At 66.5% G+C, this 57,168-nt stretch carries 48 protein-coding genes and 1 tRNA gene (1 of these 49 only partly in view); 17 read left to right on the top strand and 32 right to left on the bottom strand.

The genetic code is table 11. The features are described from left to right. A protein-coding gene (gene rtcR / locus HMPREF2581_RS30085; protein ID WP_003094789.1) for an RNA repair transcriptional activator RtcR crosses the window boundary here: on the bottom strand, positions 1-770 show its 5' end (the start). 826 nt of this gene lie to the left of the window's left edge; 770 of the gene's 1,596 nt are visible here — the first part of the coding sequence; it begins with the start codon at positions 768-770; its stop codon lies beyond the left edge, outside the window. A 314-nt stretch (positions 771-1,084) separates the two neighbouring features. Between rtcR and HMPREF2581_RS30080 the strand changes: the two genes are divergently transcribed. The 7 genes from HMPREF2581_RS30080 to ccpA all read left to right on the top strand — a co-directional run bounded on the left by HMPREF2581_RS30080 (position 1,085) and on the right by ccpA (position 7,359). Then, a tRNA-Arg gene (locus HMPREF2581_RS30080) sits at positions 1,085-1,158 on the top strand. A 271-nt stretch (positions 1,159-1,429) separates the two neighbouring features. Beyond that, positions 1,430-2,575, top strand: coding sequence for a slipin family protein (locus tag HMPREF2581_RS30075; protein ID WP_003116273.1), 1,146 nt, complete (start codon positions 1,430-1,432; stop codon positions 2,573-2,575). A 55-nt stretch (positions 2,576-2,630) separates the two neighbouring features. After that, the gene (locus HMPREF2581_RS30070; protein WP_003134974.1) at positions 2,631-3,845 is read left to right on the top strand and encodes an RtcB family protein; all 1,215 of its coding nucleotides are present in this window, start codon (positions 2,631-2,633) and stop codon (positions 3,843-3,845) included. Positions 3,846-3,881: 36 nt separating this feature from the next. Then, positions 3,882-4,694 (top strand): nucleotidyltransferase domain-containing protein, encoded by an 813-nt coding sequence (locus HMPREF2581_RS30065; protein ID WP_003141564.1) that lies wholly within the window; start codon positions 3,882-3,884, stop codon positions 4,692-4,694. Then, complete coding sequence (gene rtcA, locus HMPREF2581_RS30060; RefSeq protein WP_003112809.1) at positions 4,691-5,716, top strand: RNA 3'-terminal phosphate cyclase; 1,026 nt, start codon at positions 4,691-4,693, stop codon at positions 5,714-5,716. Before HMPREF2581_RS30065 ends, rtcA begins: the two co-directional genes overlap by 4 nt. A 101-nt stretch (positions 5,717-5,817) precedes the next feature. After that, a complete protein-coding gene (locus HMPREF2581_RS30055; RefSeq protein WP_003094811.1) occupies positions 5,818-6,195 on the top strand; it encodes a hypothetical protein in 378 nt (125 codons plus the stop codon). A 123-nt stretch (positions 6,196-6,318) separates the two neighbouring features. Continuing rightward, a complete protein-coding gene (ccpA, locus tag HMPREF2581_RS30050; protein WP_003094815.1) occupies positions 6,319-7,359 on the top strand; it encodes a cytochrome-c peroxidase CcpA in 1,041 nt (346 codons plus the stop codon). A 60-nt stretch (positions 7,360-7,419) separates the two neighbouring features. On the opposite strand, the gene gdhA is transcribed toward ccpA, so the two are convergent. From gdhA to ettA, 8 genes are all read right to left on the bottom strand, one after another. Beyond that, complete coding sequence (gene gdhA / locus HMPREF2581_RS30045; RefSeq protein WP_003094817.1) at positions 7,420-8,757, bottom strand: NADP-specific glutamate dehydrogenase; 1,338 nt, start codon at positions 8,755-8,757, stop codon at positions 7,420-7,422. A 295-nt stretch (positions 8,758-9,052) separates the two neighbouring features. After that, on the bottom strand, positions 9,053-10,444 hold the full coding sequence (locus tag HMPREF2581_RS30040; RefSeq protein ID WP_003141567.1) for an outer membrane protein transport protein: 1,392 nt from the start codon (positions 10,442-10,444) through the stop codon (positions 9,053-9,055). Between the two features lie 259 nt (positions 10,445-10,703). Further along, positions 10,704-11,192, bottom strand: a complete 489-nt coding sequence (gene praA / locus HMPREF2581_RS30035) for an alkane oxidation protein activator PraA (protein WP_003119407.1) — start codon at positions 11,190-11,192, stop codon at positions 10,704-10,706. 597 nt (positions 11,193-11,789) lie between these two features. Next, positions 11,790-13,067: an efflux RND transporter periplasmic adaptor subunit gene (locus tag HMPREF2581_RS30030; protein ID WP_003141568.1), complete on the bottom strand. Its 1,278-nt coding sequence runs from the start codon at positions 13,065-13,067 to the stop codon at positions 11,790-11,792. Beyond that, on the bottom strand, positions 13,057-14,538 hold the full coding sequence (locus tag HMPREF2581_RS30025; protein WP_003110719.1) for a TolC family protein: 1,482 nt from the start codon (positions 14,536-14,538) through the stop codon (positions 13,057-13,059). The genes HMPREF2581_RS30030 and HMPREF2581_RS30025 overlap by 11 nt, the downstream gene beginning before the upstream one ends. Then, entirely contained in the window at positions 14,531-15,724 is a 1,194-nt protein-coding gene (locus tag HMPREF2581_RS30020) for an ABC transporter permease (protein WP_003116279.1), read from the bottom strand. Before HMPREF2581_RS30020 ends, HMPREF2581_RS30025 begins: the two co-directional genes overlap by 8 nt. Continuing rightward, positions 15,721-16,407, bottom strand: a complete 687-nt coding sequence (locus tag HMPREF2581_RS30015) for an ABC transporter ATP-binding protein (protein ID WP_003141570.1) — start codon at positions 16,405-16,407, stop codon at positions 15,721-15,723. Before HMPREF2581_RS30015 ends, HMPREF2581_RS30020 begins: the two co-directional genes overlap by 4 nt. A gap of 503 nt (positions 16,408-16,910) precedes the next feature. Beyond that, a complete protein-coding gene (gene ettA, locus HMPREF2581_RS30010; protein WP_003094829.1) occupies positions 16,911-18,575 on the bottom strand; it encodes an energy-dependent translational throttle protein EttA in 1,665 nt (554 codons plus the stop codon). 110 nt (positions 18,576-18,685) lie between these two features. Here ettA and HMPREF2581_RS30005 point away from each other — a divergent pair, with 110 nt between their 5' ends. Both HMPREF2581_RS30005 and escR read left to right on the top strand, forming a co-directional pair. Continuing rightward, positions 18,686-18,871 (top strand): hypothetical protein, encoded by a 186-nt coding sequence (locus tag HMPREF2581_RS30005; protein WP_169311245.1) that lies wholly within the window; start codon positions 18,686-18,688, stop codon positions 18,869-18,871. Positions 18,872-19,067: 196 nt separating this feature from the next. Continuing rightward, positions 19,068-19,586 carry a TetR/AcrR family transcriptional regulator EscR gene (gene escR, locus HMPREF2581_RS30000; RefSeq protein ID WP_003141571.1) on the top strand — a complete coding sequence of 173 codons (519 nt, stop codon included), beginning with the start codon at positions 19,068-19,070 and terminating at the stop codon, positions 19,584-19,586. A gap of 50 nt (positions 19,587-19,636) precedes the next feature. On the opposite strand, the gene oprJ is transcribed toward escR, so the two are convergent. The 3 genes from oprJ to mexC are packed head-to-tail and all read right to left on the bottom strand — an operon-like array spanning position 19,637 to position 25,404. After that, positions 19,637-21,076, bottom strand: coding sequence for a multidrug efflux transporter outer membrane subunit OprJ (gene oprJ, locus HMPREF2581_RS29995; protein ID WP_003116284.1), 1,440 nt, complete (start codon positions 21,074-21,076; stop codon positions 19,637-19,639). 5 nt (positions 21,077-21,081) lie between these two features. Next, positions 21,082-24,213: a multidrug efflux RND transporter permease subunit MexD gene (gene mexD, locus HMPREF2581_RS29990; protein WP_003141572.1), complete on the bottom strand. Its 3,132-nt coding sequence runs from the start codon at positions 24,211-24,213 to the stop codon at positions 21,082-21,084. 27 nt (positions 24,214-24,240) lie between these two features. Continuing rightward, positions 24,241-25,404, bottom strand: coding sequence for a multidrug efflux RND transporter periplasmic adaptor subunit MexC (mexC, locus tag HMPREF2581_RS29985; RefSeq protein ID WP_003141574.1), 1,164 nt, complete (start codon positions 25,402-25,404; stop codon positions 24,241-24,243). Between the two features lie 160 nt (positions 25,405-25,564). Between mexC and nfxB the strand changes: the two genes are divergently transcribed. The 3 genes from nfxB to glyA all read left to right on the top strand — a co-directional run bounded on the left by nfxB (position 25,565) and on the right by glyA (position 31,995). Continuing rightward, positions 25,565-26,128, top strand: a complete 564-nt coding sequence (gene nfxB, locus HMPREF2581_RS29980) for an efflux pump transcriptional repressor NfxB (protein WP_009316251.1) — start codon at positions 25,565-25,567, stop codon at positions 26,126-26,128. A gap of 243 nt (positions 26,129-26,371) precedes the next feature. After that, a complete protein-coding gene (gene morA / locus HMPREF2581_RS29975; protein ID WP_011666766.1) occupies positions 26,372-30,619 on the top strand; it encodes a cyclic di-GMP receptor MorA in 4,248 nt (1,415 codons plus the stop codon). A 122-nt stretch (positions 30,620-30,741) separates the two neighbouring features. Beyond that, entirely contained in the window at positions 30,742-31,995 is a 1,254-nt protein-coding gene (gene glyA / locus HMPREF2581_RS29970) for a serine hydroxymethyltransferase (protein WP_003141578.1), read from the top strand. A gap of 77 nt (positions 31,996-32,072) precedes the next feature. Here glyA and HMPREF2581_RS29965 read toward each other — a convergent pair whose 3' ends face one another. The 5 genes from HMPREF2581_RS29965 to HMPREF2581_RS29945 form a co-directional block, all read right to left on the bottom strand. Further along, positions 32,073-32,453 (bottom strand): hypothetical protein, encoded by a 381-nt coding sequence (locus HMPREF2581_RS29965; protein WP_003141580.1) that lies wholly within the window; start codon positions 32,451-32,453, stop codon positions 32,073-32,075. A gap of 10 nt (positions 32,454-32,463) precedes the next feature. Continuing rightward, entirely contained in the window at positions 32,464-33,468 is a 1,005-nt protein-coding gene (gene yjiA / locus HMPREF2581_RS29960) for a GTPase (RefSeq protein ID WP_003141582.1), read from the bottom strand. Positions 33,469-33,527: 59 nt separating this feature from the next. Next, positions 33,528-33,731, bottom strand: a complete 204-nt coding sequence (locus tag HMPREF2581_RS29955; protein ID WP_003094856.1) for a YbdD/YjiX family protein — start codon at positions 33,729-33,731, stop codon at positions 33,528-33,530. Positions 33,732-33,779: 48 nt separating this feature from the next. Continuing rightward, positions 33,780-35,846: a carbon starvation CstA family protein gene (locus HMPREF2581_RS29950; RefSeq protein ID WP_003141584.1), complete on the bottom strand. Its 2,067-nt coding sequence runs from the start codon at positions 35,844-35,846 to the stop codon at positions 33,780-33,782. A 337-nt stretch (positions 35,847-36,183) separates the two neighbouring features. Beyond that, positions 36,184-36,690, bottom strand: a complete 507-nt coding sequence (locus tag HMPREF2581_RS29945; RefSeq protein ID WP_003094862.1) for a DUF3015 domain-containing protein — start codon at positions 36,688-36,690, stop codon at positions 36,184-36,186. A 202-nt stretch (positions 36,691-36,892) separates the two neighbouring features. Between HMPREF2581_RS29945 and mapZ the strand changes: the two genes are divergently transcribed. Beyond that, positions 36,893-37,270, top strand: coding sequence for a cyclic di-GMP-binding protein MapZ (mapZ, locus tag HMPREF2581_RS29940; RefSeq protein WP_003094864.1), 378 nt, complete (start codon positions 36,893-36,895; stop codon positions 37,268-37,270). A 6-nt stretch (positions 37,271-37,276) separates the two neighbouring features. On the opposite strand, the gene radA is transcribed toward mapZ, so the two are convergent. Continuing rightward, entirely contained in the window at positions 37,277-38,638 is a 1,362-nt protein-coding gene (radA, locus tag HMPREF2581_RS29935; protein WP_003094867.1) for a DNA repair protein RadA, read from the bottom strand. A 109-nt stretch (positions 38,639-38,747) separates the two neighbouring features. Here radA and HMPREF2581_RS29930 point away from each other — a divergent pair, with 109 nt between their 5' ends. Continuing rightward, positions 38,748-39,182 (top strand): CopD family protein, encoded by a 435-nt coding sequence (locus HMPREF2581_RS29930; RefSeq protein WP_003141586.1) that lies wholly within the window; start codon positions 38,748-38,750, stop codon positions 39,180-39,182. A 61-nt stretch (positions 39,183-39,243) separates the two neighbouring features. On the opposite strand, the gene HMPREF2581_RS29925 is transcribed toward HMPREF2581_RS29930, so the two are convergent. From HMPREF2581_RS29925 to HMPREF2581_RS33380, 4 genes are all read right to left on the bottom strand, one after another. Continuing rightward, complete coding sequence (locus HMPREF2581_RS29925; protein WP_003094873.1) at positions 39,244-39,498, bottom strand: HP1242/YdcH family protein; 255 nt, start codon at positions 39,496-39,498, stop codon at positions 39,244-39,246. A 74-nt stretch (positions 39,499-39,572) separates the two neighbouring features. Then, entirely contained in the window at positions 39,573-40,124 is a 552-nt protein-coding gene (locus tag HMPREF2581_RS29920) for an ankyrin repeat domain-containing protein (protein ID WP_003141587.1), read from the bottom strand. A 53-nt stretch (positions 40,125-40,177) separates the two neighbouring features. Continuing rightward, positions 40,178-41,719, bottom strand: coding sequence for a catalase KatB (gene katB, locus HMPREF2581_RS29915; RefSeq protein WP_003094881.1), 1,542 nt, complete (start codon positions 41,717-41,719; stop codon positions 40,178-40,180). After that, positions 41,716-42,204: a hypothetical protein gene (locus tag HMPREF2581_RS33380; RefSeq protein WP_170868775.1), complete on the bottom strand. Its 489-nt coding sequence runs from the start codon at positions 42,202-42,204 to the stop codon at positions 41,716-41,718. The genes katB and HMPREF2581_RS33380 overlap by 4 nt, the downstream gene beginning before the upstream one ends. A gap of 42 nt (positions 42,205-42,246) precedes the next feature. Between HMPREF2581_RS33380 and mscL the strand changes: the two genes are divergently transcribed. Beyond that, the gene (mscL, locus tag HMPREF2581_RS29905; protein WP_003094890.1) at positions 42,247-42,660 is read left to right on the top strand and encodes a large-conductance mechanosensitive channel protein MscL; all 414 of its coding nucleotides are present in this window, start codon (positions 42,247-42,249) and stop codon (positions 42,658-42,660) included. 104 nt (positions 42,661-42,764) lie between these two features. Here mscL and HMPREF2581_RS29900 read toward each other — a convergent pair whose 3' ends face one another. Then, the gene (locus HMPREF2581_RS29900; RefSeq protein ID WP_003110878.1) at positions 42,765-43,541 is read right to left on the bottom strand and encodes a ferredoxin--NADP reductase; all 777 of its coding nucleotides are present in this window, start codon (positions 43,539-43,541) and stop codon (positions 42,765-42,767) included. 106 nt (positions 43,542-43,647) lie between these two features. Further along, positions 43,648-44,646 (bottom strand): DctP family TRAP transporter solute-binding subunit, encoded by a 999-nt coding sequence (locus HMPREF2581_RS29895; RefSeq protein WP_003094894.1) that lies wholly within the window; start codon positions 44,644-44,646, stop codon positions 43,648-43,650. A 327-nt stretch (positions 44,647-44,973) separates the two neighbouring features. On the opposite strand from HMPREF2581_RS29895, the gene HMPREF2581_RS29890 reads away from it, so the two are divergent. Next, the gene (locus tag HMPREF2581_RS29890) at positions 44,974-46,098 is read left to right on the top strand and encodes a methyltransferase (protein ID WP_003121341.1); all 1,125 of its coding nucleotides are present in this window, start codon (positions 44,974-44,976) and stop codon (positions 46,096-46,098) included. Here HMPREF2581_RS29890 and HMPREF2581_RS29885 read toward each other — a convergent pair whose 3' ends face one another. Genes HMPREF2581_RS29885 through HMPREF2581_RS29865 form a run of 5 tightly spaced genes read right to left on the bottom strand, consistent with a single transcriptional unit; the run spans position 46,099 to position 52,262 of the window. Continuing rightward, positions 46,099-46,674: a nucleotidyltransferase family protein gene (locus HMPREF2581_RS29885; protein ID WP_009316244.1), complete on the bottom strand. Its 576-nt coding sequence runs from the start codon at positions 46,672-46,674 to the stop codon at positions 46,099-46,101. Then, positions 46,674-47,645 carry an XdhC family protein gene (locus HMPREF2581_RS29880; protein ID WP_003094899.1) on the bottom strand — a complete coding sequence of 324 codons (972 nt, stop codon included), beginning with the start codon at positions 47,643-47,645 and terminating at the stop codon, positions 46,674-46,676. Before HMPREF2581_RS29880 ends, HMPREF2581_RS29885 begins: the two co-directional genes overlap by 1 nt. 3 nt (positions 47,646-47,648) lie before the next feature. Next, positions 47,649-48,896 carry a cytochrome c gene (locus HMPREF2581_RS29875; protein ID WP_003141588.1) on the bottom strand — a complete coding sequence of 416 codons (1,248 nt, stop codon included), beginning with the start codon at positions 48,894-48,896 and terminating at the stop codon, positions 47,649-47,651. Between the two features lie 2 nt (positions 48,897-48,898). Continuing rightward, positions 48,899-49,438 (bottom strand): (2Fe-2S)-binding protein, encoded by a 540-nt coding sequence (locus HMPREF2581_RS29870; RefSeq protein WP_003094903.1) that lies wholly within the window; start codon positions 49,436-49,438, stop codon positions 48,899-48,901. Beyond that, on the bottom strand, positions 49,431-52,262 hold the full coding sequence (locus HMPREF2581_RS29865) for a xanthine dehydrogenase family protein molybdopterin-binding subunit (RefSeq protein ID WP_003141589.1): 2,832 nt from the start codon (positions 52,260-52,262) through the stop codon (positions 49,431-49,433). Before HMPREF2581_RS29865 ends, HMPREF2581_RS29870 begins: the two co-directional genes overlap by 8 nt. Before the next feature lie 310 nt (positions 52,263-52,572). Between HMPREF2581_RS29865 and HMPREF2581_RS29860 the strand changes: the two genes are divergently transcribed. Beyond that, positions 52,573-53,784 carry an MFS transporter gene (locus HMPREF2581_RS29860; protein WP_003094912.1) on the top strand — a complete coding sequence of 404 codons (1,212 nt, stop codon included), beginning with the start codon at positions 52,573-52,575 and terminating at the stop codon, positions 53,782-53,784. Positions 53,785-53,943: 159 nt separating this feature from the next. Here the strand turns inward: HMPREF2581_RS29860 and HMPREF2581_RS29855 are convergent, their stop codons facing one another. From HMPREF2581_RS29855 to HMPREF2581_RS29845, 3 genes are all read right to left on the bottom strand, one after another. Beyond that, positions 53,944-54,333 (bottom strand): hypothetical protein, encoded by a 390-nt coding sequence (locus HMPREF2581_RS29855; RefSeq protein ID WP_003106768.1) that lies wholly within the window; start codon positions 54,331-54,333, stop codon positions 53,944-53,946. A 302-nt stretch (positions 54,334-54,635) separates the two neighbouring features. Then, positions 54,636-56,342, bottom strand: a complete 1,707-nt coding sequence (cdrB, locus tag HMPREF2581_RS29850) for a two-partner secretion system transporter CdrB (RefSeq protein WP_003141590.1) — start codon at positions 56,340-56,342, stop codon at positions 54,636-54,638. A gap of 62 nt (positions 56,343-56,404) precedes the next feature. Next, positions 56,405-57,168, bottom strand: a 764-nt coding sequence (locus HMPREF2581_RS29845) for an MBG domain-containing protein (protein WP_033941169.1), incomplete at its 5' end; no start/stop codon positions are given.

Here is a 57,168-nt window from a genome sequence, read left to right as displayed (position 1 = left end):
CCGTCGCCGCGCAAGGTGGCGCAGTTGACCTCGACGAAACGCCCGTCGAGCTGGTGCCGGCTGCGCTTGAGTTCATAGATGCGCCGGGCGAGGAACGATTTGCCGGCACCGGTCGGCCCCACCAGCAGCATGGGTGCCCGCGAACGCACGGCGACCCGCTCGATCTGCTCGATGGAGCGGTTGAAAGCGGCATTGCGCGTGGCGATTCCCGACTTGAGAAAAGCCAGGCTTTCCTCCTGTTCGCGGCGGAACCGCGAGGCGATGCGGTCGTAGCGGGACAGGTCGAGGTCGATCAGCGTCGCCGAGCCCTCGGGATGGCGCGCCTCGTCCTTGCGCCGCGACGGCGAGGTCTGCACCAGCCGGGCCGGCAGGTAGCGCGCCTCGGTAAGGAGGAACCAGCAGATCTGCGCGACATGGGTCCCGGTGGTGATATGCACCAGGTAGTCCTCGCGCTCGGTGTCGAAGGGGTAGGCGCTGACGAAATCGTGCAGGGCGCCATAGACCTCCTCGAAGTCCCAGGGGTTGCGCAGTTCCATCTGCTGCAGGCGGACCTCGGTATGCGGCGACACCGCGGCGATGTCGGCGCGAATCCGCTCGGCCAGGCCGAGGTCGCGGGCGTCGTTGCCGTGGATCAGTTCGAGGCGGTCGATCAGCAGGTCCGGCTGCTGGCACAGGCCGATGCTCGGCCGCCACTTTTGCCAGCGCGCCGCGCCCTTGCCGAGACGGTCGAGGGTGGCGCCGATGAAGCCGATGGCGACCGTGCGTTTCATCACTGCTTATCCTTCAAGATAAAGATCGATATGAAAATATATAGAAATAGTCGGGCATCTCTCCATCGAATTCGCCGACGAATCGCAATAAAAAATTTATTCACCTTTAAAATCAAATAGTTAATCAAGAAACAGTCTCATCGATAAAAACCTGGCACGCCGCTCGCTATATCCATTTCGACCGCATCGTCCATGCAGGCCGACGGGTCGGGACTCCAGTCCCGCCGGTGCCCGAGCCCACCCCTGGTGTCGGCGTCGTGCATGCCGCCCGCAACAACGACGGTCATTCGCGAATGACGGCAATGCCGCTTCGCGGTTCGATAGCTCAGCCTGGTAGAGCAACCATCCACGAAATGGTCTGTCGCGGGTTCGACTCCCGCTCGAACGTTGCCTTAACGGCAATCACTCAATGGCAACACCCGCCGGTGTGGCCGAGGCGAACTGCGCAAGCGGCCAGGAAGGCCGGACAACGCAAGGGAGCCGAAGCCGCCGCCGGCCCGTCCGGCCCGCGGTTCGGGCACGGGGCAAGGCAGGCCGGGGATCGAGGGAATCGATCGCATGGACAGGACGTCCGCCAGGCCAACCTCCTCCGCGCTCCACCCGCGACGCTCGACGGGCCGGCAACACCGGCACCACGGAAGAATGAAAGGAATGAAGAGATGAAAATGCTGAAGCGCTTTATCGTGAAGAAGAACGAACGCGGCCTGCTGTACTCCGAAGGCGACTTCCTCGCCGTGCTCGAACCGGGCACCTACCGCCGCTTCGATCCGTACGACCGCCTGAGCCTGGAAAGCTTCAGCCTGAACACCCCGCAGTTCGAACACCGCCTGGCCGGCTACCTGCGGCAGAGCGAACCGCAACTGGTGGAGCGCTATTTCACCCGGATGGACCTGGGCGACAACGAGGCCGGCCTGCGCTACGAGGACGGCGTGCTGGTGGAGCTGCTCGCACCGGGCAGCCGCCGACTGTACTGGAAAGGCCAGACCGAGCAGCGCCTGGAGCGCATCGACCTGACCCAGGACTATCGATTGTCCGCCGCGCTGGTCGCCCAGTTGCACCAGCCGAACCTGCGCGGCCGGGCCCTGGCGGGCCTGGACGCAGTGTTGCTGGTCCAGGTGCCGGCGTTCCAGGTCGGCGTGCTCAAGGTCGACGGCGCCCTTGCCGGCCTGCTGCAAGCCGGACAATACGGTTTCTGGCGCTACAACCGGCAAGTCAGCGTGGAACTGGTCGACACCCGTATCCAGGCGCTGGAGGTCAGCGGCCAGGAGATCCTCACCCGCGACAAGGTCAGCCTGCGCCTGAACCTCGCCGCCAACTGGCGCTACAACGACGTACTCACCGCCTTCTCGCGGCTGAGCAAGCCGCTGGAGTACCTGTACCGCGAGCTGCAGTTCGGCCTGCGAGCGGCAGTGGGCACCCGCACCCTCGACGAACTGCTGGAGAACAAGCAGTCGATCGACGAAGCGGTCAGCGCCCACCTGGCCGCCAAGCTGGAAGACAGCGGCCTGGAAGTGAGCGGCCTGGGCGTGCGCGACATCATCCTCCCGGGCGAAATGAAGACCCTGCTGGCGCAGGTGGTGGAGGCGGAGAAGGCGGCCCAGGCCAATGTGATCCGCCGCCGCGAGGAAACCTCGGCGACCCGCTCGCTGCTGAATACCGCGAAGGTCATGGAGGAAAACCCGACCGCGCTGCGTCTGAAGGAACTGGAAACCCTGGAGCGGGTGGCCGAGCGCATCGACCGGATTTCGGTATTCGGTGGCCTGGACCAGGTATTGAACGGACTGGTCACGCTGAAGCAGGCCTGATCACGAACGATAGCCGCGCCGTCGACAAGACGGCGCGGAGCACAAGGAAAGCACGATGAAAGACATGAATATCCTCGAAGTGGCCGGCGGCAAGCCGATCAAGCTCTGGACCCAGGGCGTCCCGGTGGAGGAGGAAGCGCGCCAGCAGTTGCTGAACACGGCGAAGATGCCCTTCATCTTCAAGCACCTGGCGGTGATGCCTGACGTACACCTGGGCAAGGGCTCGACCATCGGTAGCGTGATCCCTACCCTCGGCGCGATCATCCCGGCCGCGGTGGGCGTGGATATCGGCTGCGGAATGATCGCCGCGCGCACCTCGCTGGTCGCCGCCGACCTGCCGGACAACCTGCACGGCCTGCGCAGCGCCATCGAGCAGGCGGTACCCCACGGCAAGACCTTCGGCCGCCGCGACCGCGGCGCCTGGCACGAGGTACCGGAGGCCGCCGACCAGGCCTGGAAGGCGCTCGCCGATCGCTTCAAGGCGATCACCGACAAGCACCCGAGGCTGGAGAAGACCAACAACCGCCAGCACCTGGGAACCCTCGGCACCGGCAACCACTTCATCGAGGTCTGCCTGGACGAGGCCGACCGCGTCTGGTTCATGCTGCACAGCGGTTCGCGCGGGGTCGGCAACGCCATCGGCAACCTGTTCATCGAACTGGCCAAGGCGGACATGCGCCAGCACATCGCCAACCTGCCGGACAAGGACCTGGCCTACTTCGAGGAAGGCAGCCGGCACTTCGACGACTATGTGGAAGCGGTCGGCTGGGCCCAGGATTTCGCCCGGCAGAACCGCGCGCTGATGATGCACGCGGTGATCGAGGCGGCGCGCCAGGTGATCCGCAAGCCGTTCGAAGCCAACCTGGAGGCGGTCGATTGCCACCATAACTACGTGCAGAAGGAGCGCCACTTCGGCCAGGAGGTACTGGTCACCCGCAAAGGCGCGGTGTCCGCGCAGAAGGGCCAGCTCGGCATCATTCCCGGCTCGATGGGGGCGAAGAGCTTCATTGTCCGCGGCCTCGGCAACCAGGAAGCGTTCTGCTCGTGCAGCCACGGCGCCGGGCGGACCATGAGCCGGACCAAGGCGAAGAAGGTCTTCAGCGTCGCCGACCAGGCCCGCGCCACCGCCCACGTCGAATGCCGCAAGGACGCCGACGTGATCGACGAGATCCCGATGGCCTACAAGGACATCGACCGGGTCATGGAAGCCCAGCGCGAGCTGGTGGAAGTGCTGCACACCCTGCGTCAGGTGGTGTGCGTGAAAGGATGACGGGCGCCCTGTGGCGCCCGCTGGGGAAGAATCGAAATGAACAGGGAAGAACGCCATCCGCTCCCCGCCGCCATGCGCGAGCGGGTACTGGATGAGCTGGAACGGATCGAACGCGAGCACGACGTAGTCGTGCTCTACGCCTGCGAGTCGGGCAGCCGGGCCTGGGGCTTCGCTTCGCCGGACAGCGACTATGACGTACGCTTCGTCTATGTGCATCAGCCCGAGTGGTATCAGCGCGTCGAGGAACCTCGCGACGTGATAGAACGCCCGCTGAGCGACGAGCTGGACATCAGCGGCTGGGAGCTGCGCAAGGCGTTGCGCCTGATGCGCAAATCCAACCCGGCCCTGCTGGAGTGGCTCGGCTCGCCGCTGGTGTATCGGGAAGAGCCTGGCGTGCGCGAGGAACTGCTCTGGCTGGGCAACGCCTTTCACTCCGTACCTGGCAGCCGCCATCACTACCTGTCGATGGCACGCAAGAACTACCGCGGCTACCTGAAGGGCGACAGCGTCCGGCTGAAGAAATACCTCTACGTCCTGCGCCCGTTGTTTGCGGTGCGTTGGCTGGATGCAGGCCTGGGCTTGCCGCCGGTGGCGCTCGAGAGGCTAGTGGAAGCCACACTGGACGACCCGTCGCTGCGCGAAGAGCTGGATGCCCTGCTGAGCCTCAAGCGTCAGCGCGACGAATCGGCCTACGGCCCTCCGCGCCTGGCGCTGCAACGCTTCATCGAAGCGGAGTTGCTCCAGGCCGAACGAGGGGCCGCCCAACCAACCGGCGCGCGCCAGGACAGCCGACTGCTGGATCGCTACCTCCACGACAAGATATGGCAATACACAAGGGAAACCTCATGAGAAAGGACCTCATCGAACTCGACGGCAGCGAAGGCGGCGGGCAGATCCTGCGTAGCGCCCTGAGCCTGTCGATGACCAGCGGCCAGCCGCTGCGCATCCGCAACATCCGTGGCCGGCGCAGCCGTCCGGGGCTGCTGCGCCAGCACCTCACCGCGGTGCGCGCGGCGGCGGAAATCTGCGCGGCCGAGGTCGAGGGTGCCGAGCTCGGCTCACGCGAGCTGGCGTTCCGGCCCGGTGCGATCCGCGCCGGCGACTACGCCTTCGCCATCGGCTCCGCCGGCAGTTGCTCGCTGGTACTGCAAACCTTGCTGCCGGCGCTGCTCGCGGCCAACGGCGAAAGCCGGGTGAGGATCAGCGGCGGCACCCACAATCCACTGGCGCCGCCGGCGGACTTTCTCCGCGACAGCTGGCTGCCGCTGTTGCAGCGGATGGGCGCGGAAGTCGACCTGGAACTGCTGCGCCACGGCTTCGTACCCGCCGGCGGTGGCGAGCTGCTGGCGCGGGTACGCCCGGCGCGCTGGCGGCCGCTGCAACTGGAGCATCCCGGCGCGGCGCTGCGGCGCCAGGCGCGGGCGCTGCTCGCAGGGATTCCCGGGCACGTCGGCGAGCGCGAGCTGGAGAGGGTCCGCCAGCGCCTCGGTTGGAGCGACGAAGAACGCCAGCTGGAGTTCCTCGCGGAGGACCAGGGGCCGGGCAACGCCCTGCTGCTGCGGATCGACTGCGAGCACATCTGCGCGACCTTCTGCGCCTTCGGCCAGGCCGGCGTCAGCGCCGAACGGGTGGCGGAACAGGTCGCGACGCAAGCCATCGGCTGGATGGAAAGCGGCTGCGCGGCGGACGAGCACCTCGCCGACCAATTGCTGCTGCCCATGGCCCTGGCCGGCGCCGGCAGCTTCACCACGCCACGGCTGAGCGCCCATCTGCAAAGCAACCGCCGGGTTATCGAACGCTTCCTGCCGGTGAGGATCGGCGACCAGGCACTGGACGGCGGCGGTCATCGCATCGTCATCACATCGGCTTGACGAATTCCTCACCAATGCCGACCTAGACTCGCGCCGGACCTGCCAGCGGGCCCGGCGCGAACCTCCGGGAGCCCCGTCCCGGCGGTCGAGGAGTCCCAGCCATGTCTTCTTCGCGTCTCGGCGTGCTTGTCCTCGCCCTGCTCCTGCTCACCGCCACCCTGCTCGGCGGCTGCGAAAACACCCACCAGCACCTGCTCGCCCAGGGCTACCCACCCGCCTATGCCGACGGTTTCGACGACGGCTGCGGCAGCGGCCGCCAGGCGGCCGGCTCGATCAGCGGCGAATTCCGCAAGGACGTCCCCCGCTACCTGCGCGAGGCGATCTACGCCAGCGGCTGGGGCGACGGCTTCGAGCAATGCCGGTCGATGGCGCGGAGCGAGGAGCGGCGGCGTTTCGAGGAACGCCAGTGGGACGACCGCGACGACGATTGGCAGCGCGACCGCGACCGCGCGCTGGCCCGGGCCTTGCGCGAGCGCTGAAGCACGCTGCGACAACCATCCGCAGCACCGATCCCGGTGCGCTTGATCCACGTCAAGCCGGGCAGCGCGCCGCTGGCCTCTCCTCACAGGACCGGTTGTAACGCCTGATAAGGAGAAAAAAAGATGCAGTCCTCGCAACTGCTCCCGCTTGGCAGCCTGTTGCTGTCGTTCGCCACGCCCCTCGCCCAGGCCGATGCCCTGCACGACCAGGCCAGCGCGCTGTTCAAACCCATCCCCGAGCAGGTCACCGAGCTGCGCGGCCAGCCCATCAGCGAGCAACAGCGCGAACTCGGCAAGAAACTGTTCTTCGACCCGCGCCTGTCGCGCAGCCATGTGCTCAGCTGCAACACCTGCCACAACGTCGGCACCGGCGGCGCCGACAACGTACCGACGTCGGTCGGTCACGGCTGGCAGAAGGGGCCACGCAATTCGCCGACGGTCTTCAACGCCGTGTTCAATGCCGCGCAGTTCTGGGATGGCCGCGCCAAGGACCTGGGGGAGCAGGCCAAGGGTCCGATCCAGAACAGCGTCGAGATGCACAGTACCCCGCAGTTGGTCGAACAGACCCTGGGCAGCATCCCGGAATACGTGGACGCCTTCCGCAAGGCCTTCCCCAAGGCCGGCAAGCCGGTCAGCTTCGACAACATGGCGCTGGCCATCGAGGCCTACGAGGCGACCCTGGTGACTCCGGACTCGCCCTTCGACCTGTATCTCAAGGGCGACGACAAGGCCCTCGACGCGCAGCAGAAGAAAGGCCTCAAGGCGTTCATGGACAGTGGCTGCAGCGCCTGCCACAACGGCATCAATCTGGGCGGCCAGGCCTACTTCCCGTTCGGCCTGGTGAAGAAGCCCGACGCTAGCGTCCTGCCCAGCGGCGACAAGGGCCGCTTCGCCGTGACCAAGACCCAGAGCGACGAGTACGTATTCCGCGCCGCGCCCCTGCGCAATGTCGCCCTCACCGCGCCGTACTTCCACAGCGGCCAGGTCTGGGAACTCAAGGACGCGGTGGCGATCATGGGCAACGCCCAGCTCGGCAAGCAGTTGGCGCCGGACGACGTGGAGAACATCGTCGCCTTCCTGCACAGCCTGAGCGGCAAGCAGCCGCGCGTCGAATATCCGCTGCTGCCGGCCAGCACGGAGACCACGCCGCGTCCCGCGGAATAACCGCCACAAGGAAAAACGGGGCTCCCTTGGAGCCCCGTTTTTTTCCTCTATGGGACGACCTCAGACCACGCCCTGCGCCAGCATCGCATCGGCGACCTTGACGAAGCCGGCGATGTTCGCCCCCTTCACGTAGTTGACCCGCCCCTGCTCCTCGCCGTACAGCAGGCAGGCATGGTGGATCGACTGCATGATGCCGTGCAGCTTGGTATCCACCTCGCCCTCGCTCCAACGCAGGCGCATGGCGTTCTGCGACATCTCCAGACCGCTCACCGCCACCCCGCCGGCGTTCGACGCCTTGCCCGGCGCGTAGAGGATGCCGGCCTCGAGGAACAGGTCGACGGCTTCCAGGGTCGAGGGCATGTTGGCGCCTTCGGCGACACAGACGCAGCCGTTGGCCAGCAGGCGCCGCGCATCCTCGGCATCCAGTTCGTTCTGGGTCGCGCAGGGCAGCGCGATATCGCAGGCCAGGCCCCAGGGCCGGCGCCCTTCGAGGAACTGCAGGGAAAACTGCTCCGCCATCTCGCGGATGCGCCCGCGGCGCACGTTCTTCAGCTCCATCAGGTATTCCCACTGCTCGTCGGAGAGCCCCGCCTCGGCATACAGGGTGCCTTCGGAGTCGGACAGCGAGATCACCTTGCCGCCCATTTCCATGACCTTGCGCGCCGCGTACTGGGCGACGTTGCCCGAGCCGGAGATCGCCACCCGCTGGCCGTCGAAGCCGCGGCCACGATCCTTGAGCATTTCCTGGGCGAAGTAGACGCAGCCGAAGCCGGTCGCCTCCGGGCGGATCAGGCTGCCGCCGTAGCTCAGGCCCTTGCCGGTCAGCACCGAGGTGAACTGGTTGGACAGGCGCTTGTACTGGCCGAACAGGTAGCCGATCTCACGCGCGCCGACGCCGATGTCGCCGGCCGGCACGTCCAGGTCGGCGCCGACGTGGCGGTACAGCTCGCTCATGAACGACTGGCAGAAACGCATCACCTCGGCGTCGCTCTTGCCCTTCGGATCGAAGTCGGAGCCGCCCTTGCCGCCGCCCATGGGCAGAGTGGTCAGGGAGTTCTTGAAGACCTGCTCGAAGGCGAGGAACTTCAGCACCCCGAGGTTGACCGAGGGATGGAAGCGCAGGCCGCCCTTGTAGGGGCCGATGGCGCTGCTCATCTGCACCCGGTAGCCACGGTTGACCCGTACCCGGCCCTGGTCGTCGACCCAGGGTACGCGGAACAGGATCGCCCGCTCGGGTTCGACGATGCGTTCGATGATGCCGGCTTCCAGGTAGTGCGGGTTGGCCTCGAGGAACGGCCAGAGGGAACGCAGCACCTCTTCCACCGCCTGGTGGAATTCGGGCTGATCGGGATCGCGCCGCTTCAGGCGCTCGAGGAAAGCGTCGACGGATTGCGTCATTTTTCTCACCGGTTTCTAGTTTTGTGAACAATTTTTTGCGCGTGACTCTAACAAGCCAGGCGGCACCTAGAAAGTGCGAAATGACGCATTGATGAATCTTTATGGTGCAAAACTGAAACTTTCCGGGTCCGCCAGAACGGCTAGGGCCAGAGCGCGCGCCTGGAACCAGGCTGGCTTCCGGGCAGGCCACGCACTGTTGAAGGGCGACGAAAGCACCGTTCGCGTGCATCCCGGCGCCAGATGTGAAAGGGCCTCCCCCTGACGGGGGAGGCCCTTTCTCTGCCTACGGCCGGGTCTAGAAGTCGTAGGTCGCGGACAGGCTGAACACCTGTCCCTTGCTGGTTGCCCTGCCATCCAGGCGTCCGCCGCCCAGGCGATCCTGGTTGACCGTCTTCAACGGCACCTCCTTGACGAACTGCCGCGAGTAGGCCGCGTCGATCGACAACTCCGGCATCGACTGGAAGCGATAGCCGGCGCCCAGGGAGGCGAAGTAGCGATCGCCGTCGGGAATCCGCGGGTCGCGGGTGGCATTGTGGGTCGGCGTCTGGTCGTAGGCGACCCCGGCGCGCATGGTCCACTGTTCGGTCACCTTGTAGTCGCCGCCCACCGCCAGGGTCCAGGTGTTCCGGTAGGTGTAGGGGATGGAGACGATCGTGTTGCCGTGGGACTTGAGGGTCAGGTCCTGGAACGACGACCACTCGGTCCAGGTGGCGCTGGCGCCCAGGCTCAGACGGTCGTTGAACTGGTGTACCCAATCCAGCGAGGCGTAGGCGGGGATATCCAGGCGCGCCGAGGCGGAAGCGCCCATGCGCAGGTCCAGGCCCGGATAGGCCAGGCCCGGGGTGCCGCCCTCGATGGCGCCCTCGGTCAGCCCACCGTCGTGGTCGTAGAGGTTGTAGTGACCCTTCAGCTTGTTGCGGATCTTCGCGTGGTAGGCAAAGCCCAGGGTGTCGCGGTCGGTCGGCTTCCACACCGCGCCGGCGAAGAAGCCGGGCGAGGTGTTGTCCACCTTGACCCGCATCAGCGCGGACGAGTTCGAGGCCGGGAACGGAATCCCGCCCATGCCCGGGGAGTTGGCGGCCGAGGCATAGAGATCGAGGTTCTGGCTGACGAAGCCGGAGGTGCGCTGGATGATCACCCCGGCGCCCAGGGAGAAGTTGTCGTTGACCTTGAACGACAGGGAGCCGGTCAGGCCGATCGTCTCGATCTTGGTGTCCACCGCGAAATCGCGGCCTTTCCAGTTCGGGTCCCAGGTGCTGCGCATTCCCATCGGAACGACCTGGCTCAGACCGAAGGCGAAGCGGTCGTTGATCGGTACGACCAGGAAGCCGGTCGGCAGCCACGCGCCGAATCCGGCCTGGCCGCCATCGTTGGTACCCAGCTCGGGGGTGCCCGGCCCGTCCTGGTAGCCGCCGGTCATGGGATTACCCTGGTAGTCGTAGGCATCGCCGTTGTACTTGATGTCGATATCGGCGTAGTTGACCGTCAACTGGGCGATCCGCTTGTCGATGAAAGCCATGGCCGCCGGGTTGTTGAACGCGGCGCTCGGATCGTTGGGAAACAGCGAGCCGCCTGCCATCGCACGGCCCCAGCCCGCCGTGTTGGTGGTCGGCACCATGAAGCCGCCGGCTTGCGCCTGGGACGTGCCGAAGAGTCCGCCGACGATCAGGGCGCAGAGCAATGGCAATGGTTTTCTGGCAAACAGGCAGGAAATATCGTTTTTGTTGTTCAAGGTTTCACCCCTGGTGGACTGCTAATGCACGGGGCACGATGGTCGGCCTGCTTGAGCGTCCTGGCGGACACCCTCCCCCAGACCGTTTTCCATGTGCGAACGAGGTTCTGCGCCGCTTCCGGCGGAAACTCCCTCGGACCTGCCGGCCCGCGAAGGACGCCTGGCAGCGGGAGCGCGAAACCGCTGGCGCCGAGGGCGCCAGCGGCAGCCCGGATTACGGGTTGACTACGAAGGCCGGGGTCGGCTTCACGCTCAGGCTGTTGATCTTGCAGTTGCCTGCCAGCGACTGATTGCTGGCGCTGAGGGTGTTGGTGGCGTTGCTCCAGGAACCGTTGACGGTGCTCGGGCCACAGGTAGAGGAGAGAATCTTGAAGCCGACGCCATCGACCTTGCCGGCAGTGGTGCTGGAAACGGTCAGCTTCCACGGCAGGCCGGTCATCTGCGGCACGCTGCACAGGGTGTTGCTGCCGCTGACGGTGACGCTGTCGATCGAGGCATAGGAGCCATCGGCGGCGGTCTTGCCCTTGAAGGTGATGTTGCAGGTCACTGGCAGATTGAGCGACGCCGGCGAGCTCACGCTGATGGTGCCAGGTGCGGTGAAGGCCGAGTTGACCGGGGTGATGGTGGCCGCGCTGGCCATGGACGAAACGCTCAGGCAGAGAGCAAGAGCAGCAAAGGACGGCAGGGACTTGATGGATTTCATTGTTTTGTATCCTTCCAGTGAGTTGGCAACGCTCGCGGTTGCCGAGCCTTGATCATGCGGCAGGATCGTCGCCGACCCGCCCCCACGACCACCTTGTGCCTTCCCGTCCGATCCACCTGCCAGGCGAACCACACCACCCGCCTTGGCCGTGCGTACCGGGATTCGGGAGAGGCTTTACCTCATGAGTCCTATCCGGTGCCGACGCTGACGGTCCCCACGACGAGCCGGGACAGACCGGATATCGGAAAGATCCGATAGGGTTTGCCAACCCGCCGCGCCTCGGAATGCCCACCTGGCCGACCTCCGCGAACGCAGGCCTGACAGGGCTGGCAATCACCACGAAGGGGCAGTGGACCAGTCAACGACGGGGGCCAGAGTACGGTCAGCACGGCTCTGGAAAAGCCTAGCGAAAGAAGGGGGTTGACCCTCCGAAGGAAGGTCGGTGAATGCCGTGGAGGGCGGACGAAGCGTCGTCGCGAAGGAATCCTGATACCTCTGTCAACATCCGCGTCGGGAAGAAACGCACCATGACGGGGCGTACCTACCAGAATTGGCAGCTCGCGAAGCGACCCAGCCAACCCAAAGTTAGGTTGCCAACTATCGGTCGGACGATGACGGCACGCGAACGAGACCCGGCTGCAACTCGAACACCTCCACGCCCTCCGGCGTGGAGCGTCCGATCTTGACCTGTTGCGCCATCACGCTGGCGCCGGGAGCCTGGCGAAAGTCCACGAACAGCCGGTCACCCTCGTGGCGTATCGCCTCCGGCGGCACGACGATGGCCTGTTCGTTGCGATAGGTGGTGACCGTCAGCTTTGCGCTCATTCCCAGACGAATCTTCTGCAACTGGCGGGGATCGAGCGGCGCTACCGATACCGTCACCTCGAACTGCGGGCTACCTCCCTGGGCCATGCCGGGCAGAGCCTGACCACCGAGGGCGGCGATGACGCCCGCCAGCGTGGTGCCCTCGAAGCCGTCGCCACTGATTTCCACCGCCTGCCCTTCGCGTAACTGGTTGATATCCAGTTCGGAAACCTTCGCAGATACCTTCAGCCGCTCGACGCTGGCCAGGCCGAACAACGCCTGGCCCTGCCCCAGCTTGCTACCGGCCTGCACCGGTTCGCGGCTGCCCTGCTCGCCAGCCAGGCCGGGCGCCGCGACGACGATACCGGCAAAGGGCGCGCGCACCGTACGGCCATCCAGCTGGGCCTGCAGCGTCTCGTATTTCACGCTGGCGTTGGCCAGGTCCATTTCGGCGATCTGGCGATTCTCGCCCTGCCCCTTGGCGCGGGTCGACTCCACTTCCCGCCGGGCCGCCTCCAGGTCCATGCGCTGCTGGCTGGCCTGTTGTTCGAGATCGTCGAGTTCGTTGCGCGGGACGATCCCGCGCTGGAACAGCTCGCGGGTCTCGCGCAACTTGCGCTCGGTGCTGCTCTGCGCCAGCTGCGCGCTGCGCAGGGCACGACGGACCCGCGCCATGTCCTCGCCACGCTCCCAGTCGCGCAGGTCCTGCAGGGTGCGACGGGCCTTGAGCAACGCCGACTGTGCCTCGCGCACCTGCACGGCGATCTCGCGGGTGTCCATGCGCAGCAGCTCCTGTCCTTCCGCGACCCGCTGTCCCGGCTCCACCAGCAGCGCCTCGACATTGCCGGCGAAGGGCGCCGCCAGGGTCACCACGCGCCCCGGTTCCAGGCGTCCGACCAGGCCGATCTGATGCACCAGCGGGGCCGCCCGTACGGCGACCCAGCGCTCCCCTTCCGTGCGTTTCGCGGTGCCGCCGGCGAGGACCAGCCAGGCCAGCGCCGCGACAACCGCCAGGCCGGCGGCGAGCGGCAATGCGGGCCGGCGCAGGAAGGAAAACCGGTCAGTGGTCATTGAGCGAAATCTCCCAGCTATCCAGGGTCATGCCGACGATCAGGTCGAGCTGCGTCTGCGCATTGAGAAACGAGATCAGGGCATTCAATTGGGTGTTCTCGACGTTGCGCAGGTCGGTCTCGAAGCTCAGCACCTGGAAGTTGCTCGAACGCCCGACGCGCAGCTTTTCCCGCTCGATCTCCAGCTTGCGCCGCGACAAGGCGGTGGCGCGCTGGGCGATCTGGTACTGGCGCCAGCGCGTGCCGAGGTCGCGCACCGCATCGATGACGTTCTGCTCCAGGGTCTGCCGGGCATCCTCGATCAGGATCTTCTGGTTCTCCACGTCGACCTGGGCGCGCACCTCGGCCTGCCGGCGGCTGAGGTCGCCGATGGGAATTTCCACCTGTACCCCGGCGTAGCTGTCCCAGCTGCGTGAATTGTCGCCACCGCCCTCGCTGTAGCGGTCGCGGATCTGGCTGGCGCCGCCCACCAGCGAGACATCCCACAGGCGCTGGTTCTTCGCCAGCACCAGGTTGAGGTCGGCCTGGCGACTGCCGATCAGGCGTTGCAGGTATTCCGGTTGCTGCTGCAGGGCGGTCCTGATCGCCTGCTGGCGGTCGACCTCGATCGGCGTGGCGGCCAGCGCATCGCTGGCGCGGATCTGCGTCGACAGGTCCAGCGCCAGCAGTTGCAGCAGGGCCAGGCGTGCGCTGTCGACCTGGTTGGCGGACTCCTCGACGTTGAGCTCCTGGCTGGCGACGTCGGCCTCGGTCTGCACGATCTCGAATTCGGCCATTCGCCCGGCGCGGATCATCGCCCGGTTGACCTCGAGCAGCTCCTGGGTCCGCGCCAGGGCTTCGCGAGCGATGCGCGCCTGCTCCTGGGCGCGCAGCAGCTCCCGGTAGGCACCGATGACCTGGCTGATGGTCTGCGACACGCTGGCCTTGAGTTGCAGGCGATTGGCGTCTTCGGAGAGACGTGCCAGGCGCAGCGGCGCGGTGGTGACGTCCCAGCCCGCATCGCGCAGCAACGGCTGGACGACGGTCAGGTCGAGGCCATCGCTGCGGTAGCGCCCGGCCTCGTCGGCGGTGCGGAACTGCTTCACCCAGGCCAGGCTGAAACGAGTGCCATATTCGCCAAGCAGGGTCGCGGTGGGCGAGACATTGCTGGTCCTCGTGCGGTCTTCGGTGGCGCGGTTGGCGCGATAGTCGCCGCGCACCACCAGCTTCGGGTTGAAGGCGTCGGCGGCGACCCGCAGGTCGAACTTCTGCGCGATCCGTTGCAGGTAGGCGCTACGGATTCCACGGTTGTTGCGCAGGCCAAGATAGACCGCGTCGCTCAGGCTGAGGTCGATCACCTGCTCGCTGAGCAGCACCGACCTGCCCTGCTCGCGGGCCATGCTCGGTACGTCCGGACTCAGCGCCGGGTTGACGCTGGCCGCCACCGGAAGAGCGGCGACCAGCCACAGCACGCCCAGGCCCCACCTATTCATCGCGCAGCGCCTCGACCGGTTGCAGGCGAGCCGCCGAGACCGCCGGATAGAGCCCGAAGAACAGCCCCACCAGCAGGGTACTGCCCATCCCCAGCGGCAGGGCCGCGTAGGCCAGGGAGAAGGTCCAGCCGGAGAACCTGGCGTAGAGATACGCAGCCGCCACGCCGAGCACCGCGCCCGACAGCGCGCCCGCGGCGGTCAGGGTCACCGCCTCGATCAGGAACAGGTTGCGGATGTCCCGCTGGCGCGCGCCCAGCGCCATGCGCACGCCGATTTCCCGGCGGCGTTCGGCGACACTCATCAGCATCACGTTCATCACTCCGACGCCGCCGCCGAGCAGGGAGATGATCCCCAGTCCGGCCAGCAGGTAAGTGAAGGTCCGGGTCTGCCGCTTGAGTCCATCGAGCACCTGCTGCGAGACCTGGACCTGCGCCTCGTGGCCGGGCAACCGCGCCGTCAGGGCCGCGCCCAGGGCCGCGCCGACGCTATAGACGTCCGCTCCCGGCGAGACCCGCGCCACCACATGGCTGACCTCGGCGGCCGGCTGCAGGCGCGGCATGCCCGGCGCCGGCACGAACAGCGAGTCGTTGGCGGCGAACGGCAAGAGAGCGGCGCTGGCCTGCGGCTGGAGAATGCCGATCACGCGAAACAGATAGTCGTTGACCGTCAGTTGCTCGCCGAGGCGCAGCGGATCGCCGGGCGCCCCCAGGGCCTCGGCGATTGTCGCGCCCACCACCACGTAGGTGTCGTGATCGTCGAAGTGCGAGAGGAAACGTCCTTCGCGCAGCCGTAGCCTGGCGGCGGCTGCGAGCCCGGCGCTGGCGCCGACGATACTGGCGTTGCTGGTGCGTCCGTGAAAGGTCACCGGGGCCGAGTACAGGCCCAGCGCCGCCAGGTGCTCCAGACCGGCCACGTCGCGGAGCAGCGGTTCGGTGTCGAGCGACGCCGGCATCGGCATCGGCGCCTGCGGGGCGAACGGGAACTGCACCACCAGGGTGTCGGTGCCCATGTCCTTGAAGATGCTCATCGCTTCGTCGGTCGCGTTGCTGCCGATGTTCAGCATCGCGATCACCGATGAACAGCCCATGACGATACCCAGCAACGCCAGCAGCGAGCGGCGCCCCAGCCCGCGAAGACTGGCGAGGGCCTCGTGAAGCAATTGCCGGGGCGACGGGCTGGCGCTCACCGGCAGGCCTCCGCCAGGTCCTCGTGCACCTCGCCATGCCGCACTGTCAGTTGGCGCCCGAGACGGGCGGCCAGGCTGGGATCATGGGTGACCACCACCAGGGTCACCTGGCGCTCGCGGTTGAGGGTGAGGAGCAGCTCCAGCACTTCTTTCGCGGTGCTCGCGTCGAGGTTGCCGGTTGGTTCGTCGGCGAGGATCAGCGCCGGCTCGCCGACCAGCGCGCGAGCGATGGCGACGCGCTGCCGCTGGCCGCCGGAGAGGTCCGCCGGACGATGGCCGGCGCGCTCGGCCAGGCCGACCCGGGCGAGCATCGCCTCGGCCCGCTCCAGTGCCTCGCGGCGCGGCATCCCTCGATAGCTCAGGGGCAGCGCGACGTTGTCCAGCGCGTTCAGCCGCGGCAACAGGTTGAAGCTCTGGAAGACGAAGCCGATCAGGCGGTTGCGGATCGCCGCCAGTCGGTCCCCGTCGACGCTGAAGATGTCGTGCTCGGCGAAGCGGTAGGCGCCGCTGTCCGGGCGGTCGAGCAGGCCGAGAATATTCAGCAGGGTGCTCTTGCCCGAGCCCGACGCGCCGACGATCGCGCAGCTTTCTCCGGGAAAGATGTCCAGGCAGACGTCTTTCAGTATCTGCAGCGGCTGCCCCCCCAGGAGGTAGCCCTTGCCGATCCCCTGCAGGGAGATCAATGATTCGTGCTTGTTTGTTGTTGGCATTCGCACCCGACCGCTCGCATCCCTTCAAGGCCCGCCCGGTCGTACCGCCGCAAGGCCGGCGATACAGGCCGAACGGCCATACTGCTGATGATGGAGACAGCGCACAAGCCGCCACCACCGGCAACGCTACCCCGAGGCGCCAGCGCCGAGCGAAGGTAGCGGCTGGTCCGCCCGGCCAATGCCGGTACTCGATTCCGCCGGGCTTCGCCATATGGCGCGGCCTCTCCGGGCAGGCGGTATTGAGCGCACGGATCGGCTGCGCAGACCACTAGCAGAGCTGACACCATCGCGGCCGTCGATGCACCCCCATCTTTAGTTAGGTGAAGGCTCAGGCATGCTGCTTGAGAGCCCCCCGGGTACCGCCGATGGAGGTGTCCTGCGCAGTTCCCATGTTCCCCTGCGCATGGCTCGTTGAATTCCAGGCATGAAAAAACCGCCGGCCGGCAACGCCGGCGGGCGGTTTCTCGAGGGCGCGCTTACGCCAGTTTCTTGTAGCGCACGCGGTGCGGCTGGGCCGCGGCGTCGCCCAGGCGCTTCTTGCGGTCGGCCTCGAACTCGGTGTAGTTGCCTTCGAAGAAGGTCACCTTGCCATCGTCCTCGTAGGAGAGGATGTGGGTGGCGATCCGGTCGAGGAACCAGCGGTCGTGGGAGATCACGATGGCGGAGCCGGGGAAGTCCAGCAGCGCCTCTTCCAGCGCACGCAGGGTTTCCACGTCGAGGTCGTTGGACGGTTCGTCGAGCAGCAACACGTTGCCACCCTGCTTCAGGGTCAGGGCCAGGTGCAGACGGCCACGCTCACCGCCGGAGAGGTCCTTGACGAACTTCTGCTGGTCGGCGCCCTTGAAGTTGAAGCGACCGACATAGCTGCGCGACGGGACTTCGTAGTTGCCGATCTTGATCTGCTCGAAACCGTCGGAAACCTGCTCCCACACGGTCTTGTTGCCTTCCAGGCTGTCACGGCTCTGGTCGACGCTGGCGATCTGCACGGTCTCGCCGATCTCGATGGTGCCGGAGTCCGGCTGCTCCTTGCCGGTGAGCATGCGGAACAGGGTCGACTTGCCCGCGCCGTTGCCGCCGATCACACCGACGATAGCGCCCTTGGGAATGCTCAGGGACAGGTTGTCGATCAGCACGCGGTCGCCGTAGCCCTTGGTCACGTTGTGCAGTTCGATGACCTTGTCGCCCAGGCGCGGACCGGCCGGGATGTAGATCTCGTTGGTCTCGCTGCGCTTCTGGAATTCCTGCGACTGCAGTTCCTCGAAGCGCTGCAGGCGCGCCTTGGACTTGGCCTGGCGGCCCTTGGCGCCCTGGCGTACCCACTCCAGCTCGGCCTTCATGGCCTTGGCGTGGGAGGCTTCCTGCTTGGCTTCCTGGGCCAGGCGGGCGGCCTTGGATTCCAGCCAGCCGGAGTAGTTGCCTTCGAACGGGATGCCATGGCCACGGTCGAGTTCGAGGATCCAGCCGGCGACGTTGTCGAGGAAGTAGCGGTCGTGGGTGATCGCCACCACGGTGCCGGGGAAGTCGTGCAGGAAATGCTCCAGCCAGGCCACCGAGTCGGCGTCCAGGTGGTTGGTCGGTTCGTCCAGCAGCAGCATGTCGGGAGCCGACAGCAGCAGGCGGCACAGCGCTACGCGGCGCTTTTCGCCGCCGGACAGGTGCTCGACCTTGGCATCCCACGGCGGCAGGCGCAGGGCGTCGGCGGCGACTTCCAGTTGGCGTTCCAGGTTGTGTCCGTCGGATGCCTGGAGGATCGCCTCCAGCTTGGCCTGCTCGGCGGCCAGGGCGTCGAAGTCGGCATCCGGCTCGGCATAGGCGGCATAGACCTCGTCCAGCCGCGCCTGGGCCTGCTTGATCTGGCCGACGGCCTCTTCGACGATGTCGCGCACGGTGGCCTGCGGGTCCAGCTTGGGCTCCTGCGGCAGGTAGCCGACGTTGATCCCCGGCATCGGCCGGGCCTCGCCTTCGATCTCGGTGTCGACGCCGGCCATGATCCGCAGCAGGGTGGACTTGCCCGCGCCGTTCAGGCCGAGCACGCCGATCTTGGCGCCGGGGAAGAACGACAGGGAGATGTCCTTGAGGATTTCACGCTTGGGCGGAACGATCTTGCCGACCCGATGCATGGTGTAGACGTACTGAGCCAAAACGAGCACCTCATGAAGAAAAGGAAAAAAACTCGGCCAAGTATATGACAGACCGAGAGAAAGCTGGCCAGCCACCCCGGTTTTCGTGGGGCGAGGCGCTTTGCCGGCGAATGTTCGCCGTCCGATTCCAGGCCGCTACGGTGACGCTGAGCAGCGTACTGGCCGCCCTTACTGTCTCCGCTACCCTCGTCCTGTCAAAGGCGTTCTGCCTGAGCGAGGCGGCGACCATCGCCCCGTGCGAGGTCTGGGTGGGCCTGACACTGCTCGCGGCCATGGTGCTGCCTCTCAAGACCTGACGCGAAGCAAGGCGTGGGGAGATCCAGCCTGCTACAATTGATCCAAATCAGTCTCAAAAGAACAAAAAAAACCTCAAAAATGACACTCGCTCCCAGATCCGCCCAGCTACCCGACTCCCCGCACAGGGACAGTCTCGACCCAGCGCCAACCCCGTCGTCTCAGGACCAGCGTCTGCTCAAGGCCCTGGCCACCGCGATGGTCAATCATCCGCGCGCCACCATGGGAGAACTGGCGGAACTGGCAGGAGTGAGCAGGGCAACCCTGAACCGTCATTGCGGTACCCGCGAAGGTCTCAAGCAGCGCCTGGAAAGCCATGCCAGGAGTACCCTCGAACGCCTCACCCACAGCGCCGCCCTGCAGCGCCTGGAGCCGCGGGAAGCGCTACGCGAGCTGATCCGGGAACACCTCGCCCAGCGCGACCTGCTGGCGCTGCTGATGTTCGAGCAGAACCCGGGACGCCAGGCCGGGCATGGGGACGCCAGTTGGCAGTCCTATGTCGAAGCCCTGGACGCCTTCTTCCTGCGCGGCCAACAGAAGCGTGTGTTCCGTATCGATATCAGCGCGGCGACCTTCAGCGAACTCTTCATCGTCCTGATCTACGGCATGGTCGATGCCGAGCGCCGCGGTCGCGCGGCCAGCGCCGGGTTGTCCGCCACGCTGGAGGAGCTGTTCCTGCGTGGCGCGTCGAACCCCGCACAACCTGCCAGCCCTTGAGCGGGCGGCAGTTGCCACCCGCTAGCACCGTTTCCCACACGTTTACCCGCTCAACTCCTGCCGCCTCGATGTACCACCAGGCTCCGTCCCTCGTCCCAGCCTCCGCCGAGCGCGCGGAACAGGTCGACCAGGGCGATCTGCCGCTGGGTGCTGCCGTCGATGAAGGCGATCTCGTTGAGGAAGCTGCTGCGCTGCGCATCGAGGTAGCGCAGGTGGTTGTCGACGCCACTCTCGTAGCGTGCCTTGGCCAGCTTCAGGGCTTCGTTGCTGCTGTTCGCCAGGGCGCGCAGGGCCTTCTCTTCGCGACGCAGGGTATCACTGGCCGCCAGGGCGTCGGCGACCTCGCGGAAAGCGGTCTGGATGGTCCCCTCGTAGGCGGCCACCGCCGAATCTTTGCGCGCCTCGGCCAGGCTCAGGTTGGCACGGTTGCGCCCGCCATCGAAGATCGGCAGCGTCAGCGTCGGCAGGAAGCTCCAGGAGCGCGAGCCGCCATCGAACAGGCCGGACATTTCCGCGCTGGAGGTGCCGAAGCTGCCGGTCAGGCTGATGCGTGGGAAGAACGCCGCGCGCGCCGCGCCGATATCCGCGTTGCGCGCCCGCAAACGATGTTCGGCGGCAAGGATGTCGGGGCGTCGCTCGATCAGCTCGGACGGCGTGCCGGGAGCGATGTCCTGCAACAGCTTCGGCCGCTGCCCCGGACTCCGCGGAATCGCCTGCGCGGCATCGTCGCTGCCCAGCAGCAACACCAGCGCGTTGAATGCCTGCTGTTTCTGCCGCAGGTTGCGCTCCTGCTCGGCGCGCGCCTGCTCCACCAGGCCAAGGGCTTCCTGGTAGTCCAGCGCGGTGGCGGCGCCGGCCGCGCGGCGCTGGTCGATCAGGGCGAAGGAATACTCGCGGCTGACCAGGGTCTGACGGGTCAGCGCCAGGCGCCGCAGGGCGCCGTCGTAGCTCAGGTAGGCCTGGCTGACCTCGGCGACCAGGGCGATCCGTGCCGCGCGCGCTGCCTCCTCGCTGGCCAGGTACTGTTGCAGGGCTGCGTCGGTCAGGCTCTTGACCCGACCGAAGAGGTCCAGTTCGTACTCCGGCAGGGCCAGCCCGACCTGGTAGCTGCTGGCCACTTCCGAGCGATTGCCGGCGGACAGGTCGGCCGGCTGCCGCTGGCGGTTGCCGGTGGCAGCGGCATTCAGGCCCGGAACCCGGTCGGCGCGCTGGATGCGGTACTGCGCGCGGGCCGCCTCGATATCCAGGAGGGTCTGGCGCAGCGAGCGGTTGTTATCCAGGGCCACGCCCACCAGGCGGCGTAGTTCGGCATCGACGATGAAACTCTTCCAGTCCAGCGTGTCGATCGCCGCGCCCTGGCGCTGGGCGGCGGCGCCGCTCCAGCTGTCGGCCACCGGCGCGGCGGGACGTTCGTAGGTCGGCGCCATGGAGCAGGCGCCGAGGGTCAGGGCGATCAGCAACGCCGATACGCCGAATGCAGGTTTGCGCATCTCGCTCACTCCCCGGCCGTAGCGGCCTGTTCGATGGGCGCCGGCCTGCTGCGCAGCAGCGACAGCAGCCAGACGAAACAGATGGGTACGAACAGCACGCCGAGGAACGTGGCGCTGAGCATCCCGCCGATCACTCCGGTGCCGATGGCGCGCTGGCTCGCCGCGCCGGCGCCGCTGGCCAGGGCCAGGGGTACCACGCCGAGGATGAACGCCATGGAAGTCATGATGATCGGTCGGAAGCGCAGGCGCGCGGCCTCGATGGCGGCGTCGCGCAGGCTGTGCCCCTGCTCCCAGAGTTCCTTGGCGAACTCGACGATGAGGATCGCGTTCTTCGCCGAAAGACCGATGATGGTGATCAGGCCGACCTTGAAATACACGTCGTTGGACATACCCGCGACCATTACCGCGAGCACCGCGCCGATGGCGCCGATCGGCACGATCAGCATCACCGACAGCGGGATCGACCAGCTCTCGTAGAGCGCCACCAGCAACAGGAAGACCACCAGGATGGCGAGGGCGAACAGGCTGGTGGCCTGCCCGGCGGAGACCTTCTCCTGATAGGACAGGCCGGTCCACTCGTAGCCGATGCCGGCCGGCAGTTGCGCGGCCAGGCGCTCCATTTCCGCCATGGCTTCGCCGGTGCTGAAGCCGGGCGCGGCGTCACCGACGATGCGGATCGACGGGTAGCCGTTGTAGCGCACCAATTGCACCGGTCCCTCTTCCCATTTCACGCTGACGAAGGCGCTGAGCGGTACCAGGTTGCCAGCAGCGTTAGGCACGTATAGCTCGAGCACGCTTTCCGGGGTCATCCGGTTGCCCTGTTCGGCCTGGATCACCACCCGCTGTTGGCGCCCCGCATTGGTGAAGTCATTGATCACCTCCGAGCCGAAGGCGGCGGACAGCGTGCCGCTGATGGTCTCGAAGCTCACCCCCAGGGCGCGGGCCTTCTCCCGGTCGATCAACAGGCGCAGTTGCGGCGCTTCGGCCAGGCCTTCCATCATCGCGTAGAGGAATTTCGGGTTGGTCTGGACCTCGCCGAGCAAGGTATCGCGGGCCTGCAACAAGGCCTCGCGGCCGACGCCACCGCGGTCCATCAGGCGTAGGGCGAAACCGCCGGAGTTGCCCAGGCCGTCGATCGGTGGCGGCGACACGGCCATGATGGTGCCGTCGTCGGGCAGCGCGAAATGCTCGTTCAGCGCGGCGATCTCGGCGGCGGCCGACTGCTCGGCGCCTCGCTCGGACCAGTCCTTGAAGGTCGGGAAGGCCAGCGCGGCATTGTCGCCCTGGCCGGAGAAGCTGAAGCCCGAGATCAGGAACACCGAAGCCACCGCCTCGCGGGACTTGAGGAAGCGCTCGAGTTCCTCGCCGGTGGCATCGGTGCGCACGCGCGAAGCGCCAGGCGGCAGTTGCACGTCGACCACCATGTAGCCGAGGTCTTCCGCCGGCACGAAGGCTTCCGGCAGGCGCAGGTAGAAGTAGCCAAGCATGGCCACCAGGCCGGCGTACACCAGCATGAAGCGTCCGGCGCGCGCCACCAGCTTCGAGTTGAGCAGCGAATAGCGCTCGGTGACGCGGGCGAAGCCACGGTTGAAGGCGCCGAAGAAGCCGCGCTTCTCGTGGTGCCCTTCGGGAATGGGCTTGAGCAGCGTGGCGCACAGCGCCGGGGTGAAGGTCAGGGCGAGGAAGCCGGAGAACAGGATCGAGACCGCCAGCGACACCGAGAACTGCTGGTAGATCACCCCCACCGAACCGGCCATGAAAGCCAGCGGCAGGAACACCGCCGAGAGCACCAGGGTGATGCCGACGATGGCGCCGGACACCTGCTTCATCGCCTTGACCGTGGCCTCGGCCGGGGAAATCCCCTCCTCCGCCATGATCCGCTCGACGTTCTCCACCACCACGATGGCGTCGTCCACCAGGATGCCGATCGCCAGGACCATGCCGAACATGGTCATCATGTTCACCGAGAACCCCAGCAGGTACATCACCATCAGCGTACCCAGCAGGCACACCGGCACCACGATGGACGGGATCAGGGTGTAGCGGACGTTCTGCAGGAACAGGAACATCACCAGGAACACCAGGACCATCGCTTCGATCAGGGTGTGGATCACCTTCTCGATGGCCACGTCGACGAAGCGCGAAGTGTCGTAGGGCACGCTGTACTGCATGTCCTCGGGGAAGAACGCCGACAGTTCGGCGAGACGCTGTTTCACCAGGGTAGCGGTCTGGATCGCGTTGGCCCCGGGCGACAGCTGGATCGCCCCGCCCACGGTGGGCGTGCCGTTCAGCCGCGAGGAGATGTTGTAGCTCTCCTTGCCGAGTTCCAGGCGCGCGACATCGGCGAGCCGGACCAGCGAGCCGTCCTGGTTGGCGCGCAGCACCACCTGGCCGAACTCCTGCGGATCGTCCAGGGTGCCCTTCACCGCCAGGGTCGCCGTCAGCTCCTGCGCGGAACTGCCCGGCGCGCTGCCGAAGGCGCCGGCCGGCACCTGCACGTTCTGCCCGCGGATGGCATTGCTCACGTCGTCGATGGAGAGGCCGAAGCCCACCAGCTTCTGCGGATCGATCCAGACCCGCATGGCCGCCTCGGAAGAGAAGAATTGCAGCTTGCCGACGCCCGGCAGGCGCCGCAGCTCGTTGTTGATATTGCGCGCGGCATAGTCGCCGAGGGTGGTGGTGTCGCTGCGCTGAGCGCCTTCCTTGTAGCTGAGCGCATAGATCAGCAGGAAACCGGCGCTGGTCTGCTCGACCTGCAGGCCCTGGGTCAGCACCGCCTGCGGCATGCGCGCCTCGGCTTTCTTCAGGCGGTTCTGCACGTCCACCTGGGCCAGGTCCGGATCGGTGCCCGGCTCGAAGGTGACGACGATCTCGGCGCTGCCGTTGGAGTTGTTGGTCGACTCGAAGTAGAGCAGGCCCTTGGCGCCGTTCAGCGACTCCTCGAGCACACTGGTGACGGAGTCCACCAGCACCTTCGCCGAGGCGCCGGGATAGGTGGCGGTGATGGTGATCTGTGGCGGCGCGACATTGGGGTACTGCGCTACCGGCAATTTGGAAATGACCAGCAGGCCGGCCAGGGAGATGAACAGGGCCACCACCCAGGCGAAGTTCGGCCGCTTGATGAAGAATTCGGACATCGGAAAATCCTCGGGGCGAACCCGCCCTTACTGTTGCGGCACGGACGACTGGGCTTGCGTCTGGGCACCATCCGGCTTCGGCACGATCTTCACCCCCGGCTGCACCGCAGCCAGGCCGCCGACTATGACCCGGTCACCCGGCTCCAGGCCCTCGGTGATCTGCCAGCGCGACCCCTGCATGACGCCGGTACCGACGCTGCGCGCCTCGGCGCGCTCGTCGGCGCCCACCACCATCACCTGGGCGCTGCCGTCGCTGGAGCGGCGCACGGCCCGTTGCGGCACCAGGATCGCCTGGTTGTCGATGCCCTGGGGCGTACGTACGCGCACGTACATGCCCGGCAGCAGGACCCCGTCGGGGTTGGCGAACTTGCCGCGCAGGGCGATCTGGCCGGTGCCGCGATCCACCGCCACGTCGGCGAACTGCAACGCGCCCTGGCGCTCGTAGGGCGTCCCTTCGACGCGCAGGGTCAGCGCCTGGCTGTCGCCGGCGGCCAAGGTGCCTTTCTTCAGGGCGTCGCGCAGGCGCAGGGCCTCGGCCGCGGTCTGGGTGAAATCCGCATAGATCGGATCGAGCTGCTGGATGCGCGCCATCAGCGTCGCCTCGCCCTGCCCGACCAGCGCGCCCTCGGTCACCAGCGCGCGGCCGATGCGCCCGGAGATCGGCGCAGTGACCGAGGCGTAGCCGAGGTTCAGGCGCGCGGTCTCCAGGTCGGCCTGGGCCGAGCGGGTCGCCGCCTCGGCGCTGCGCAGGTCGGCGGTGGCGGTATCGAAGTCCTGCTGACTGACCGCCTGGATCTTCACCAGCGGCTCGTAGCGGCGCACCCGCGCCTGCGCCTCGAACAGCACCGCGCGGTTCCGCGCCAGCTCACCCTCGGCGCGCGACACCGCAGCCTTCAGCGGTGCCGGATCGATCTGGAACAGCAGGTCGCCAGCCTTGACGTCGGCGCCCTCCTCGAAGCGCTTCTGCACGACGATGCCGGCCACCCGCGCGCGCACCTCGGCGACCCGCACCGGTTCGATCCGCCCAGGCAGTTCCGAACTCAGCGCCAGGGACTCGGCCTGCACCGTCAGGACCTCCACCGGCAACACCATTTCGGCGGCCTCCTGTCGCTCTTCCGCCGGCCCACAACCTGCCAACGCGATGGCCATAGCCAACGCCCCGATCCTTCCTATTGCACGCAAATCAGCCATGACACACCCGACCGTTGATTGAAAACGGATCGAATGGTACTTTTTCGAGCTAATTGAGTCAATATTGTCTCAAATGATCTTTTGACAGCTAATTCCTTTGGACGCGAGGCCAGTTTTCTGCACAATGCGCACAATCAGAAAAACCAACCGGGACCCATCGATGACCCTGATTTCCCATGACGAGCGACTCATCAAGGCGCTGGCAGTCGCCATCGTCGACCACCCGCGAGCGACGCTGAAAGAACTGGCCGAGGCGGCCGGCGTAAGCAAGGCCACCCTGCACCGCTTCTGCGGCACGCGGGACAACCTGGTGCAGATGCTCGAGGGCCACGGAGAGACCGTACTGAACCAGATCATCCAGGCCTGCGACCTGGAGCATGCCGAGCCTCTGGAGGCGTTGCAGCGCCTGATCAAGGAACACCTCACCCACCGCGAGCTGCTGGTATTCCTGGTATTCCAGTACCGCCCGGACTTCCTCGACCCGCACGGCGAAGGCGCACGCTGGCAGTCCTACCTGGAAGCGCTGGACGCCTTCTTCCTGCGCGGACAGCAGAAAGGCGTGTTTCGCATCGACATCACGGCAGCCGTGTTCACCGAACTGTTCATCACCCTGGTCTACGGCATGGTCGATGCGGAACGTCGCGGACGGGCGGCCAGCTCCAATTCCGCGCATACCCTGGAGCAGATGTTCCTCCACGGCGCCTCCAATCCGGCGCGCTCCTGACCCTCACGCCCGCGGCGGCGCCCCTCTCGTCGCCGCATGGCACGGTCCGATCCGCATGCCGTCGACTTCGGCCGCCCGGAGGCCTGCTCGACACACGGGAAGATCAGTCGTCACGGGCCCTGCGACAAAGTGCCTCGACAGCCGGAAAGGACCGTGACGCTCGTCGGCGATACTGGCACTTGGCCTTGCTTCCGGGCATCCTAACTGTCTACCGAATCACACCTCCCCCAGGAATTCCGGTCAGTGTCGACCCCCTCGCTAACCCCGTCGCCGCCTCCCGCCGGCGACCCACTGACCGTACCCGACCGACCGGCAGCCAAGGCTGGCCTGCTGTTGCTGGTCCTGTTGATGCTCGGCCTGCTGCTCTGGCAGATGAGCCAGGAGCTGCGCCAGCAGGAACGCTTCGAACACGAGCGGGCCGCGGCCCAGCTCGATCGTCTCAACGACCGCCTGTCCCTGACCCTCGAACTCAAGGCGCGCACCGCCCTCGCCCTGCTCCCGGGCATGCCCCCCAGCGAGCGTGGCGAGATCCAGGGCAGGCTGTTGCCGCGCATCAGCGATGCGCTGCCGCAGGTTCGCCAGTTGCAATGGGTGGACAGCGCCCCGCAGACGGGCAGCCCGTCGCCGGAAACGACGCTGCCCGAGCAGTTGCGCCAGCACGCCGGCTCCGGCCTCTACCACTATTGCCTCGACCCGCGCGACGGCGAATCCCTCTACCTGACCCTGCGCGAACCCGGCAGCCGCCGCGACAGCGGCTTCTGGCTGTTGCACCTGGCCAGCGACAGCCTCGCCCAGTGGAGTCCCGACCTGCCCACCGGCAACCTGCTCTGGCGCCTGGAAGACCAATACGCCGGACGGGTGCTCTGGCATACCCCAGGGAGTACGGCGCTGCTCGACGACATGCAGACCCTCGGCGTGGAACCGCTGCGCAACAGCGACTGGCAGCTTCGCGGGCTCTACGACAGCACCCGGGTGCGGCTCGGCCTGCTGCCGGGAATCGGCGGCGAGCTGGCGATCTTCCTCCTGCTGGTCGGCGTCACCGTGTACATGCTGCTGCGCCTGCACCGCGAGCAGCAAGGCCTGCGCGCCATGACCCTGGCCTCGCAGCGCAGCCTGCGCCAGGCGGCCACGGCACTGGCGGCGATCGACGAGCGAGTGCTGGTGACCCGCGCCGACGGCCGCCTCAGCTACCTCAATCCCCAGGCCGAACGCCTCTTCGGCATCAGTTCGGCCCAGGCCCGCCAGCATCACCTGCTGGGCCTGCTGCCGGACCTCGAGCCAGGCTGGCTGACGGACGCCGGTGGCGACGGCGAGACCCGTAGCGAGCTGCTGCCGCTGCGGGTGCGCGGCGAGCCGCGGACGTTCACCCTCAGCCGCCATCCGCTGGCCAGCTATCCGGCGCTCGCCGACCAGGCCTGGACCCTCCGCGAGCAGATCCTCCAGGGCGGGCAGGTCTGGGTGTTGCGCGACGTCACCGAGGAACAGCACGCCCTCGGCGTCCTGGAGGAAACCCGGCGGCGCTACCAGGACATCTTCGAAGGGGTCGGCGTGGCCCTCTGCGTGCTCGACCTCTCCGCCCTGCGCCAGGCTCTGGTGGAACAAGGCCTGGACAGCTGCGCCGCACTGCGCGCCTGGCTCGCCGGCGAACCCGGGCGGCAGCAGGCGCTGCTGGAGCGGATCCGCATCACCGAGATCAACGATGTCAGTCGCCGCCTGCTGCAGATCGAGTCCACCGAACAGGCCTGGCAGCGCTTGCTCGACCACGGCCCGCTACAACCGGACAGCCTGCGCCTGCAGGTGATCGAGGCGCTCATCGAACGCCGGCCGGTACTCGAACTGGAAGCCACGCTGCGCTGCGGCAAGAGCACGCCGCGGCACCTGTGGTTGCAACTGCGCCTGCCGGAAAACCCCGGCGAATGGCATGCGGTGACCCTCAGCCTGTCCGACGTCACCAGTCGCAAGGAAGTCGAACTGTCGCTGATCGAGCGCGAGAAGTTCTGGTCGGACGCGGTCCAGGCGGTGCCCGATACCCTCTACATCCACGACCTGCACGCGCGCCGGGTGATCTTCAGCAACCATCACCTGGGCCAGCAACTGGGCTACAACCAGGAAGAACTGGCGCGGATGGGCGAGAACTTCTGGGAAACCCTGCTGCACCCCGACGACCAGGAATACTACTGGCGCATCCGCAACCTGCAGCACGTGGTCGGCGACGGCCTGCTGCTCGACAGCCAGCTGCGCTGGCGCCACCGCGACGGCCGCTGGCACTGGTTCGACATCCGCGAGCAGGCCTTCAGCCGCGACCGCAGCGGTCGCGTGGCGCGCCTGATCGGCGTGGCCAAGGACATCACCTTCACCGTCGAGGCGAACAACGCGCTGCGCGAGAACGGCCGACGCTACCGCATGCTGGCGGAAAACATCAGCGACGTGATCTTCTCCACCGACGCCGAACTCAACGCCAGCTACGTCAGCCCCTCGGTACAGCACGTGTTCGGCTACAGCCCGGAATGGGCGCTGCTCAACGGCCTCCACCAGACCGCCACCAACCCGCGCCAGCTCGGCCGCCTGAACGGCCTGCTGCGCCGCGTGCGGCACGCCATCGGCGACCGCCAGAAGCTCGCCGAGCTGCGGGAAAACCCTGGCCAGCATCTGTTCGCCCTCGACTGCCTGCGCGCCGACGGACGCAAGATTCCCATCGAACTGCGGATCGTCCTGATGTGGGACGAGCACGACCGCTTCGAAGGCCTGCTCGGCATCGCCCGCGACATCAGCCAGCAGCGCCGCGCCGAACGCGAGCTGCGGATGGCGGCGACGGTATTCGAACACTCCACGGCGGCGATCATGGTCACCGACCCGGCCGGCTACATCGTCCAGGTCAACGATTCCTTCTCGCGCCTGACCGGCTACAGCCCGGCCGACGTGCTCGACCAGCAGCCGCGCCTGCTCACCGCCGACCGCCAGGAAGCCAACCAGCTCAAGCACGTGCTCGCCAGCCTGCAGCACAGCGGCAGCTGGGAAGGCGAGATCCTGCAGAAGCGCAAGACCGGCGAACTCTATCCGTCCTGGGTCGGCATCACCGCGGTGCGCGACGAGGAAGGCGACCTGGTCAGCTTCGTCTGCTTCTTCAGCGACATCAGCGAGCGCAAGGCCAGCGAGCGGCGCATCCACCGCCTGGCCTACTACGACGCCCTCACCCACCTGCCCAACCGCACGCTGTTCCAGGACCGTCTGCATACCGCCCTGCAGCAGGCCGAACGCAACGGCCAGTGGGTGGTGCTGATGTTCCTCGACCTCGACCGCTTCAAGCCGATCAACGACTCCCTCGGCCACGCCGCCGGCGACCGCATGCTGCAGGAAGTGGCGACCCGCCTGAGCGCCTGCGTCAGCCAGGACGATACCGTGGCGCGCATGGGTGGCGACGAATTCACCCTGCTGCTGCCTTCCCAGGGCGACCGCGAGATCGCCCTGAAGCGGGCGATCCAGGTCGCCGAACTGATCCTCGGCCGTCTGGCCCGGCCGTTCACCCTGGAAGGCCGTGAATTCTTCGTCACCGCCAGCATCGGCGTGGCCTTGTCGCCTCAGGACGGCGCCGAACTGAGCCTGCTGATGAAGAACGCCGACACGGCGATGTACCACGCCAAGGAGATGGGCAAGAACAACTTCCAGTTCTACCAGGCCGAGATGAACGCCCGCGCCCTGGAGCGCCTGGAACTGGAAAGCGACCTGCGCCGCGCCCTGGAACTGGGCGAGTTCGTCCTCCACTACCAGCCGCAGTTCACCGGCGACGGCCGCCGCCTGACCGGCGCCGAGGCCCTGCTGCGCTGGCAGCATCCGCGCCGCGGACTGGTTCCGCCGAGCGAGTTCATTCCGGTGCTGGAGGAGATCGGCCTGGTGGCCCAGGTCGGCGACTGGCTGCTGGCGGAAGCCTGCAAGCAGTTGCGCAGCTGGCACAAGGCCAAGGTGCGGGTGCCGAAGGTCTCGGTGAACCTCTCGGCGCGGCAATTCGCCGATGGCCAGTTGGGCGAGCGGATCGCCGCGATCCTCTACGAGACAGGCATCCCGCCGGCCTGCCTGGAGCTGGAACTGACCGAAAGCATCCTGATGAGCGACGTCGCCGAGGCCATGCAGATCCTCTCCGGGCTCAAGCGCCTCGGCCTGGCCATCGCGGTGGACGACTTCGGTACCGGCTACTCCTCGCTGAACTACCTCAAGCAGTTCCCCATCGACGTGCTGAAGATCGACCGCAGCTTCGTCGACGGCCTGCCCCACGGCGAACAGGACGCGCAGATCGCCCGGGCGATCATTGCCATGGCCCACAGCCTGAATCTGATGGTGATCGCCGAGGGCGTGGAGAGCCAGGCCCAGCTGGACTTCCTTCGCGAGCACGGCTGCGACGAGGTGCAAGGCTACCTGTTCGGCCGGCCGATGCCCGCCGAGCAGTTCGGCATGCTCTACGCCAGCGACGTGCTGTTCATGTTCAACGAGGGCTGAGCCGCCGTGCGGCGCGCTTGAGCGCCGCTTGTCCGCGACATGATGGCCTTTCATGTGCCAGCACCCGCCGCATGGGTTAGAATGCGCGCCTTTTCCCAGCACCGATCCTTATGAGGACCGCCATGTTCAGCCGTGATTTGACCCTCGCCCGCTACGATGCCGAACTCTTTGCCGCGATGGAGCAGGAAGCCCAGCGCCAGGAAGAGCACATCGAGCTGATCGCCTCCGAGAACTACACCAGCCCGGCGGTGATGGAAGCCCAGGGTTCGGTGCTGACCAACAAGTACGCCGAAGGTTATCCGCACAAGCGCTACTACGGCGGCTGCGAGTACGTCGATATCGTCGAGCAACTGGCCATCGACCGCGCCAAGCAACTGTTCGGCGCCGATTACGCCAACGTCCAGCCGCACGCCGGCTCCCAGGCCAACGCCGCGGTCTACCTGGCCCTGCTGTCGGCCGGCGACACCATCCTCGGCATGAGCCTGGCCCACGGCGGCCACCTGACCCACGGCGCCAGCGTCTCCTCCTCCGGCAAGCTGTACAACGCCGTGCAGTACGGCATCGACGCCAATGGCCTGATCGACTACGACGAAGTCGAGCGCCTGGCCGTGGAGCATAAGCCGAAGATGATCGTCGCCGGCTTCTCCGCCTATTCCCAGGTCCTCGATTTCGCCCGCTTCCGCGCCATCGCCGACAAGGTCGGCGCCTACCTGTTCGTCGACATGGCCCACGTCGCCGGCCTGGTCGCCGCTGGCGTCTACCCGAACCCGGTGCCGTTCGCCGACGTGGTCACCACCACCACCCACAAGACCCTGCGCGGTCCGCGCGGTGGCCTGATCCTGGCGCGCGCCAACGAGGAGATCGAGAAGAAGCTCAACTCCGCGGTATTCCCCGGCGCCCAGGGCGGTCCGCTGGAGCACGTGATCGCGGCCAAGGCGGTGTGCTTCAAGGAAGCCCTGCAGCCGGAGTTCAAGACCTACCAGCAGCAGGTCCTGAAGAACGCCCAGACCATGGCCCAGGTCTTCCTCGACCGCGGTTTCGACGTGGTTTCCGGCGGCACCCAGAACCACCTGTTCCTGCTCTCCCTGATCAAGCAGGACATCACCGGCAAAGACGCCGACGCCGCCCTCGGCCGCGCGTTCATCACCGTGAACAAGAACTCGGTCCCGAACGACCCGCGCTCGCCGTTCGTCACCTCCGGCCTGCGCATCGGTACCCCGGCCGTGACCACCCGCGGCTTCAAGGAAGCCGAGTGCCGCGAGCTGGCCGGCTGGATCTGCGACATCCTCGAGAACATGGGCGACGAGTCCGTGGTCAACGGCGTACGCGAGAAGGTCAAGGCGATCTGCGCCAAGTTCCCGGTCTACGGCAACTAAGCGACAAGGCAAGACGAAAGAGCCCGGCAAATGCCGGGCTTTTTCATTTCCTCCGAGGAAGGAGGCGCCGGGTAGCGTTATCGCCGGTCCTCGACATGGATCACCGCCAAGGCCTCGGCATCCTCGCCCCGCCGGGAGCGGCCGTGCATGCCGACGAGCAGCTCGCCGGCGTCCTCCTCCAGTTCCTCGCGAGGGACGAAGGTAAGGATGTCCGGGTGATGCCCGGTCACCACCCAGCCGCGGCCGTTGTCCAGGGTGATCACGCCGAAGTCGCCCGCCGGCGTGCCGACCTGTACCGCTCCCCACTCGGCCAGCAATGCCCGCGCCTGGGCCGCGAGGTCCGGCTCCGGCTGCGTGAGGATCACGCAAGTGCCCTGGGCGAACAGCACCCAGGATTTGTCCGCGCCACGGATGCACTCCCGCCAGGCGCCGATCAATGCGTCCCTGTCCATTTCCACGCTCCTCGCCTCAGCGGCCTTCGACGATGCGCTCGAAGCCCTCGCGGATACTGTCCTCCGGCAGGTTGTCGCCGATGAACACGATCACACTCTCGCGCGCCTCGTCGTCCCGCCACTCGCTATCCCAGTCGAAGCCGTAGAGTCGCAGCACGCCCTGGAACACCAGGCGACGCGGCTCGTCGGCGATGTTCAGCACGCCCTTGTAGCGCAGCAGGGAATTGCCATGCCACTGCAACAGGTCATCCATGAACTCGCTCAGCCTTTCGAGATCGAGCGGCGTGTCGCTGCGCAGTACCAGGGTGCCGATGCGATCGCTGCTGTCCTTGGCTGCCACCGCTCGCAGCGGGCGCAGGCCGATGCCAGGACCGAGGTCGGCGTTGAGGTTGAAGCCACGTACGTCGAGCAGGTGCGCCAGGTCGATGCGACCGTGCTCGACCACATGCACCAGCGCCCTCCGGTTGATCCGTTGCAGGCGCTGGCCCAGGGCCTCGAAGGTGGCGGCGTCGACCAGGTCGGTCTTGCTCACCAGGATGCGGTCGGCAAAGCCGACCTGGGCCTGGGCGATGGTTTCCTGCAGGTGACGCTCGGCGTTGGCGGCGTCCACCAGGGTGATGATGCCGTCCAGCACGTAGCGCTGGCAGAGTTCCTCGTCGGCGAAGAAGGTCTGCGCCACCGGCGCCGGATCGGCCAGGCCGGTGCACTCGATCACCAGGCGGTCGAAGTCGATTTCGCCGTTGTCGCGGCGCTCCAGCAGGAGGAACAGGGCCTTTTCCAGGTCGGTGTTGATCGAGCAGCAGACGCAGCCGTTGGACAACGTCATCACCTGCACCGGCTCGACGCCGAGCAACTGGCCGTCGATCGGTGTCTCGCTGTACTCGTTCTCGATCACCGCGATCTTCATGCCGTGCTCGGCCTGCAGCAGGTACTTGAGCAGGGTGGTCTTGCCGGCGCCGAGGAAGCCGGTGAGCACGGTGACGGGGATCGGGGCGTGGTTGTCGTTGGCTACTTCGGACATGCGCAACTTCCAGAAAAGACGCGGGCCACGTCAGACGTGGCCCGCGGAAGGATGGGGATTCAGCAGCAGCGGATCGGCCGACCCTTGCCGCCACCGTAGCGCGCCTCCTGGCGCTCGCGGAAGAACTCCTCGTAGGTCATCACCGGCTTGTCCGGGTGCTTGTTGCGCATGTGCTCGACATAGGTGTCGTAGTCGGGCATGCCGACCAGCATCCGGGCGGCCTGGCCCAGGTATTTGCCCATGCGGCTGAGGTCGTTGAACATGGCGAGTTCCTCGTTAAGGCTCCCCGGCGAACCGGGGAGCGCGGCCGGTCAGGCGTCGGGAATGGGCTCGAACGGGGTTTCCTTGTCGGTCCGCTCGCTCTTGCCCCAGGCCGCGATGCCGACCTTGATGGCGTAGAACAGTACGCTGAACACCACCAGCAGGAACAGCACGGTCAGACCGGCGTTGATGTAGGCGTTCAGCACCACGTGCTGCATCTGGCCGATATCCTTGGCCGGCGCCAGCACCTGGCCAGCATCCAGCGCGGTGGCGTACTTCTCGCCAAGGGCGACGAAGCCGACCGCCGGGTTGCTGTCGAAGATCTTGATCAGGCCCGCGGTGGTGGTGCAGATCAGCAGCCAGGCCGCCGGCAGGATGGTGACCCAGACATACTGCTGGCGCTTCATCTTGATCAGGACCACGGTGGCGAGCATCAGCGCGATGCCGGCGAGCATCTGGTTGGAAATGCCGAACAGCGGCCACAGGGTATTGATCCCACCCAGCGGGTCGACCACGCCCTGGTACAGCAGCCAGCCCCACAGCGCCACGCAGCCGCCGGTGCCGATGATGTTGGCGGTCCACGACTCGGTCTTCTTCAGCGCCGGCACGAAGTTGCCCAGCAGGTCCTGCAGCATGAAGCGCCCGGCACGGGTGCCGGCGTCCACCGCGGTGAGGATGAACAAGGCCTCGAAGAGGATCGCGAAGTGGTACCAGAAGGCCATGGTGTTCTCGCCCGGCAGCACCTGGTGGAGGATGTGCGCGATCCCCACCGCCAGGGTCGGCGCGCCGCCGGCACGGGCCAGGATGGTGGTCTCGCCGATGTCCTGGGCGGTCTGGGTGAGTTGCTCCGGCGTGATGGCGAAGCCCCAGCTGCTGACGGTCGCGGCCACCGCGTTGACGTCGGCGCCGACCACCGCCGGCGGGCTGTTCATGGCGAAGTAGATGCCCGGCTCGATCACCGAGGCGGCGACCATCGCCATGATCGCCACGAAGGACTCCATCAGCATGCCGCCGTAGCCGATGTAGCGGGCGTCGGGCTCGCGGTTGAGCAGCTTCGGCGTGGTCCCCGAGGAGATCAGCGCGTGGAAGCCGGACACCGCGCCGCAGGCGATGGTGATGAACAGGAACGGGAACAGGCTGCCTTTCCAGACCGGGCCGGTGCCGTCGGTGAACTGGGTCAGGGCCGGCATCTTCAGATCCGGCATGACGATCAGGATGCCGATCGCCAGGCCGATGATGGTGCCGATCTTGAGGAAGGTCGACAGGTAGTCGCGCGGCGCCAGCAGCAGCCACACCGGCAGTACCGAGGCGACGGCGCCGTAGCCGATCAGCATCCAGGTGATCTGGATTCCACTGAAGGTGAAATGCGGCGCCCATTCCGGACTGGCCGCGACCTGCCCGCCGAGCCAGATCGAACCGAGCAGGAGGAACACCCCGATGATCGAGATCTCGCCGATCCGGCCGGGGCGGATGAAGCGCATGTAGACGCCCATGAACAGCGCGATGGGAATGGTCGCGAGGACGGTGAACATGCCCCAGGGGCTGTCGGCCAGAGCCTTCACCACGATCAGCGCGAGCACCGCGAGGATGATGATCATGATCAGGAAGGCGCCGAACAGCGCGATGGTCCCGGCCACCTGGCCCATTTCCTCGCGCACCAGCTCGCCCAGCGAGCGGCCGTTGCGGCGGCTGGAGATGAACAGGACCATGAAGTCCTGCACCGCGCCGGCGAGGACTACGCCGGCGATCAGCCAGAGGGTGCCGGGCAGGTAGCCCATCTGCGCGGCAAGGACCGGACCGACCAGCGGACCGGCGCCGGCGATGGCGGCGAAGTGGTGGCCGAAGAGGATGTGCTTGTTGGTCGGGACGTAGTCCAGGCCATCGTTGTTGAGTACCGCGGGAGTGGCGCGGTTGGGGTCCAGTTGCATCACCTTGCTGGCGATGAACAGGCTGTAGTAACGGTAGGCGACCAGGTAGATGGCCACCGCCGCCACCACGATCCACAAGGCGTTGATCGCTTCGCCACGACGCAGGGCGACGACGCCCAGGGCCGCGGCGCCCACGATCGCCACCACCAGCCAGGCGAGGTGACGTAGCAGGCTATTGTTATTGTTCATAGTGTTTGGCTTCCGACAGATGGAGGGCGCAGTTCTGCAGCGAAAATTCTAGCCGCGAACCGACCAGGGGTCATACGACCTTAGTCTAGAGCGGTTACCGCACGATGGCGGTAGGCGCAATGTCGCAGGAATCCGCCGGAAAAGTCCATGGCCGACAAGGGCCGGCCAGGCGAAAACACTTCGGCGCGGCCTTGCCCTCTCCGTAGGAAGCGCCCTGGGAAAACGCCGTATGCCCAAGCCGCTCGTCTGCCGTGGCAACGGAGGCGGCAACCTCCGGCGGGCAGGCCGCGCACACGAAAAAGCCCGCCGTAGCGGGCTCTTTCCTGGGCCTGAAATCTCAGGCCGGTTGCTTGGCGTAGCGCGCCAGGGTGCCGTCGCGACTCATCACCGCCAGGGTGTTGCTCAGGACCTGCTCGCCCGTCGCATCCTTGCTCGCGAAGATCTCGCCGAAATGCTGCTGGGTGACCTGGGCGAAGTGCGCCCGGTCCTTGGCTTCCACGCCGAGCAGCACGGCATAGGCGTCGAGCGCTTCGCCCTGGCCCTTGGCCATGTCCTCGGCGATGTTGTCGAGCATCCCGTTCATGGCGAAGATCGAGCGGCCGCCGTAGCCCAGGCGTGCATTGGTGTTGCAACCGTTGGTCCCGGAGGTCATGCCGAAGGTGGCGTTGCCCGAGGTACCGTTGGTGGTGGTGGCCAGCAGGTGCGGGAACAGGCCGCGCTGGCCCTCGAACACCATGTTGCCCCAACCACAGCCATTACCGCCTGCCGCGTCGGCGTGTGCCGTCATGCTGCCCAGGCTCAGCAGCCCCAGAACCAACCCCTTGCTCAAAAGTCGCTTGTCCATGTCTGCGCTCCGCAGTTGTATTTTGGAGAAAAACGCTTTAGCAGCTTTGGCGAGACTTGACGAACTGTCAAACTCGGACACATGCCGCCGATCCAGCCGCACAGGCGGGGACGGACGGCACCGCCGATCGAATTCCGCCACTTCCCCGCCGGCATGGCTTGGCTATAGTGGTATCCAGCAGCGCGCACCGAGGGATCGCGACATGAGTGACCAGCACGACGAACGTCGACGTTTCCACCGGATCGCCTTCGACGCCGACAGCGAGATCCTCCAGGGCGAACGGCGCTGGGAGGTCTTGCTCCACGACGTCTCCCTGCACGGCATCCTGGTCGGCCAGCCGCAGGACTGGAACGGCGACCCGCAACGGCCCTTCGAGGCCCGCCTGTACCTGGGCCTGGATGTACTGATCCGCATGGAGATCAGCCTGGCCTGGGCTCGCGACGGCCTGCTCGGCTTCGAATGCCAGCACATCGACCTCGACTCCATCAGCCACCTGCGCCGCCTGGTGGAACTGAACCTGGGCGACGAGGAACTCCTCGAGCGCGAGCTGGCCCTGCTGGTCAGCGCCCACGACGACTGAGGCGGGTCACTCGAAGAGGGCGTCCAGGGCCTGCTCGAGGCGCGTCACGGCGATCACCTGCAATCCCGCCGGCGCCTCCTTCGGCGCGTTGCCGAGGGGTACGATGGCACGCTTGAAACCATGCTTGCCGGCTTCCTTCAGGCGCTCCTGGCCGCTCGGCACCGGACGCACCTCGCCGGACAGCCCGACCTCGCCGAACACCAGCAGGTCGTGCGGCAGCGGGCGGTTGCGCAAGCTGGACATCACCGCCGCCATCAACGCCAGGTCGGAGGCGGTTTCCAGCACCTTGACCCCACCCACCACGTTGAGGAACACGTCCTGGTCGTAGGTCGGGATACCGCCGTGCCGGTGCAGCACCGCCAGCAGCATCGCCAGGCGGTTCTGGTCGAGGCCCAGGGTCACCCGCCGCGGATTCGCCAGGTGACTGGTGTCGACCAGCGCCTGGACCTCCACCAGCATCGGCCGCGAGCCTTCCCAGGTGGCCATCACCACGCTGCCGGGCACCGCTTCCTGGGCCCGCGTGAGGAAGATCGCCGAAGGGTTGCTCACTTCCTTCAGGCCTTTGTCGGTCATGCCGAACACTCCCAGTTCGTTGACCGCGCCGAAGCGGTTCTTCACTGCCCGCAGCAGGCGCAGGCGGCCGTCTGACTCGCCTTCGAAATACAGTACGGTGTCGACCATGTGTTCGAGCACCCGCGGGCCGGCCAGGGCGCCTTCCTTGGTCACGTGGCCGACCAGGAAGATCGCCGTGCCGCTCTGCTTGGCATAGCGCACCAGCATCGCGGCGCTCTCGCGGACCTGGGCGACGCCGCCCGGCGCCGATTGCAACTGCTCGGTGAAGATGGTCTGGATCGAGTCGATCACCATCACCCGCGGCTGCTCCTGGCGCGCGGTGGCGATGATGGTCTCGATGCTGGTCTCGGTCATCACCTTGAGCTTGTCTTCCGGCAACGACAGGCGCCGCGCGCGCATCGCCACCTGCTGCTGGGATTCCTCGCCGGTGACGTACAGCGCCGGGACGCGGCTGGCCAGGTTGCAAAGGGTCTGCAGGAGAATGGTCGACTTGCCGATGCCGGGATCGCCGCCGATCAGCACCACCGAACCGTCCACCAGGCCGCCGCCGAGAACCCGGTCCAGTTCGGTGGAACCGGTCGTGAAGCGCGGCATCTCCTCGACGCTGACCTCCGCCAGGGTCTTCAGGTTGGCCTGCTGGCCGGCCCAGCCGCCGCGCCCGGAGCCGCTCGGCGCGGCCTCGACGACGGTCTCCACCAGGGTGTTCCAGGCCCCGCAATCCGCACACTGGCCGGCCCATTTCGGGAAGGTCGCGCCACACTCGGTGCAGCCGTACATGCGCTTGGCCTTGGCCATGGGAACTCCTCTCGCGGGCAAAGCGCAGATGATAGCCGCTGGCTTGATTCCGATCAGCCTCGATCGACCGCGCTTCGCGCGACACTGATGGCCGGACAAGGAGACTTCCATGCGCACACTGCTGTTCCTGCACCTGCTGGGTGCCGCGATCTGGGTCGGCGGCCACCTGGTCCTGGCCCTCGGCATCCTCCCCGGCGCCCTGCGCCGCCGCGATCCCCAGGCGATCCGCGCCTTCGAGCAGGTCTACGAGCGGATCGGCATCCCCGCCCTGCTGCTGCAGGTGGTCAGCGGCCTGTGGCTGGCCAGCCTGTGGCTGCCGTTCCACCACTGGTTCGGCGCCACGCCGGTGGCCCGTGCCCTGCAGCTCAAGCTGCTGCTCCTGGCGGCGACCGCCGCCCTGGGCGTGCATGCGCGCCTGCGCCTGATCCCGAACCTGGACGCCGAGAGCCTGCCGAAGCTGGGCTGGCACATCGCCGCGATCACCCTGGTGGGCCTGTGTTTCGTCGCGGTCGGACAGAGTTTCCGTTTCGGCGGCGCCTTCTGAGCATGCCCACATGAAAAAGGGCGCCGGAGGCGCCCTTTTTCATACCGTTGTCGTCAATGAATCAATGGCCTTTTCCGTTGGCCTTCCTCAGCCTCTCGGCGATTTCGTCCTTGAGTTGCACCCGTTGCTGCTTCAACCCCTGCAGCGCCAGGTCGTCGAGGGGTTCGCGACCGCCCTCGACCTCGTAGATGCGCTTGTCGAGGCTCTCATAGTCCGTCGCCAGGCGAGTGAAGTGGGCGTCGTTGCCATGAAGTTGCTTCAGTTCGGCATGAAAATCCGGAAACTCCCGGGAAAGCGGATGTTGCTCGAGCGGCATGACGGACCTCCTCTGACGTTGTATACGACACCTCCAGACTAGCCCAGCAGGCCTCCTCCGAACATTGCCCCCGATCACTTCGCCGCCGCAGTGCCGTTCAGTTCGCCGCGTCGCAGGCTTTCCACGCTGTTGCCCAGCGCATCGCGGGCGCCAAGGTCGGCACCGCGCGCCGACAGCGCCTGGAGCAGCTCCTCGCGCTTGAACAGCGCCGCGTACATGGCCGCGGTCTGCCCTGCGCCGTTGCGCTGGTCGGGGCTGCATTGCGCGCCGATCAGGCGCCGGGCGATGCGGACCTCGCCCTTGAAGATGGCGCCCATCAGGGCGGTGTTGCCGCGCGCATCCTGGACGCAGGGGTCGGCACCGGCCTCCAGCAATTGTTCCACCGCTCCGCCATGGCCGTGGTAGGCGGCCAGGATCAGCGCGGTATAGCCCTTGGCATCCTGCACATCGAGGTCGAAGCCGGCCTCGACGAATTCCTTCAGCATGGCCTGGTCACCGCGTCGGGCGGCATCGAAGAAGTAGTCGCGCAACCGCGCTTCGACCTCGACCCCATGCACCTCGCCAGCCTGCGCGGCCAGCGCCGCGAGCAGCAAGCCTGCCAGAATCCAACCTCGCATCGTCGTCATCTCCCGCCAAACCGATAGAGGAAGGGCGGCCTGGATGGCCGCCCCGGTTGCGATCAATCCTGGAGCTTCGCCGCCAGTTGCCGGACGCGCTGCAGATCGGCTCCAGCCACCTTGGCCAGGCCCGTACCGTAGTCGCTGTCAGCCTTGTAGAAGTAGGAAAGCATGATGTACTTGCTCTCGTCGTCGGTGATCGCCAACGCCCCGCCGAGACTGGCGATCAGGTCGGCCTGGTCCTTCTTGCCGTAGGAGCGGAACAGCTCGCCGGTCTGCTTGAAGTTCTGCTCGCGCTGGATCTTCGCCTGCTGGGTGGTGCCGCTCAGCGGGGTCCGCACGTAGCGGGCGCTGGCCTGCTCCTCGCGCGGATCGAGCCGGCTCGGCTGGTAGTTCACCCCGCTGGTACTGTGTCCGGCGTTCAGCGCGCCGTCCTGGTTGACGGTATTGACCTCGCTGCGCGGGCGGTTGACCGGCAGGCCCAGGCCGTTGGCGCCGACCCGGTACATCTGGGTGTCGGCGTAGGCGAACAGCCGTCCCTGGAGCAGGCGATCCTCGGAGGGCTCGATGCCCGGCACCAGGTTCGACGGCGCCATGGCGACCTGTTCGGTTTCCTGGAAGAAGTTGTCGACGTTGCGGTTCAGCACCATCTGGCCGATCTTGCGCTCGGGAATGCCCGGCCAGATCTTGGTCGCGTCCAGCGGATCGAAGTCGAATTTCGCCAGGTCCTCGGGCTTGAGCACCTGGATGTACAGGTCCCATTTCGGGAAGTCGCCCTTCCGGATCGCGCTCACCAGGTCATTGGTCATGTGGCTGTAGTCGCGACCCTGGACTTCCGCCACCTGCTTCGGATCGAGGTTCTTCTGGCCCTGCAGGCTCTTCCAGTGGAACTTCACGTAGTGCACTTCGCCCCTGGCGTTGACCAGCTTGTAGGCATGCACGCTGTTGCCGTCCATTTCCCGGTAGCTGGCCGGGGTGCCCTCGTTGGAATACAGCAGGGTCAGGGTGCGGGTCGCCTCCGGCACGTGGGAGAAGAAATCGAAGCGTCGCGAGTCGTCGTCGAGGTTGCTGCGCGGGTCCGGCTTGAAGGCATGGACCATGTCCGGGAACTTGATCGCATCGCGGATGAAGAAGGTCGGGAAGTTGTTGCCCACCAGGTCCCAATTGCCGTCTGCGGTATAGAACTTGGTGGCGAAACCGCGCGGATCGCGCAGGGTTTCCGGGGAGTGGTTGCCGTGCACCACAGCGGAGAAGCGCACGAATACCGGGGTCTTCTCGCCCTTGCGGAAGACCTTGGCCATGCTCAGGTCGCTGATATCGGCGCTGGCGACGAACTCGCCATGGGCGCCGGTGCCGCGGGCATGCACCACGCGTTCGGGAATGCGCTCGCGGTCGAAACGTTGCAACTTCTGCAGCAGTTGCACGTCCTGCAGCAGCACCGAACCGTTGGGCCCGGCGGTCTGCGAGTTCTGGTTGTCGCCCACTGGCGCACCGTTGTCACGGGTCAGGGTCGCGGCCTGTACGGACAGCGACAGGAGGCTGGCGGTCAGGCTTGCCGCCACCAGCAGGCGGCCGGGACGGAAGGCGTTCAGGGAAGGGTTCATGGAAGAGCTCCTAATGGCTTGTCAGGCGTCTTGTTGCGCCCGACCAAGGTAAGGAGCGCCGCCGGCGACGCTAAATTGAAAAACCTCACCGCGCCGATTAGGAATATCAATGCGCCCATAAATCGCAAAAAGAAATAAAAAAGACCGCCAGCCGAAGAACGCCCGCGCTGGTGCACCAGGTACTCCCAGTCCGCTCGCCGGTAAACGAGTTCACCTTCGTTATTTGCTTGCGAAGTTAGGTCGGAGAACCTCGCCACTCCAACTTCAACTTCCGGCATCTGCATGGCGCAGTTCAAAGTTGCCGAAGTTGCTTTGTCTTCTTTCTTGGCGAATTCCTGAAAATCGACATGAGTGTAATGTTTTTCCTCTAAACTTCGTTTCTCCCCACAAGACCCGACGCAAACGTATGCCTTGCGAATTTTCGCGTTGCCGGGGGGAACCAAAACACCAATCTTCCAGCCTGAGCAACTTGCCGAAGGCTGCATTAGACTGCCTTTACCTATTAGCGAAATACAGGGAGTGAACCCATGGGTCTTCTGAGTGAATTCAAAGCCTTTGCCGTCAAGGGCAATGTCGTGGATATGGCTGTCGGTATCATCATCGGCGCGGCCTTCGGCAAGATCGTCTCGTCCTTCGTGGGCGATGTGATCATGCCGCCGATCGGACTGCTGATCGGCGGAGTCGACTTCTCCGACCTGGCGATAACATTGAAGGCCGCCGAAGGCGACGTGCCGGCGGTGGTGCTGGCCTATGGCAAGTTCATTCAGACCATACTCGACTTCGTCATCGTGGCCTTCGCCATCTTCATGGGGGTCAAGGCGATCAACCGCCTCAAGCGCGAAGAAGCCGTCGCGCCGTCCGAACCGCCAGTGCCGAGTGCCGAGGAAACCCTGCTGACCGAGATCCGCGACCTGCTGAAAGCCCAGCAGAACAAGTCATGATCGCGTCGGCGGAACAATGAAAAAGGGCCCGAACGGGCCCTTTTTCATTGCCGGACAACAGGCCGGGCGGCGGCGCTATCCGCCGCTACTGCGCGGGCACGCACCTACCAGTAGTTCTCCACCGCCACCTGCCCCGGGCGCCGGGTCAGACTGAGGTTCATGCCGCGAGCCTTCAGCACGGCGCGGGTGTCCTCGATCATCTGCGGGTTGCCGCAGAGCATCACCCGCGAATGCTCCGGGGTCAGTTCCAGGTCGGCGGCACGCTCCAGATCGCCGTTCTCGATCAGCGTGGTGATACGTCCGTTCAGGCAACCGGGTACCTGCTCGCGGGTCACCACCGGGATGAACTGCAGCTTGTGGGCATGCTCGGCCAGGTATTCGCGCTCGGCGAGGCCGGCGATCAGCTCGCGGTAGGCCAGCTCCTTGCTCTCGCGCACGCTGTAGACCAGCTTGATGCTTTCGAAGCGCTCCCAGACCTCGAAGTCCTGCAGGATCGAGACGAACGGCGCCACACCGGTACCGGTGGCCAGCAGCCAAAGGTCACGACCATCCACGAAGCGGTCGAGGGTGAGGAAGCCGAAGGCCTGGCGATCGACCAGCAACTGGTCGCCCTCGCGCAGGCGGCTGAGTTCGCTGGTGAACTCGCCGTCCGGGACGACGATGGAAAAGAAGTCGAGGAATTCGTCATGAGGCGCCGAAACCATCGAGTAGGCGCGCCAGACGATACTGCCGCTGGGCTTGTACACGCCGAGCCGGGCGAATTGCCCGGCGCGGAACCGGAATCCCGCGTCGCGGCTGGTACGCAGGGTGAACAGGTTGGGAGTCAGAGGCTGCACGTCGAGCAGCGTCTGGCGGGTGAATTTCTCTTCGCTGGCGGTCATGGTCCGCTCCGGATACCGATACTCCCCTAGTGTCCCGCAAAGCACCCGGCAGAAACACCCGCAAGGCTTGTGGCTATCCCCGCTGACGGGGATAGCCAGCGGCCGATCAGCGCTTGCGGTTGACCACCTGGGCCGCGCGCAGCACGTCGCTGCCGATCTGCGCCTCGTAGTTCTTCCACAGCGGCTTCATGGCGTTGCGCCAGGCCTCGTGCTCTTCCGCGCTGAGGCTGACCAGGCGGCTCTTGCCGGCGGCCAGCAGGTGCTCGCGCTCCTTCTGGTTCAGCGCTTCGGCTTCCTTGTTCACCACCAGGGTGACCTCGTCGACGATGCTCTCCAGTTCAGTGCGGGTCTGGTAGGGGATGCTGGTCCAGAATGCCGAGCTGGTGATCAGCATGTAGCTGAGCGCGCCGTGATTGGTCTCGGTGATGTACGGCTGCACGCTGTCGATCTTCTGTCCGGCGAGGTTCGACCAGGTGTTCTCGGTGCCCTGCACGCTGCCGGCCTGCATGGCCTTGAGGGTCTCGGCGTAGGACAACTGCTTGGCGGTGGCGCCGAGCATGGCGAACTGCGCTTCCAGCACCGACGACGGCTGGATACGGAAGACCAGGCCCTTGGCATCGTCCGGCCGGTGCAGCTCGCGAGTGGCGGAAAGCTGCTTCATGCCGTTGTTCCAGTAGGCCAGGCCATAGATACCGTGCTTGGCCATGGAGCGCAGCAGTTCGCGGCTCTTGTCGCGCTTCTGGAAACGCTTCAGGGCCTCCAGGTCATCGAACAGGAACGGCAGGTCGAACACCTGGAGTTGCTTGGTATAGGGCTCGAACTTGGACAGCGAGGTGGCCAGCATCTGCACCTTGTTGGCGCGCAGGGCCTCGATCTCGTCGGCGTCGCCGAACAGCGTCGAGTTGGGGTAGACCTCGACCTTGACCTTGCCCGGCAGACGCTCCTCGGCAAGCTTCTTGAACAACAGCGCCCCCTTGCCCTTGGGCGTGTCGTCGGAGACCACATGGGAGAACTTGATCACGATCGGGCCGGCGTCCTCGGCATGGGCGACGGCGGAAACGGCGAACAGTGCGGCGAGCGCCACACCGACAAACGGCTTGAACATCGATGTACCTGTGCGATGGCAACGACGAGCCCCGCGACGGCTCGCACGGGTCTCGTTCGGAAAACGGGTTGGGAGACGGTCGCCGCTCGAAGTGGCGAAGGCGCCCGTCCAGGCGCTACCGGGTCATGACAGGCGCTATCGAAGCCCTAGCCCGGTTATTATTGGCGTGCCCGGCTGGATGACTCGTCGGTAAGGAAACGACTAATCAGAGCCGGGTAAAGAATTTTTCGGCATATCCGTGTGCCGCACAAGCTGGAGAACTCCAACCAGCTCTCAGTTTCGACAGATTGTTAATTGACGAGCGGGATTCGCCCCGCCGGGAACCCGATGCCTCTATTCGCCACCCCCTTCGCCCAGCTCGATCTGGTCCGCCAGCCCGAGCAGGACGGCGAGCCCCTCCAGGCGTTCGACGCCGCCGACGAATACCTGCTCAACCAGTTGCACGAACGGGGCGTGACGGCGCAATGCCGGGTGCTGGTCCTCAACGACGCCTTCGGCGCCCTCGCCGCGAGCCTGGCGCCGCACGTCCAGGTCACCAGCAGCGGCGATTCGCACCTGGGCTTCCTTGCCCTGCGCAAGAACCTCGCGCGCAACGGCCTCGACCTGGGCTCGGTGCGCTTCGTCCCGGCCAGCGAAACCGCCGTGGGGCCCTTCGATCACGTGTTGGTCAAGGTGCCGAAGACCCTCGCGTTGCTGGAGGAGCAACTGATCCGCCTGCACGGCCAACTGGCACCGGGCGCGCAGGTCGTCGCCGCGGGGATGGTCAAGCACTTGCCACGCGCCGCCGGCGACCTGCTGGAACGCTACATCGGCCCGATGCACGCTTCGCTGGCGGTGAAGAAGGCCCGCCTGCTGATCGCCGAGGCAGCGGAGCGCCCGCAACCGCGCTCGCCCTATCCGACCCGCTATCGCCTGGAGCAGCCGCCGCTGACGCTGCTCAACCACGCCAACGTATTCTGCCGAGAAGGTCTCGACATCGGCACCCGCGCCTTCCTCCCGCACCTGCCGCGCAGCCTCGGCGCGCTACGCGCCGCCGACCTGGGCTGCGGCAACGGGGTGCTCGGCATCGCCTACGCGCTGCTCAACCCGCAGGCCGAGCTGACCCTGGTGGATGAGTCGTACATGGCCGTGCAATCGGCACGGGAAAACTGGCGAGCAGCGCTGGGCGAGCGGCCGGCGACGTTCCGCGCCGACGATGGCCTGGCCGGCCAGGCGGCGGGCTCGCTGGACCTGGTCCTGTGCAACCCACCGTTCCACCAGCAGCAGGTGGTCGGCGACTTCCTCGCCTGGCGCATGTTTCTCCAGGCTCGCGATGCCCTGGCGGCGGGCGGCGAACTGTGGATCGTCGGCAACCGCCACCTGGGCTACCACGCCAAGCTCAAGCGGCTGTTCCGCGGGGTCGAGCAGGTCGCGGCGAATCCGAAGTTCGTGATCCTGAAAGCGGGAAAATAGTCAGCCGAGCGCCGCCGGGGTGTCCACGTCGCGGAGTACGCCCGGATCGTCGCACGGTACCTCGCGCCAGGCCGGACGATGGGCCAGCAGCACGCGGCGCGCGCCCTGGTCGCCGTCCAGTTGTGCAAGCGCGTCCCAGAAAGCGCGGCCGAACAGCACCGGATGACCGCGCTGGCCGTCGTACAGGGGAAACACGATGGCTTCGGGAGTGGCCATCGCGGCCAGACGCTCGAGGGTATCGGCGGCGATCCAGGGCATGTCGCCGAGCAGGACGGCGATGGCCCGGGCCGGGCTGTTCCTCGCCGCCGCGACGCCGGCGGCCAGGCTGTGGCCCATGCCCGACGAGGCGTCGAGGCTGTGGACAAGCCGCTGTTGCGCCGGCAGGCCCAGGCTCGCCGGGGTCTCTCCGGCACGCACCACCACCCGCACCTCGGCGAACGCCTCGCGCGCCCGCGCCACGCTGGCCGCCAGCAGGGTCGTGCCATCAGCCAGCCGCGCCAGGCGCTTGTCGCTGCCGAAGCGGCGCCCCTGCCCGGCCGCCAGGACCAGGCACAGCACCTCGTCGGCGGCGACCATCAGAGCCGCTCGCGGGGAATGCCGTTGCGGATGCGAAGAATGTCCGCCAGCACCGCCAGGGCGATTTCCGCCGGCGTCTTGCTCCCCAGGTTGAGGCCGATCGGCGCGTGGATCCGCGCCAGTTCGGCGTCGCCCAGGCCGCCGATGCGCCGCAGGCGCTCGAAGCGTTTCTCCGAGGTCGCCCGCGACCCCATCACGCCGATATAGAAAGCTTCGGTACGCACCGCCTCGAGCATCGCCAGGTCGTCGATCTTCGGATCGTGGGTCAACGCCACCACCGCCGTATCGGCGTGGCAACCGCCGTCGGCGATGAACAGCGAGGGCAGCTCGCGACGGATCTCGATCCCCTCCAGCAGCACGCCGCGCAAGGCTTCTTCGCGCGGGTCGCAGAGGATCACCTCGAAGCCCAGGCCCTTGCCGAACTCGGCGCAGGCATGGGCGACGCTGGAATAGCCGGCCAGCAACAGGCGCTGGGCGGCACCGACGCGCAGGCGCACGCGCTCGCCGTCGCGTTCCGCCCGTGGGCCGTGGCTGGAATCGTCGCGCAGGCTGCGCGCGCCGCTGCCCAGCTCGACCTCGCGGAGCAGGCGGCGCTGGCCAAGCAACGCCGACTCCAGCTCGCGCAGATGGGCCTGGACGTCGCAGTCCGGCGCCAGGTTTTCCACCAGTACGTCGAGGATGCCGCCGCAGGGCAGGCGCACGTTCGAGTTCGGGTCGTCACCCTCGCCGTAGCGCACGATCACCGCGGGATCGGGGAAACCGCCTGCGGCGACCCGTTCGAGGAAATCATCCTCGACGCAGCCGCCGGACAGCGAGCCGATCCAGTGGCCGTTGGCGTTCACCGCCAGCAGCGATCCCGGCGCACGGGGCGCCGAGCCGTAGGTCGTGAGCACGGTACAGAACCACACCCGTTCGCCGCCCACGGACCACTTCAGCGCCTGGCGGACCACCTGTAGATCGAGGTGTTGCACGATTCACTTCACCTTGACGGTATGCACCGAAGCGCTCTCCGTCTTCAATTGCGCGACCTGTTGGGGACCGAGGTCACCGGGCAATCCGCCCCAGGTCTGGCGCAGGTAGTTGAGCAGGTCCGTGAGTTGCTCGTCGTCGAGTTTCCCGGCGAAACCGGGCATCGGTTGCATGCGTTCGAAGCCGGTGAACTGCTGTTCGACGATGCCGTCTTCGATCACTCGCAACAGATTACGCGGGTCTTGCAGGCGCAGGGTAGTGTTGCCGTTCATCGCCACCGCGATATGCGGCTTGCCCTCGCCTTCGCCGCCGTGGCAGCCGGCGCAGACGTTGAGGTACTGCTGGCGACCGCGCTTGCCGCTGTCGTTCAGCTGCGCCTCGGGTAGCGCCTGGACCACCTTGGCCGGCGGCGGCTGGTCGCCGAGCAGGTAGGTGGCCATGGCCGCCAGGTCGCCGTCGTCGAGGTGCTGGGTGCTGTGGTGCACCACCGGGAACATCTCGTTGAACATGCTGCCCTGGGCGCTCATGCCGTGCTTGAGGAAGCTCGCCAGGTCCGGCTGGGTCCAACCGCGCGCGGCAAGGTCGCCGGGCAGCAGGCTGGGCGCCAGGTAGCCGTTGAGCAGGCCGCCGCTCAGGCGCTTGTCCTGCTCCAGGGCGCCGGCCAGGTTGCGCGGGGTATGGCACTCGCCGCAGTGGCCGAGCACCTCGACCATGTACTGCCCGCGTTTCCAGGCCTCGCTGCGCCCTTCCTCCGGCTGCAAGCGCACGCTCTTGCCGTAGAGCAGGTTCCAGCCGGCCAGGCCCATGCGCACGTTGAACGGGAAGCTCAGGCTGGTCTGCGGCGCCGGCCGGGCGATCGGTTCCTGGGCCATCAGGTAGGCGTAGATGGCGTCGGCATCCTCGCGCTCGATCAGGTGATAGGAGGTGTAGGGCATCGCCGGATAGAGGTAGGCGCCGTCCTTGCGCTTGCCCTCGGTAAGGGCGGCGAAGAACTCGTCGGCGCTGTAGGCGCCGATGCCGTGTTCCTTGTCCGGGGTGATGTTGGTGCCGTAGATGGTGCCGAACGGCGACTGGATCGGCAGTCCGCCGGCGAACGGCGCGCCGCCCTCGGCGGTATGGCAGGCCATGCAGTCGGCGGCGCGGGCGAGGTATTCGCCGCGCTTGACCAGCGCCGCGTCGGCGCCGGCGGCGGAGGCCAGGAACGGCGACAGCGCGGCCAGCGCCAGGGCGAGGCCGGAAAGGGTGCGCTTCATCCTCAAGCCTCCTTGACCAGGCCGAGTTCGTCGAGCACGTCGCGGGTGGCGCTGTAGTAGCGCACGTAGCCGGTGCAACGGCAGATGTGATGGCCGAGGCTGTCCTCGATCGCCTGCTCCAGCTCGCTGCGCTTGATCGGCTGGCGCTGGGCTTTTTCCACCAGCACGGTGGCGGCGTTGACGAAGCCCGGCGCGCAATAGCTGCACTGGAAGGCGAACTGGTCGACGAACTTCTGCTGGATCGGGTTCAGCTCGCGGATGTCGCCGTTCTCGTCGCGCTGGGCATGGCCCTCGATGGTGCGAACCTTCTTGCCGTCGAAGTAGTGCGCGCCGGTGATGCAGGTGCGCACTTCCTCGCTGGTGCCGTCCGGATTGTCGACGATCACCACGCAGGCATGGCAGATGCCCTGGCCACAGCCCAGGCGCGAGCCGGTGAGGTTCTGGTATTCGTGCAGGTAGTCGATCATCGGCAGGTCTTCGGCGACCTCCACCGGACCGACGGCTTGACCGTTGAGGGTCATCTGGAGCTTGCGGTTAGCCATGGAGGGCCTCCTTGATGCGGGCGGGAGTGATGGGCAGGTCGCGGACGCGCTTGCCGGTGGCGTGCGCCACGGCGTTGGCGATGGCGCCGACCACCGGGATCATCACCACCTCGGCGATGCCCTTGGCCGGATCGGTCGGTGACAGCGGCGGGAGGATCTCCGCCGTCTGGTTCCACACCGCCACGTCCTTCGCCCGCGGCAACCGGTAGCGGTTGAAGTTCCAGTCCCCTTCCGCGGGGCCGCCCTCGTAGAGCGGCATTTCCTCCAGCAGCGCATGGCCGATACCCATGGCGATGCCGCCCTCCAGCTGGCCCTTGACCAGCTCTGGCACCAGCACCCGGCCGCACTCGATCCAGGAATGGTGATCGAGCACCTGCACCTCGCCGCTGCCCTTGTTCACCTTCAGCTCGACCAGGGTCGCCACCGGGCTGTAGTAGGTGACCATCGCGTTGTTCAGCTGGGTCGCCGGATAAGCCGGATTCTGCCGGTCGAGCAGGTGGAAGCCGGCGCTGTTCATCATCGCCTTCTTCACTCCCGGCGCACCGTCGCCGTACTTCACCGCCATGGCGTCGAGCGGCAGGCGTTCGCGTACGCCATCGATGACGAAGTCCGCTTCGGCCCAGCTCCAGCGGTTGAAACCGTGGACGCTGACGCCGGTGACCAGGCCCATCTCGTGGGCCTTCTTCGCCAGCTCGGCGAAGGGAATCGGCGCCAGGCCGTTGCCGGTCAACTGGCCGTCGACCCATACCGCGTTTTCGCGGCGCACCACATAGGGATTGGCCTGGCCGCCGAACGGACCGCTGCGCCACAGCGCCAGGGCCGCCGGCCACAGGCCGTGGTTGAACAGCACGCGCGCGGCTTCGCGGGTGGCGTGGCTGAAATAGAACGCCGAGTTGGTCGCCGACGACGGCGAGGCCAGCTTGCCGACCCAGCGCGGATCGCGTAGCGCGGCGTCCTGCTCGGCCTGGCTCATCAGGTAGGGATTGCCCTTGGTGGTGAGCCGCAGCTCGGGCCATTCGGTCTCGGCGGTCTTCACCTCGTCCGCCGGACGGCCGAGGAAGTCGCCGACCACGAAGGCCTGCGAGGTGGACATCCCGGTACCGATCTCGGTGCCGATGTGGCGCAGGCTGATGCGCCCGTCGGCGCTGAACTCGATGCTCGCCATCGGCGCCTCGGCACCGGTGCCGAAGTCCTTCTGGCAAATGGCGAAGCCGACCCCATACCAGTTGTCCGGGTCCTCCGCGTCGAAGCGCTTCTTGCGTGCGTCGCGGTCCTTCCACACCTCGTGGGCAGCGGCCTTGTCGAGGATCTCGTGCAGGCGCAGGGCACCGGCCGGGACCGCGCCCTGGGTGTTCTTCATGCCCGAGCGCAGGGCGTTGCGACGACGCAGGTCGATGGCGTCGACGCCCAGCCGGCCAGCGATCTCGTCGACCATCATCTCGGTCGCGGCCATGGTCTGCAGGGTACCGTAGCCGCGCATCGAGCCGGCCTCCACGCCGCGCGAATGATAGGCGGTGACCGCCAGGTCGTTCTGCGGCATGTAGTAGGTCGACTGCGCGGCGGTGGCGCCCACCGCCGCCACCGAGGCGCTGTAGTTGGCGCGACCGCCGCCGTCGGCGCTCATGTCGGCGCGGAAGATGCGGAAGCCGAGGTCGTTCCTGTCTACCGCCAGTTGGTAGCGGATGTCGAACGGGTGGCGCTTGATGCCGCTCTGGAACTGCTCGTAGCGGTCATTGGCCAGGCGCACCGGCACACCCTCGCCATACAGCGCGGCGAGCGCGGCATAGAAGACGAAGATGTTGTTGTCCTTGGAGCCGTAGCCGACGGTATAGCCCGGATGGATGTTGAGCTTCTCCAGGGCGAAGCGCGACGGCTTGATCATGTGCACGCTTTCGTAGGCGACTTCGAACGGGCACTGGGTGGCGACCACGAAGTGCAAGGTCTTGCTGGCCGCGTCGTACCAGCCGTTGCCGTTGTCCGGCTCCAATGCCGCCGGCTCGATCGATGGGGTCTTATAGCGCTCGTCGAAGACCAGCCAGTCCTGCGGCGGGTTTTCCAGTTGCTCGGCCATGCGCTTGGCATGGAACAGCCCCTGCTCGGTGAGGTCGCCGTGCAGCTTCGGCTCGCGGGTCCATACCGGTTTGCGGTTGAGGATGGTGGGGAACAGCATCGAGTCCTTCAGGCTGGAGAACTCGTCGTCCTCGTAGGGCGTCTTGCCGCCGACCCGGACGAAGCGATAGCTGCCGTAGGGATCGCCCTGGTACAGCGGGGCCTGGGCGCCATAGCGGACCGCCTTGTCGTTGAACTTGAGCTTGAGCTTGGCCCGGCGGAAGCGCTCGAAGTCGTTCCAGATCAGGATCGCTACCGGATGGCCGATGAACATCGGCACCTTGCCCGGCGGCAGGAGCGGATCGGGCGAATGCGCCTCGGGGAAGACGATGCCGTCCTTCTCCAGGTCGGCGGCGGTGACGATACGGTCCGGCTGCAATTCGGCGCCCAGCCAGGAAAGGTCGTGGCCTTCGTAGATGCGGTCGGCGCGAACGGTCTTCAGCAACATGGCGTGGCCTTGCTGCTGCGGCCAGCCGGGCATGTCCCTGGCGCGGATATCGCGGGCGAACACCTTGTTGCCGCAGACCTTGGACAAGGCGTCGTTACGGAAACGGACCTGGCCGTTGCCCGCCATCCAGCGCTGGGCGGAAACGGTCACCTGGTTCTCGAACAAGGCAGCGAACGCCTGGCTGCCGAGCGGCGCCAGGGTGACACCCACGCCGGCGATCAACCCGCCCTGGAGAAAGGCGCGCCGGGATATATCACGGTTGGACATGCAAGTTCCTCTGGGTGGTACGGTTCCCACCCATGTCGTTATTCAGGCTTGAACAGCTCGTCCGGACGGACGAAGTGGAGCACGCAGGCGGAAAAACCTGACTCAGGAGTTAATTTTAGCGACAAGTCGCACCCGAGGAAAAGTCCCGTCTACCGCTGGAAGGCCCCATGGACACTCGACTTTGGTCGTCCGCCAGGTCGGCTCCAACCTTTTCGTGCGCTTCTCTGAATCTTCGATTTCGGCAATGGCAACAGCCAAGAGGTAACCGCATGTTACTCTCCGCCCTCCTCTCGAAACGCCCGACCCCAGCATGTCCAGCCAACCCAGTTCCCTGCTCCGCCATCGCCCCTTCCTCGCCTTCTGGCTGGCCCGCGTCTGCACCGCCAGCGGCTTCCAGATGCTCACCGTGGCCATCGGCTGGCACATCTACGAACTGACCGGCAATGTCCTCGACCTGGGCCTGGTAGGCCTGGTCGAATTCCTCCCGCGGGTACTGTTCATGCTCCACACCGGGCACGTTGCCGACCGCTACGACCGACGCAGGATCGCCGCCCTCTGCCAGGCCGGCCAGGCCCTGGTGGCGGTGGCACTGGTGCTCGGCGCGGCTTCGGGAGAGATCACCCGCAACATGATCTTCGTCCTCGCCTTCGCCCTCGGTACCGCCCGCGCCTTCGAAATGCCGACCACCCAGGCGCTGCTGCCGAACCTGGTACCGGCCGGGCTGTTCCCGCGCGCGGTGGCCGCTTCGGCTTCGGCGATGCAGGCGGCGACCATTGCCGCCCCAGCCCTCGGCGGCCTGCTCTATGCGTTCGGTGCCTCCTGGGTCTACGTGCCGACCGCGACTCTCTACGTCCTCGCCTGCGTCCTGACGCTCAGCCTGCCGGTACGCAACCAGCCGCTCACCCAGGGCAAGGCCACCCTCGACTCGCTGCTCGCCGGCATCCGTTTCATCCGCAGCCGACCGGACATCTTCGGCGCAATCTCCCTCGACCTGTTCGCCGTGCTCCTCGGCGGCGCCACCGCCCTGCTCCCGGTGTTCGCCAAGGACATCCTGCTCACCGGGCCCTGGGGCCTCGGCCTGCTGCGCTCGGCTCCAGCGGTGGGCGCCCTGGCGATGTCGTTCTGGCTGGCGCACTTCAGCATCGAACGCAACGTCGGGCGGATCATGTTCCTCTCCGTGGGCATCTTCGGCCTGGCAACCATCGCCTTCGGCCTGTCGAAATCGTTCTGGCTGTCCCTCGGCGTGCTGGTGGTACTCGGCGCCGCGGACATGGTCAGCATGGTCATCCGCGGCGCCTTCGTGCAGCTCGAGACCCCCGACGAGATGCGCGGCCGGGTCAGCGCGGTGAACGGCCTGTTCATCGGCGCCTCGAACCAGCTCGGCGAGTTCGAGTCCGGGCTCACCGCACACTGGTTCGGCACGGTACCGGCAGTGGTCCTCGGCGGGATCGGCACCCTGGTGGTCACCGGAGCATGGATGAAGCTGTTCCCTAGCCTGGCGCAACGCGACCGCCTGCACTGAGGCCAATGCCGTCGCGCGTCGCTGCCCCGACAGCGGCGTATCGGCGATAACGCCTGGGGCGTTATCCGTCCTCCCCATGGAACACCGCACCTTCTCGGCAATAAGAAAGCCCGGCATCGAGCCGGGCTTTTCTCGCACCTTGCGGCGTGATCCGCGGTGTCAGGCGGGGCGCCGCATCTCCCGATGCAGGCGGTCGACGGTGCGCTCGCTACCGTTGTCGGCCAGGCGCAGATCGACGCGCCCCATGTCCTTGTGCAGACGGTCGACGGTCTGTTCGCTGCCGTTCTCGGCCAGGCGCGCCTCGCGGCTGGTCATGTCGCGGTGCAAGCGATCGATGGTCTGCTCGCTGCCGCTTTCGGCGACCCGGCGTTCTTCCTGGACGCGCGGCGCCTGGGTCTTGCGCAGGCGCTCGAGGGTACGGTCGGAACCGTCGGAGGCGATCAGTTGTTGGGCACCGCGCAGGGCGATGGATTCGACCCGCGGTGCGGCGAAGGCGGCATTGGCGGTCAGGGTAGCAAGGGCGATGGCGAGGATCAGCGGGCGTTTCATGGCAGTGGCTCCAGGTATTCGTCACGTGGGGCCATTCTCTGTTCGGGAAACTCGATTGGAAAACGAAGCGCGCCAATAGTATTCATCGACGTTTGAAATAGTGCGAATAACCGCTCTAGCACAGCAGTTACAGCAAGAATACGCCTCTCCGACCGACCTCGACACGGATTGACGGCATCGATATGAAGAATCGAAGAAATCGAAAGTTTGAGAAAAACACTCGGAATTGAGCACGGACCTCCCTCTCCGCAGAACCGGAGAGGGGCTCCGTCAGCAGCCTCCGGAACGGAGGCCGGCAGGGTTCAGAAGCGCGCCACCACGTTGAACAGGACCCGCGTCTCGCGCTTCCCATCGCGCTGGTCGGCTGGCTCGCCGATGACCTGGCGGGCAATCTCCGGGTTGAACGACAACTGGTCGGTGAGGTTGAAGCGCACCCCGGCACCGATCGAGCCGAGCTTCTGCTGCTCGTCATCGTCCACGTCGAGGTTGTAGGTCTTGCCCCAGTCGTAGAAAGCGTAGGCCTGGTAGCTGCGCAGCCAGCTGTAGCCCACCGCCTGGCCATAGCGCGGTTCGAGCTTCAGGGCGAAGCCACGGTCACCGGTGATGTTGCCCGGGGCGAAGCCGCGACCGATCCCGCTGCCGCCGACGCCGAAGCGCTCGCTCGGCAGCAGCGGGTCGAAGCTGTACTGCCATTGCAACTCGCCATACACCGACCAGGGTCCGCCGAGCCCTTGCAGGCGCCCGACGTTGCCGTTGAGATAGACGAAACGTCCGTCGGCCACTTCGCGGGAACGACGTTCATCGTCCTTCTTGGTCGCGCCCCACATGTCCAGGCCGATGTTGTTGCGCACCTCCGCCAGGTTGATGCCCATCCAGCGATCGACCCAGTCATAGGTCAGGCGTTGCTGGAACACCCGCACATGGTCACGACCGGGGTTCGAGGCGTCGCTGGCGAAGTCGCGCAGGCGGGTCTCGGTATCCTTCCACTGCAACGCCAGGCCGCCGCTCAGGTTCTGCGAGCGCGAGCGGATGAAGGGATGGTTGTAGGAAATGCTGCCTTCGGTGCTCTTGCTGACGCTGTCGAAGGGGAATACCGAGTCCGGGATGTCCGGGTTGACCTTCGAATAGGAACCCATGATCTGCAGGGTATCGCCGGCGAACATGCCGCCCAGCGGCAACGTGCCGCGCAACTGGATGTAGCGGGTGGCATCGCTGAACGGCGAGATCGCGCCGAGCACGTCGATCTGCTCGTAGAAGCCCAGGCGGGAGAACTCGGTGGCACCGAAGGCCAGGGTGGTCGGGTCGGTGTAGTGCGAACCGCGGTTGTCGAGGCTGACGAAGCCTTCGTATCGCTGCTGCTGCAAGGCCACGTCGAGGTTCGACGAGCCCAGCGCCTGCCCCGGGCTGAGCACGCTCTGCACGTTGACCCCCGGCAGGTCGCCGACCAGCAGCAGGCCGCGCTCCAGGGTATCGGCATCCAGCGGACGTTTTTCGGTCAGCGGCGCGAGCAGTTCCTCCACCCGCACCCGCGGCCCATCGACGGTTCCCTTGATCTGCACGTGTTCGAGGTAACCCTCGATCACCTGCAGGCGTACCTTGCCGCCCTCGATGCTCTGCTCCGGCACCACTACCTGGGTCAACAGATAGCCGTCCTGGCGGTACTTGGCGGTGAGGCGGTTGGCCAGGTCGACCAGTTCGGCCAGGGACACCTGCTTGCCGAGCATATGCTGGTAATAGGACTCGAGCACCGCCTTGTCATAGCGGGTGTTGCCTTCGATGCGTATCTCGCGCAGTTCGAAGCGGATCTGTTCGCTGCCTTGCGGCGCGACCTGCTTGGGCACCACCAGCGGCGCCTCGGGCTTGGCCTGCGGCTCGCTGCGGGGCTTGAAGCGTTCATCGAGCTGGGATGGCTGTACAGTCCCTGGCAACTCCACGGCGGCGGCGGAAGCTGCCAGCATCCCGCAGCCACAGAGCGTCACCCAGCGAAGCGTCCATTGCGAAGGTTTCATCATTCACCTCGGGCAGATGACGCACTACCGCCCGGAGACGATAGTGCGCATTGCGAAAAGGGTTAGAAATTCAGAGGCTTGTTGAAGCAGCTCCAGTAGTCGGCCAGGTAGCTCTGGTTCGAGCAACCCGCCCCACTCTCGGCCTCTGCCCTGAGCGGACGATCGGTGAACTGCCCCACCCGCTTGGCGCTGGCGTCCTCTGCCGGCCCCGCGGCGGTAGCCGGCAGCAGGTTCGGATCGCTGACGTCCATACCCAGAGCGTAGGCGCGCAGGAACGGGTTTTCGAGGAACGGGTTTTCCAGCGTGGTGGTGCGGTAGACCGCATCCCCGGGGGTATCCGGATCGCGCCCCTTCTGCAGTTCGCGCAAGTCGGAGAGCGCTGCCAGTTGCCCCAGGTCGCCCGGCGTGACCGGCAGCGGCAGGATGCTCAGCAGGTTGCCCTGGTAGTTGAGCTGGTAGTTGCCGCTGGTGAGGGCAAGCCCACCCTGGAGGATGTCGTACTGGCCTACGGCTTCGCCGCCCACCCGACCGAGCCCGCCGGCGAGCACCTGACCGGCGCTATCGCCATTCTTCAGGCCGGAAACCTGATAGGTCAGCGCCGGGTCGGCGGTGCCGACCTGCTTGCTCTTGGCATCGGCGAATACGTTGAGCAGCGCCTTGGTGATGGTCAGGTCATTACCCTGGTAGGCTAGGTCATAGTTGCCACTGGTCAGCACCAGGCCGCCCTGGTTGATGCCATACACACCCACGTTCTCGCCTGCGTCGCGGTTCAGCCCGCCGGTCAGGATCGAGCCGGCGCTGTCACCGTTCTTCAGGCCGCTGACCT

Origin of the sequence: Pseudomonas sp. HMSC057H01 (assembly GCF_001836405.1) — a bacterium.
In the GTDB taxonomy this organism is placed as follows: Bacteria; Pseudomonadota; Gammaproteobacteria; order Pseudomonadales; family Pseudomonadaceae; genus Pseudomonas; species Pseudomonas aeruginosa.
This window is presented reverse-complemented; position numbering and strand designations above follow the sequence as displayed.

Coding starts and splice junctions, on each gene's coding strand:
- HMPREF2581_RS30075 (WP_003116273.1), top strand. CDS start 1,430: ATGAAAATGCTGAAGCGCTTTATCGTGAAGAAGAACGAACGCGGCCTG.
- HMPREF2581_RS30070 (WP_003134974.1), top strand. CDS start 2,631: ATGAAAGACATGAATATCCTCGAAGTGGCCGGCGGCAAGCCGATCAAG.
- HMPREF2581_RS30065 (WP_003141564.1), top strand. CDS start 3,882: ATGAACAGGGAAGAACGCCATCCGCTCCCCGCCGCCATGCGCGAGCGG.
- rtcA (WP_003112809.1), top strand. CDS start 4,691: ATGAGAAAGGACCTCATCGAACTCGACGGCAGCGAAGGCGGCGGGCAG.
- HMPREF2581_RS30055 (WP_003094811.1), top strand. CDS start 5,818: ATGTCTTCTTCGCGTCTCGGCGTGCTTGTCCTCGCCCTGCTCCTGCTC.
- ccpA (WP_003094815.1), top strand. CDS start 6,319: ATGCAGTCCTCGCAACTGCTCCCGCTTGGCAGCCTGTTGCTGTCGTTC.
- gdhA (WP_003094817.1), bottom strand. CDS start 8,757: ATGACGCAATCCGTCGACGCTTTCCTCGAGCGCCTGAAGCGGCGCGAT.
- praA (WP_003119407.1), bottom strand. CDS start 11,192: ATGAAATCCATCAAGTCCCTGCCGTCCTTTGCTGCTCTTGCTCTCTGC.
- HMPREF2581_RS30030 (WP_003141568.1), bottom strand. CDS start 13,067: ATGACCACTGACCGGTTTTCCTTCCTGCGCCGGCCCGCATTGCCGCTC.
- HMPREF2581_RS30025 (WP_003110719.1), bottom strand. CDS start 14,538: ATGAATAGGTGGGGCCTGGGCGTGCTGTGGCTGGTCGCCGCTCTTCCG.
- HMPREF2581_RS30005 (WP_169311245.1), top strand. CDS start 18,686: ATGTTCGCCGTCCGATTCCAGGCCGCTACGGTGACGCTGAGCAGCGTA.
- escR (WP_003141571.1), top strand. CDS start 19,068: ATGGTCAATCATCCGCGCGCCACCATGGGAGAACTGGCGGAACTGGCA.
- oprJ (WP_003116284.1), bottom strand. CDS start 21,076: ATGCGCAAACCTGCATTCGGCGTATCGGCGTTGCTGATCGCCCTGACC.
- mexD (WP_003141572.1), bottom strand. CDS start 24,213: ATGTCCGAATTCTTCATCAAGCGGCCGAACTTCGCCTGGGTGGTGGCC.
- mexC (WP_003141574.1), bottom strand. CDS start 25,404: ATGGCTGATTTGCGTGCAATAGGAAGGATCGGGGCGTTGGCTATGGCC.
- nfxB (WP_009316251.1), top strand. CDS start 25,565: ATGACCCTGATTTCCCATGACGAGCGACTCATCAAGGCGCTGGCAGTC.
- glyA (WP_003141578.1), top strand. CDS start 30,742: ATGTTCAGCCGTGATTTGACCCTCGCCCGCTACGATGCCGAACTCTTT.
- yjiA (WP_003141582.1), bottom strand. CDS start 33,468: ATGTCCGAAGTAGCCAACGACAACCACGCCCCGATCCCCGTCACCGTG.
- HMPREF2581_RS29955 (WP_003094856.1), bottom strand. CDS start 33,731: ATGTTCAACGACCTCAGCCGCATGGGCAAATACCTGGGCCAGGCCGCC.
- HMPREF2581_RS29950 (WP_003141584.1), bottom strand. CDS start 35,846: ATGAACAATAACAATAGCCTGCTACGTCACCTCGCCTGGCTGGTGGTG.
- HMPREF2581_RS29945 (WP_003094862.1), bottom strand. CDS start 36,690: ATGGACAAGCGACTTTTGAGCAAGGGGTTGGTTCTGGGGCTGCTGAGC.
- mapZ (WP_003094864.1), top strand. CDS start 36,893: ATGAGTGACCAGCACGACGAACGTCGACGTTTCCACCGGATCGCCTTC.
- radA (WP_003094867.1), bottom strand. CDS start 38,638: ATGGCCAAGGCCAAGCGCATGTACGGCTGCACCGAGTGTGGCGCGACC.
- HMPREF2581_RS29930 (WP_003141586.1), top strand. CDS start 38,748: ATGCGCACACTGCTGTTCCTGCACCTGCTGGGTGCCGCGATCTGGGTC.
- HMPREF2581_RS29925 (WP_003094873.1), bottom strand. CDS start 39,498: ATGCCGCTCGAGCAACATCCGCTTTCCCGGGAGTTTCCGGATTTTCAT.
- HMPREF2581_RS29920 (WP_003141587.1), bottom strand. CDS start 40,124: ATGACGACGATGCGAGGTTGGATTCTGGCAGGCTTGCTGCTCGCGGCG.
- katB (WP_003094881.1), bottom strand. CDS start 41,719: ATGAACCCTTCCCTGAACGCCTTCCGTCCCGGCCGCCTGCTGGTGGCG.
- HMPREF2581_RS33380 (WP_170868775.1), bottom strand. CDS start 42,204: ATGCAGCCTTCGGCAAGTTGCTCAGGCTGGAAGATTGGTGTTTTGGTT.
- mscL (WP_003094890.1), top strand. CDS start 42,247: ATGGGTCTTCTGAGTGAATTCAAAGCCTTTGCCGTCAAGGGCAATGTC.
- HMPREF2581_RS29900 (WP_003110878.1), bottom strand. CDS start 43,541: ATGACCGCCAGCGAAGAGAAATTCACCCGCCAGACGCTGCTCGACGTG.
- HMPREF2581_RS29895 (WP_003094894.1), bottom strand. CDS start 44,646: ATGTTCAAGCCGTTTGTCGGTGTGGCGCTCGCCGCACTGTTCGCCGTT.
- HMPREF2581_RS29890 (WP_003121341.1), top strand. CDS start 44,974: ATGCCTCTATTCGCCACCCCCTTCGCCCAGCTCGATCTGGTCCGCCAG.
- HMPREF2581_RS29885 (WP_009316244.1), bottom strand. CDS start 46,674: ATGGTCGCCGCCGACGAGGTGCTGTGCCTGGTCCTGGCGGCCGGGCAG.
- HMPREF2581_RS29875 (WP_003141588.1), bottom strand. CDS start 48,896: ATGAAGCGCACCCTTTCCGGCCTCGCCCTGGCGCTGGCCGCGCTGTCG.
- HMPREF2581_RS29870 (WP_003094903.1), bottom strand. CDS start 49,438: ATGGCTAACCGCAAGCTCCAGATGACCCTCAACGGTCAAGCCGTCGGT.
- HMPREF2581_RS29865 (WP_003141589.1), bottom strand. CDS start 52,262: ATGTCCAACCGTGATATATCCCGGCGCGCCTTTCTCCAGGGCGGGTTG.
- HMPREF2581_RS29860 (WP_003094912.1), top strand. CDS start 52,573: ATGTCCAGCCAACCCAGTTCCCTGCTCCGCCATCGCCCCTTCCTCGCC.
- HMPREF2581_RS29855 (WP_003106768.1), bottom strand. CDS start 54,333: ATGAAACGCCCGCTGATCCTCGCCATCGCCCTTGCTACCCTGACCGCC.
- cdrB (WP_003141590.1), bottom strand. CDS start 56,342: ATGAAACCTTCGCAATGGACGCTTCGCTGGGTGACGCTCTGTGGCTGC.